Below are 57,671 nucleotides of genomic sequence, written 5' to 3'. Positions count from 1 at the left end.
TTTCTCCTCCTCGCTGAAGGCCAAGCCTAAGGTGACGCCCAGGTCGTAATGGTGGGTGCTACCCATGCGCTTGTTGAGTACTAAGCCTGTGACGGCAAGCTGCTCAAACTCTTCGAGTTGCTGACTGTTGTAGTGGCCCTCGTAGTGACCCGTAACGCTGAGGGTATAATCCTCATCGTCATTGAAGCGCATAAATGGACGCTGGTAATGAAGCTTAAGATCCATCGAGTCACGATATCTGTCTTCATCGTATTTCTCTGCATCCTTTTCGTAATAGTAGGTTCCGCGTACCCGAAAGTAGTTTCTGTCGAGTTTATAGGTTTTATCGTATCTGAGGTCGTCCCAGATGAGAGAGATACCGACGCCTTTCGACAGGGAGCTGTGGGGAGAGTCTTCATAGGCTTCCATACCCGAGATCACAGACATGGCCAGCGGGGAGCTGGCCTCTTCAGCATTAACATGGAGTGACAGGCCTAATGCTGCAATGGTCGCGCTGAGTGTTAATTTATTCATCGTTTTCCCTGATGCTATCTGTTACTCACCCGATTTCAGTGAGCCATTTTATGCGCAATATTTTAGCATGGGAATCTGTAAGGTTCAGGCGGCATTGACAATTTTCTGCTGTTTCAGTCTGCTATCTAAACTGTTGCGGATATCTGTCACACTCTGCTCTACCTCCTGCGCTATCACACTGCTCTGCTTCGTTGTCGCCTGCGCATGTCTCTTCAGGCCTTCCATCGCTTCGATAAAGCCATCGAGATAGTTTACCTGCTGCTGGGCATTGGCTGAGCCCTGCATAGCCGTGCCCGCCATATTACTGGCTTGTTCCTGAACCTGTTGTGCAACATCTGACAGGCTCTGAGCCCTGAGTTTTTGACTGTCGGCGGCTCGCTCTATCCCCGTCATGCTGGTTTCGAGAGTTTGATTCGCGGTGTTAAGCTGACTGAGAATGACCATGATCTCATCGAGTGAGATTTGGGTGCGTTGCGACAGAGACCTGACCTCATCGGCGACGACGGCAAAGCCGCGTCCCTGCTCACCGGCCCTGGCGGCCTCTATGGCGGCATTTAGCGCCAGCAGGTTAGTCTGTTCGGCGATATTACCTATGACATCGATGATTCCGGATACGTCGCTCACGGCAGTCGACAGGCTCGATAGCGAGTGATGGCTGTGAGCAACCGCTTCTTGAGTCTCCAGAGTTGCAGCCAGCACAGCTGCAGCTTCCCTCTGGCTGCTTTGCATCTGTAGCATAGTTTGTTCGGCGCTCTGCTCAACCAACTCTGAGGTGGAGCTGACTTGGCGGGCTAAGGCTCTGATCTCATCAGTTTGGGATTGCGCGTTATTGATGAAGGCTTGCGTTTCATCACTGCTGCGGCTGAGCTGTGATATGCGTGTGACGAGTGCTGACAGTGAGCGTGAGACCAGCGAGATCTGCCGGCGTTGTGATTCATCCTCATCCTCAAAGCGATCAAGAAGTTGGTTAAAGTGTCCGGCTATCTGGCCGGTTTCACAGCGTCTGTGGATCTCGAGGCGTTCTCGGTTATTGGACTCGCTGAGTTTCAAAAAAGCGCTGTTGAGGCGCTTGAGAGGCGTCACCACTCTTCGCTGTTGCAGAAGCAGGTAAACGAGAGCAAATATGGCGAGTATAGAGACCATGGCATAGAGGGCGAGTTGCAGTTCGTATTTCAACTCTCGGTTCTGCTCTGCCTGTATGGCCCCCAATGAGAGCAGTGCCTGTTCTATGGCGCTGATATCCTGTTTGAGCCTTCTCTGTACTAACTGGTTATCACTTAATAGCTTATGGGTGTTATTGATCTCCTTGCCGTATCTATGACTCAAGCTGAGCAGCTCAGTGTGGTAGGTTTCGCCTATCTCGAAGAGCGCCTCTTCATCCCCGCCCAGAGCAAATTCATCCATCTGCTGACGCTCATATATGCCAATTAACGGCAGGCTATCGAGCCTGTCATGCCAGTTAGCCAGCTGCTGAAGCTTGGCATCGAGAAATGGCTGCAATTTCAGATCTTTGCCAATCAGGTAGTCCTGCGTCAATTGCGATAGTTGATAGATCAGTGGCGGAAGCTGGCGGGTCAGGGCGAGATATTTATCAGCCAGAACCGGGTTCTCTGTTTGTCCCAGGTAGGCGTAATCGGCTAATCGAGTATTGTTGTCCAGCATTTCGGCCTCGGCATGGGCGAGCAGCTGCCTTGGGTTGCCGGCAAGCTTTCCTGCGGCGCGGTAGTCGCCGTTAAGTTTGTCGATGAACTGAGTCAAGTGATGCTCTAATGTGCGTGCATTTTGGCTCGATGACAGAGTGAGCCTGTCGACAATTTGTTGCAGCTTGTTTTCGGCAAGCCCCAGCCTGTTGGCATCGCCTGTGAGCAGGTAGTCCGCGAGTTCACGCCTTATCTCAACCAGAAATATCTGTTGTAGCTGTTGAAGCTCACTCGAGCGGGTTTCAATCTGCTGTCGCTGATCACTGCTCCACACTACGAGGGTGGCGAGGAGCGCCGCCAGCAGAAGCAGAAGCGCAGATGCTGAAAGCGAAAGGGTTGATATCTTCATCGGTATCGCGTCTGAAAGTGAGCCCGGTGAAAGGGTATTTCAACTATGCTTCCGTAGCGTGACAATTATATTGCAGATAGATGACGCAGGATTGAAAGGGGGGGCGGCCCTACTCCATAGGTAGCCAAACCTGTGCGTGTAGGCCGCCTTCGGCTCGGTTTGTCAGCACCACTTCACCATGATGGCGATCGGTAATTCGTTTGATGATGGCAAGCCCCAGACCCGAGCCCACGCTCCCCCTCGCCGTGTCTCCCTGTGTGAAGGGTTGAAACAGCTTGGGGATTTGATCATCCGGGATGCCGGGACCATTATCCTCTACACTGAAGCCCACTCGCTTGCCGTCGAAGTGGGAGCTGAGCTTTACCCATCCCTTGCCATATCGAAATGCATTTTCGACCAGATTACTGAGAATACGTTTGACGGCGATACTCTGCATAGGTATCTCCGGGCAATCCTGAAGCTCGACCTCAATCTTGCCGTCCCGATTCGATTCGGCCTGAACCACATCCTCTATCAGTTGGTTAACCTGTCCCTGCCCCCTGGTGCTCTCCTGATCCTGACGAATATAGGCGATAAATTGGTTGATGATGGCATCCATATCTTCGATATCGTGGACTATGCCATCCTTGAGATACTCGTCCTCCTCCACCATCATCTCGGAGGCCAGACGGATACGGGTTAACGGAGTGCGCAGATCGTGGGATATGCCGGCCATCAACAGGGCCCTGTCCTGTTCCAGCTGTTTCATTCCGTGTGACATCTGATTGAAGGCGTTGGTTACCTCGACAATTTCGGTCGAACCTGTGAGGGGTAAAGGGTCTGGATAGTCGCCCATAGAGACAGAGATCGCCGCTTTCTGAAGCTTCTTCAGTGGCCGGTTCTGTTGTCTGGCAAACCACCAGCCGCCGGCGACACTCAAGGCACCGATCACCATAAGGTAGAGAGTGAGCGGTGATAGGTCAGACTCATTGAAGCCGGTCAGGGGAACCTTGATCCAGATCGACGGGGCCTGAGGCGGGCGGATCCAGATCTCGAAGTCTTCTCCCTGGGCTATCTTAACTTCGGCCTTGCCGCCCAGATGCTCGGACATCTGAGATGAGAGGAAGCCATAATAAACGGCCTGCTCGATTCCGGCCTCCCGTGCCTGTTTCTGGTTGTAGATCTCCATGCCATCGTCACGCACCTTGGCATTCAGGGCATCGACCATGGTGAGGTGCTCACGGCCTATGTCGACACCATCGACAAACAGGAGTTTGACCTGACGCGCTATCAACTGATTTATCTGCTGATAGGTTGGCTGGATAAAATAGGTGGCTACCGAAAGATATGACACCAGCTGATTGATCAGCAACAAACAGCCAATCAGCATCACGGTCTGACTAAATGCGCTGCGGGGCAGCAACTTCTTCAGCCACTTCATCTTAGCGACAGGCTCCAACAGGCACTATCGATAACAGAGGGGTTAAGGCTGAACCTGAGCTCATCGTCGGGCGGCACCGTCGGGTACAAACACATACCCGAGTCCCCACACCGTCTGTATATATCTGGGGTTTGCCGGATCTTTCTCTATCAGTCTTCGCAAGCGGGAAACCTGCACATCGATGGAACGCTCGAGCGCTGAGTAGTCACGGCCGCGAGCCAGGTTCATCAATTTATCGCGTGATAGTGGTTCCCTTGGATGGCTCACCAGCACCTTAAGCACGGCAAATTCACCACTGGTGAGTGATATCGCCTCTTCGCCATGGTACATCTCACGGGTAGCGAGGTTGAGTGCAAACTCACCAAAGGTGATCTCCTCCTCCTGTTGTGTCGGCGCACCGGGGACATCCTGGCTCTGTCTGCGCATCACAGCCTTAATTCTGGCCAGCAGCTCACGGGGGTTAAACGGTTTAGGCAGATAATCATCGGCCCCGAGTTCCAAGCCTATGATGCGGTCTACCTCATCCCCTTTGGCCGTAAGCATGACGATAGGGATCGGATTTCCAGCCTGACGAAGCCTGCGGCAGATAGATAGGCCATCCTCACCGGGAAGCATAAGGTCCAGCACCAGAAGGTGAAAGTTTTCACGTTCGAGTAATCGATCCATCTGCTCTGCATTGGCTGCACTGCGAACCTGATAACCCTGCTCCATCAGATAACGCTCTAACAAGGCTCTCAGCCTCATATCATCATCGACGACGAGAATTTTAGAGGTTTCCTGTCCCATGCTTATTATCCTTTTTATAGGTGTCCAACTGGCTGATATTGAATATGAATCTTTTTAATTAAGGCTAATATAGCCGCTTATTCCTGTCAAAGACCAGCAGCCATTTTTTTGCCGATCAGACTGACCCTATCGAACAGGGTGTCTGCTCGTGATTAACGCCATGAATTTTATCCGGTTTTATATGGAGTATGGTGCCATTTATGAAATTGTAACTAAATTGGATCAAACCTCGGGTGTCAGGTTCAACACCCCGATAAGGTGAAGGTCACGCAAATCGTGTATCTGAGCGAACATCACGGGGATCCAGGCCATGTTCGTACCAGCCGTCTCTGGTGTCTGTAATGTTATCGAATGACTGTATATAGGGTTTAATGTCCAGAATCGGTGTCCCGTCTAACAGATCTATGCCCCGCACCAGGATACGGTTTGCCTCAATCCTGTCTATCTCCACAATCGACAGTCCGATGGCGTTCGGCCGCTTAGGTGAACGTGTGGCAAAGATCCCCCTGTGTGCATTATCCAGAAACGGCTTTACCTTCAGCTCGTAACCCTTTGATTTATGTATGTGGAATACGATGTAGATATGGGAGAAACCATCGAGATCATCCAGCCCGGCCGCGTACTCCTCATCGAGGATCAGCTCGCCGATATCTCTCGATATTCCGGCGCCCTGTACCGGCACATTCTCTATCTGTTCGAAGGGGGTTTTTGCGTATCCTATGGGGGTGAATTCGATCATCGTTCTCTCTTTTAGTGATATAGATGGCTGCGCACTTCGGGATATGGGGGTGATGAGTGAGGTTGCGTCGGCTCAGATGTCATCATGCTAGCACCTTTTATCTGTGCAAAAAGAGACAAGCTCAGCTTTATCTCTGATTCATCACTTTTTCTGCGGTCACAGTCTGCAACTTCAGGTTTTAGCTGAATATAATTGCCATCCCGCGACTCGGGTACCTGAATGACCTCTATCGGGGTTAGGCTATTAAATCGTGAAAAATTCGGCTAGAGATAGTGTCGCCGGCGAGCTAAAATACGCGAATATTGTTTATATCGGCTTTGGAGCTGGAAAGATGAAAGCCATGTTAATCACCCGTAAAGGCTGGCAGGCCCTGGATAAAGAACTCAAATACCTGTGGAAAGAGTATCGCCCGGAGATCACCAAGAAGGTGCAGGAGGCGGCCGCTCAGGGAGATCGCTCCGAGAACGCCGATTACACTTATAATAAAAGGCTTTTGCGTCAGATAGACAGCCGGGTTCGCTACCTGGTTAAGCGGGTCGAAGAGCTGCAGATCGTCGACTACTCGCCTCAGCAGGAGGGCAAGGTGTTCTTCGGTGCCTGGGTAGAGCTGGAAAACGAAGCCGGCGAGATAGTGCAATATCGCATCGTGGGTAAAGATGAGCTGGATACCAAGCTGGGCTACATCACCATTGACTCACCCATGGCCCGCGCGCTTATCGGCAAGCAGGTGGACGACGAGGTGGTTGTGCCGACACCACTTGGCCCTAAGGAGTGGTATATCAATAAGATCCAATATCAGGCGTTTGAAGAGCCTCAGGATTAGCCCTCTCAAGCTGTGTCCAGAGGGCCAGCTTCTTCTCAACTGCTCTCTGCTGAGGTTGAGTCTGCAGCAGAGCAAGAATCAATGATCGGCTTGGTGTAAACCCGGTCCTACACACCTGATTCGCTTATCAGCCCCCTTATATGGGAGTGTGAGCCGAATCACGCTTATATGTCACGTTATCTATACACTTGGGCTGTTCTGCTCATTTTTTCAAAACTGATCTCGATCAACACCTTCTTTCTCAATCTCTCTAGGCTGCATGCTCTATAAACAGAGAGTGTCTGCGAAGTAAAGAGGGGTAGAGTCGTGTCTCCATCGATTAAAGATAACTTTGGTAGTGAGTATTACAACAGTTTGCCACTCTTTGGTGACTGTCTGGGGGAGTTGCTGGCCTTCTTTGGAGTAAAGCGGGCTTATGGTGTCGGTGGTGATTTTGTCGCAAACCTGATCAACTCACTGGAGGGGCATATCGATGTGCTGCCGTCGAGCAACGAGATGCATGCCGGCTTCAGTGCCTGTGCCCAGGCCGAGTTGAATCCGCTGGGACTGTGTTTGACGACCTATACGGTTGGCAGTCTCCCCTGTGTGACTGCGGCCGCGCTGGCAAGAACCGAGGGCTTACCCGTGATCTTTATCTCCGGCGCGCCCGGTGAGGCTGAGATCAACAGCCATGCACTGCATCATTCGGTACATCCCCACACAGCCTGGCATACGGACCTGGATGCGGCCCTGAACTCTTTTCGTGCTTTGGGTGTCAGGGCCGAGCGCCTGCAGGGGCAGAGGCATAGCGGTCAGCCAAATGTTGCCGCCGAGCAGTGTCTGGAGTTACTCAGTTATGCTTTTCTTAATCGTCAGCCGGTATTTATCGAGATCCCAAGAGATCTGATCAATCAGCCTACCCAATCCCTGAGCCTGCCCCGGTGCCCGGAGCAGATATCGCTTTCGCAACCGCTGAATTTGAGCGGGGCAGGCTTAATTGCCAGGGATATCGAGGCAAAGTTGAAACAGGCTGGCAAGCCTCTGGTGTTTCTGGGGGAGAAGCTGAGATTGAATCGTTCGCTACTGTCGAAAATCATCTCTTTGTGTCATCAACAGAATTTACCCTATGCGACAAGCTGGTTTGGCAAGGGGATGCTCGATGAGAGCGACCCACTCTGCTTAGGTAGTTATAACGGTGCCTTCAGTGACCTCCAAGGCAAGCACTATATTGAGTCTCAGGTCGACTATATCCTGGAGCTGGGTACGGCAATTTTCCCTTCCGATACTAACAATGCATTCAGCAGTCAGACCCATGCGGTAGATACCCATAGCCATAAAACGATGTTAAAAGGCACGGCCAGGTGGGAGCAGGATATTGAGTCTGTTATCGACCTGCTGGTGCAACAGCTTCCGGCAAGAGAGAGTGTTCCGGAAATTGAACTAACCGCCGATCAAGGCGTTAAACCTATGGCCTCGACTATGCTTGGCTACCATAACCTGGCGGATACGATAAATTGCGCTCAGCGCAGGCTCTGCAAGCCTTATATTTTTCTTCCCGAAGTGGGAAGTTCCCTGTTTGCCAGCTTCGAGCTGGAAACGCTCGGGAGTGACATCGGCAGAAGCTATCTGGCTAACCCCTGGTATGCGGCCATGGGAACCGCGCTTCCCTATGCACGCGCTGTCGCCGATCAACTTGCCGAGAGCGACAGTAGGCAGCCTGTTTTAGTCATGATTGGAGACGGTGGTTTTAATTTTCAGGCGAATGAACTGATCAATCTGCAGAAGCAGGGGGCCAATGTGACGATTCTCTATATGAGAAACAATATATTTCACCTGGGTAAGGCCGGTGATGCGCCTATCTATGCCTGTAATGATCAAGGGTTCGAACCAAGATTATTGATTCAGGCCTACGGCGGACAGGGCCATCTGTGTGAGACAACCGAGCAACTCGTAAACTGCTTGATTGAGACGGCGAATAAAGGTGGATTGCACCTGATCGAGGTGCCGACCTCGGTAGAGGGTGAACATCAGAGCGAGACGACTAAGAAGTTGAATACTTACATAGGCTTTAGAAACGGCGATCCTCAAGCGACCGAGCGGTGGAATGAGCTGTGTGGCAACAGTTAAGGTGCATGGAGCAGGCGGTTGAGGCAAAGCTGAAACTGAACTCGCTAATATATTCAGGTTCAGAAACGGCATTCGGGCAACAAGTTAAGTGGAATGAATGATATGGTAAGGTTTGATTAACTTTTAATCTTATAGAGCATGCGATTCTTCGAAAGATAACAAAAATGGATAATCAAGATGGATAACACTCAGTATTTTTATCGTACCGCCATTTTCACCCGCAAAGATAATCAGGTTTCATTGGTTGATATCGACAAGCCGGAAGACACGACGCCTATGGAGGACTGGATGGCGGTTGTGGTGTCCCTCGCCGATGGTCGTCATACGGTCAGCGAGTTGATCGAGTATATGCGTGCACAATATCGCACTGCGCCGAGGGAGTTGGAAGATACGCTTCACTCAGTGCTTGAGAGGTTGCAGGAGGGGAAGATAGTGCAGTTGAGTGATCAACCCGTCGAGTTACCCTACTATCTGGCTGAGCCGCTGGAATCACTGGATATCGAGAAGGCGAAAAAATTGATCAGAGAGGATGGCTACACTCATCATTGATCCCTCTCCCGGACAAAAGGCCCGCACTCAGCGGGCTTTTTTGTTCACACCTGTGAAATCTCTTTAAGCATATTTCATGCAAGAGGTGTGTAGGCTGTGCTATCTTTGGCAGCACTAAAATCTATCTATTCAGGCACGACAAAACTTCTTATGCAAATGACGCAGAATATTGCCCAAATCATCGCTCAGGAACTGAATGTTCGCGAACAGCAGGTCACCTCAACTATCACCCTTCTCGATGATGGAGCAACGGTACCTTTCGTTGCACGTTACCGAAAGGAGGCGACCGGGGGGCTGGATGATACTCAGCTGCGTACCTTAAGCAGCAGGTTGAGTTACCTGCGTGAGCTGAATGACAGAAGAGCGGTGATCCTGTCTAGCATCGAGACTCAGGGAAAGTTGACGCCCGAATTGAAAAAAGCCCTGACAGATGCAGACAGTAAGACGCGACTGGAAGATCTATACCTGCCCTATAAGCCTAAGCGTCGCACTAAGGGGCAGATTGCGATCGAAGCGGGCATCGAGCCTTTAGCCGATTACCTGCTCGGTAACAGACAGGCAGATATTGAACTCGAAGCGGGCAAGTTTCTCAATGTGGAAGCGGGGTTTACCGATAGTAAATTAGTTCTCGATGGCGCACGTTTCATCATCATGGAGCGTTTCGCCGAGGATGCGACCCTGCTGCAGAAAATTAGGCAGTACCTTAATCAAAACGCTGTGCTCGAGAGCCGAATGGTTAAAGGGAAAGAGAAAGAGGGGGAAAAATTCCGTGATTACTTTGAGCATTCAGAGAAACTAGGCAAGATACCTTCTCACCGCGCTCTAGCCATGTTGCGTGGCCGCAATGAGGGGATGCTGAGCCTATGCATGAATGCCGATCCGGACAGCGAGTCTAAGCAAAGCAGTTACTGCGCCGTGATCATCGCCGAGCACTTTAAACTTAACCTGACCGATAGCGCGGTAGATCAGTGGTTGAAAACCGTAGTCACAGCAACCTGGCGTATCAAGATAGCACTACAGATGGAAAATGAGTTTCTCGCTAAGATGCGTGAACAGGCGGAGTCTGAGGCGATCAAAGTTTTTGCCAAGAACCTGGGCGATCTATTGATGGCGGCCCCTGCTGGGGCCAAGGCGACACTGGGATTAGACCCGGGCCTGAGAAGTGGTGTGAAGGTGGCTATCGTAAACAACACCGGCAAGTTGGTGGCTCACACGACCATCTTCCCCCATGCACCACAGAATCAGTGGGACAAGTCTGTTCGCACCTTAGCGAACCTTGCCAAGATGCATAAGGTTGAGTTGATCGCGGTAGGTAACGGCACCGCTTCGAGAGAAACGGATAAGTTGGCGAGTGACCTTATCGCCAGTGTGAAAGCCGAACTGCCGGGTCTGACTAAGATCATGGTGAGTGAAGCCGGCGCCTCGGTCTATTCGGCCTCGGAGCTTGCCGCCGATGAGTTTCCCGATCTGGATGTATCCATTCGTGGCGCCGTCTCCATCGCCCGTCGTCTGCAAGATCCGCTCGCCGAGCTGGTTAAGATCGAACCCAAGTCGATCGGAGTCGGGCAGTATCAGCATGATGTCAGTCAGAGTCAGCTGTCTCAGTCTCTGGAAGGGGTTGTAGAAGACTGTGTTAACGGTGTCGGGGTCGATCTCAATATGGCTTCCGCCCCTTTACTGGCACAGGTCGCCGGTTTAAATAAAACACTCGCCAGAAATATTGTCTCTTACCGGGATGAGAATGGTAAGTTTAAACAGAGAAAGCAGTTGCTTAAGGTGGCTCGCTTAGGCCCTAAAGCCTATGAGCAAGCGGCGGGGTTCCTGCGTATAACCGATGGCGATAATCCTCTGGATGCCTCCTCTGTGCACCCGGAAGCCTATTCGCTGGTGGAATCCATCGCCAAGGCAAAAGATCGGCAGTTGGATAGCTTAATAGGGGACAGTGAGTTGCTGCGTAGCCTCAACGCCGAGGAGTTCATTACCGACAAGTTTGGTTTACCAACGGTTACCGATATTCTGTCTGAACTGGATAAACCCGGTCGCGACCCCCGTGGTGAGTTTAAGACAGCCACCTTCAAAGAGGGAGTGGAAGAGGTTAAAGATCTTAAGCTCGATATGATCTTAGAGGGGGTGGTGACCAATGTGACTAACTTCGGTGCCTTCGTCGATATCGGTGTTCATCAGGATGGCTTGGTGCATATCTCCTCACTGACGGATAAGTTTGTCAGCGACCCTCACACTGTCGTTAAGGCGGGTGACGTGGTTAAAGTTAAGGTGATGCAGGTCGATGTTGAACGCAAGCGCATCGGTCTTAGCATGCGTCTGGATGAGAAGGCCGGCGATATGCCTGCGAATCGTGCTAATCAAAAGTCCCCATCAGGTTCTAAGCCTGCCAAATCGAATCAACAGGGTAAAGGTAAACCTCAACATAGGTCTCAGCCGAAACAGCAAGTCAATGCCGCCATGGGCAACGCCTTTGCCGATGCCTTCGCGAAATTGAAGAAGTAATACAAACGGTATAACTACTACCGATAGATAAGTGATCGATGGTTTATATGATGTCGAATGGGTTGTTACCCATTCGACATTTTTTTTGCTTTATGCTTGTTGCTCCCGTTTCGGATGTTTCAGTTTTGTTTCTGCTTTATAAAAAAATGGTGAACTTATATAATCCCGGCTTGTCTCATTTTATTCCTGTTTAAAGAGGATGGTGAATCTAACTCGCACGCATATTTTATGGTCGTGAAATAGATATTTGCTTATCACTCCTTAGAGAGTGAGAGAGGGAAACTCCCCTGGGAGTCTTAGCGCATGGACCACTCCAGATCTCTGGATTAGTGATACTAGATAATTTTTGGGTGCTTTCATGGCCTCTCGCTTCACTTTTTTGGGTCCCTTTAGATCCATTCTATGCTTTTGTGTCATCGCTTTACTCATTGTCACCTTAAGCCGTATCGGGCTGGGCTTCTGGCAATTCGATCGTGTCGTTGCCGTTGGTGGTTGGTCTCATCTTATAATTCAAGGTCTTAGGGTCGACTTGGCCACCCTGTGCTGGTTGTGGGGCGTTGCGGCCCTGGGCACGGCCCTGCTTTCAGGTGATCACCTTCTCGGACGAAGCTGGAATTCAGTTTTAAGAGTCTGGCTCACTCTCGGACTCTGGTTGATGTTGTTTCTGGAGGCGTCGACTCCCTCGTTTATCGAAGAGTACGGGATCAGGCCCAATCGACTCTATATCGAGTACCTCATCTATCCTAAAGAGGTGCTCTCCATGTTGTGGACCGGTCGCAAGCTCGAGCTGATATTCGGTGCCCTGCTGAGTCTGGTGACGCTTTGGGGCGGATGGAAGCTCAGTGGCAGCCTGCTGAAGAGTGTACGCTATCCTCGTTGGTTCTTTCGTCCGGCTATCGCCCTGTTGGTGATTGTGGTCGCTCTGCTCGGAGCCCGCTCCAGCCTGGGACACAGGCCGTTAAATCCGGCAATGGTCTCTTTTGCCGATGATCCCCTAGTTAATTCTCTGGTGACCAACTCCTCCTACTCCCTGTTCTTCGCTATCAGTCAGATGAAGAGCGAGGCCAGTGCCTCGAAGATGTATGGCAGTATGGATGAGGAGAAGGTGATAGAAACTATACGCAAGGAGAGTGGCAGAGAGCTCTCAGCCTTTACATCACAGGCTATCCCCAGCCTCACCTTTAACCCTGCCAGTTACCAGGGCAAACCTAAGAATCTGGTGGTTATTTTGCAGGAGAGTTTAGGTGCTCGATTTGTGGGGAACTTAGGTGGTTTACCACTGACGCCGAATATTGATGAGTTATCTGAGCAGGGCTGGTCTTTCGAGAATCTCTACGCTACAGGTACCCGCTCCGTTCGCGGAATTGAAGCGGTGACGACGGGTTTTACACCGACTCCGGCTCGCTCCGTGGTTAAGCTGGGTAAGAGCCAGCATGGATTCTTTTCGATAGCGGCGCTGTTAAAGCAACATGGTTATGAAACTCAGTTTGTTTATGGGGGGGAGAGCCATTTTGATAATATGAAGAGTTTCTTTCTCGGTAATGGATTTGGCAATATTGTCGATGAAAACGACTATGAAAACCCCGCATTTACCGGTTCATGGGGCGTTTCGGATGAAGATCTGATGAGAAGGGCAAATAGTGAATTTGAGCAGTTTCACAAGCAGGGCAAACCATTTTTCAGCCTGGTGTTCAGCTCGAGTAATCATGATCCTTTCGAGTTCCCTGATGACAGAATTGAGCTCTATGAACAGCCTAAACAGACACGTAACAACGCGGCTAAGTATGCGGATTATGCAGTGGGTGAGTTTTTCAAGCTGGCCAAAAAATCTGATTACTGGAAGGACACGCTATTTTTGATCGTTGCCGATCATGACAGCAGAGTGGGTGGTTCCAGTCTGGTGCCTATCTCACGATTCAGGATCCCCGGGATCATTCTTGGTGAAGGTGTCGAAGTTAAACGGGATCAGAGGGTGGTGAGCCAGATCGATCTCGCGCCCACCCTGCTCTCTATGATGGGAATATCGGATAGCTATCCTATGTTAGGTCAGGATTTGACCCGCGTCAGTGATGACTGGCCCGGTCGCGCCTTGATGCAATACGATAAAAATATGGCCTATCTACGTGGCGACGATGTTGTAGTACTGCAACCGGAAAGGGAGCCCAGCGGCTTTAAATATGACTTCCTTGAACAGACATTAGTTGCTAAACCACAGAGTGATGAGATGAAACAGGTCGCCTTGGCTTGGGCACTATGGGGAAGTCTGGCCTATCAGAAGAGTCTCTATCGCCCTCAGGATGAGGTGCTTAGACGAGACAGTTTGATTTCGACTGAGACGACACTCAAATAAGTGTGGATATGGCAGGTTCATCGTGGGGGTGAGTCTGTTGCTGATAAAAGCTCCCGACTCGTTGGCCGAATTCACGATAAAACTCCGAGGGTTGATCTAAGATAATGGCTCTTTCACTGTCAGTTTTCTGGGCAGCCTGGCTGACCGGTTGAGAATGGGTTCGAATATCCCGTCGTTGAAGCGCCGGTTTTCCTCTGAGCAGGTCTTTGATCAGCTGAGGGGCGGCCTGTTTCGCCTGCTCCTGCTGTTTCCCCTCCTGTTGCTGTTGCCCTGTACCTTGCTGTTTACCCTGAACCCTCTCATTCAACCGGGCTTGAGCATCGGCTTGCTCGGCGGTGCGCTCATGTTGAGATGTAAAGGCGCGCTCTTCATGACCTTTGGTTAACTCTTTGGGCGGGATGACTGGTGGTCGCTGCTGATTATCCGTGCGTGCAGAGTCGGTAGCGGCATTGGTTGTCGCTATCGGCACCTGCGGATAATTAGTGACCACTAACATGTGTGTACCTCCAATCTTTAATGGTTAAATAATAGCCATTTATGGATTGGAGATAAAGCATTATCGGAGATATTCAGTCTTTAAATGTCTCTACCCATTCATTCAGGCCCGTGATGAACTCATCCCTATGGGATATGAAGGGGGCATGTGAGGCTCTATGAAATATGAGATCCCGATACTGTGGCCGATCTTTCGGCATTAAAGCTGGTACGCGTCTGGGAACTAAACCATCTAAACGTCCCCAAATTCTGAGCCAGGGCTGCACTATCTGTGATATTTGAGGGCGGAGATCGACATGTTTAAGCATATCCAGTCCCTGTATCAGTGCGGCTGACTCGGGAAGTGGCCTGGATAGGACCAGCTCTCTGAGCTGCTTGATATCATCTTTTGCCGATGTGCTGCCCATGGCTTGTATTGCTAAGAAGCGTTCTATGGTCTTGCCGAGATCTCTGTCGAGTTGATTGCTGAAATCGGCCAGTACCTGAGGCGGGATCCCCGGCCAAGACTGCTCCTCCCTAGCCATGAAGCAGGGAGAGGAGGCGATAGTGACCAACCCCTCTACCTGTTCGGGATAACGGATAGCGGCCCTGCTGGCCACCAGTCCCCCCAGAGACCAACCTATCCATATCGCCTTTTGTGTCACTCTGGAGGCTATGGCGTCGACCCAGGTATCAATATCGCCCTCAATCGTTTGACTGTGACCAAAACCGGGCAGATCCACATAGTGGACCCTATACTGAGACAGTAGTGGCTGTAGTGGTGTGAAAACCGCGCCGTTCACTCCCCAGCCGTGGAGCATAACTATCTCCTGGCCCTGACCAATGGACTCGATGTAAAGGGGCTGATTCACAGCTGTACCTCTGATTAGAAAAAACGGACTTTTTCTGTGATAAAAAATTTAATGATACACCGTGCATTAAGCCGCTTGGTAAATGCCGGGCCATTGCTAATAAAACGATTACAGGCGCTCTATCGCGGCGCGCTGGCGCTGTTGGCTGCCAGTTTACCTAATCGATGCCTGATGTGCCATCAAACCATGGCGTTGCCGGATTCGGGTATCTGCTCAGTATGTCTGGTAACGGGTCTCTATCATGCTCCGGCTTGCTTGGGGTGCGGGCGTATTATGCAGATCGAAACCCTTTACTGTGGCACCTGCCTCTCCTGCGAACCCGTTATCGTCGTTGCTCCATGTAGTTATCATCAGGGGTTGGGGGTGTGGATAGGGCAGATCAAGTATCAGGCACAGCTCTCCGCACTGCCTGTGTTATCTCGTGCATTAGTGAGGCGTGTGCTGCAGTTGGAGCACCGTGGCCTGTTGCAGCTGCCCCAGGTGCTGGTTCCGGTTCCGCTGCACCGTAAAAGGCTGAGGCAAAGAGGCTTTAATCAGGCCTATCTGATTGCCGAGGCTATCGCTCAGTCACTGAAGATCCCGGTGGTAACTGAGGGGCTAACCAGGATCTGTGATACTCGCTCTCAGGCCGGACTCTCGGGCAGGCAGCGCCGGAAAAACTTAGCCGGCGCCTTTTGTCTCAGCGATAACTTCCCCTATCAGCGCATAGCCTTGATCGATGATGTTGTGACCACAGGCACGACGGCAAAAGAGATCGCTAAGCTGTTTCGGTTGCGTCATATCCATGTGCAGGTTTGGTGTCTCGCGAGGGCAGAGGCACCCGGGTTAATCGATTAGGTTGATTCAAGATAAGGAGTAACAGGCGACGAATGCTGATAATAAAGTCCAATTATTCTTAGATCGATATGAACCTCACTAATCCAACGCCGGCACAAAATAGAGGGCGTTGGCATAGACTTTCTCTGAGCCTAACCAGATGTTGCGGAACATCAGATTATCCGCCAACAGGACAACCGCCCCTTTGCCTCTGGATTCGAGCAGTATGGCCGGACCGTTGGAGAGGCTACGCTGATACTCCCGAGCGAGATAACCGTTTAACAGGGGCTCCTCGGCATATTTGGCAGCCACAACGAAAGGGGTCGAGGTCTGGGTTAGCCCCAAGGCCTTGTTCTTAAGAATGGGTAAGCTGTTACCGCGAACTCCGAAACTCAGTGGGTGGCTCGGATCCAATGTCAGTTCAAGTGTCGCTCCGCCGATAGACTGCCTGGCATCAAGTTTCTCTCTGTCTGCAAAACTGAGGTTAGTGCTATCGAACAACTGCTTATAAAAGCGGGCCTCCTTAAGGTCGGTTTTAAGCAGGTGCCCCTTGTTGAGCCAGCTCAGGGCCCCTTTCTGTGCCACTATGATCCCACCCTGACTGGCAAACTGTCCCAGTTTACGGGCAAACTTTTCATCCAGTGTTGAGTAGTCACCGCCGGGCAGGATGACATGGCTATATTCATCTAAAGAGAGGCGTGCCAGCCTGTTTACATCGACCAGAGTCACTGGGGCCGCCAGCTTAGTGTCCAGGTAGTACCAAAGCTCTCCGGCCTCAGACGCATTTGTACCTTGTCCTGTCACTAACAGCGTTTTTATCGGCTTCACAGGGTGAAAGTCAGGGCTACCTAAGTCTATGCCCGAGCGTACAGCACTGGTGTTAACTGAGGCGATGTTTAACGGGTACCGTGTTAACGCCTCTGTGACGCTTGATAGAATCTCCTGCGGTGTAATCGCGCTCTGCTTCAAAGGTACTTGCAAGCTTCCCGGCGGGTAGTCGATATCGGTGCCATCTACTCTTATGGTGAAAGCCTTTTCGGCAAATTTAACATGTATCCCCGCCTGCAATAGCTGCTCCAGCATCGGAGCGGCATTATCCTGTCGCCAATCTATGAGTAGGGCTACCGTGTGTTCAGTAGGGGTGAAAGTGGTCAGATCTGGTTGCTCTTTAGATAATACATCTATATCCAGCTTGATATTCCTGATCAACTCAAGATGAAAAGCGTGTTCCAGGTTCCAACCGGATACGTCATAGAAGGTGGGGTCGTCAAACTCGGTTCTGTTATCAAACATGGCCAATAACAGGCTTTTCTGTGGTTGATTGACCGGGATAAACAGACTGCTTTGAACGGCAAAATCGATCTTACCCTGAGTGACTGGTTTAGTCAGGTAATAGAAGTCGATATGGTGTTGCGCCAGCAGTTTACTCAGCTCTGCGATACGGTTTCCGTTGGAGGGTGCACCGATAATGAAGCCCTGTTGACGGCCCCGCTGCAGTTTTTTGCCTCTTTCCCGATAGAATTTACTCTGGTACTCGAGCAGTTCATCTTTTAGTTTCAGGCTTCCCTTCAGGCTGGATATCGAAGTAGCTAGCTGGTTACTGATCGCATCTTCGAATCTCATCTCGCCGTTATCTGTTGCCTGAACCTGTCCTCTTACACTGGCCTGCTCGAAAAGTACTCCTACAGAGCCATTGATATCGGGATAGGTTGAGCCTTTGCCATAATAGAAGTCGTCGAACATCTGGCGGCTGAAGTAGCTCTGCTTTATCTCATCCAACGCTCGTTGATGAAACTTAGCCAGCTTTGCGGTTAAGGCTTGATTCTCTTTAGGGGTTAACGGATGAGTGCGTGTGGGAACGCCGGGCTGGAAAAAGTAGCTCCGATCCCGCCCCATCTCATGAAAGTCGCCCACATAGTGTGGCTGCCACTTATGAAACAGTGCCACCCTGCCTTGAGATTCCGGGTGACGAAGGAAAAGCCAGTCCCGGTTAAGATCGGCAAAATAGTGGTTGCTTCTGCCGCCTGGCCAATTTTGTCTGTGCTCCCTATGGTTATTGTCACTCACATCTACCTGGCCGCGGTAATTATTGGTCCAGTTAGAGAATCGATCAAAACCATCCGGATTTTGGCTGGGGGTGACGAGGATGACCGCTTCATCGAGGAGTCGAGTTATCCACTTCTCATTGCTGCTTGCCAGCAGATGGCTCAGAGAGAGTGCGGCGTGGGCACCACTGGCTTCGTCACCATGGATAGAGTAGGCCAACCAGATCACTAAAGGCCCCTGCTGTTTATCGCCGAGTTTAACTTTCTCTCTCTGCTTTAAAATATCTTCCAGTCTTGCCTGATTCTCTGCTGAGGTGATAACCGCAGTTAACTGTTGTCTGGCTTCATGGCTTTGTCCCGTTCTTTCGATGGAGACTCTGGCACTCTCGCGGGCCAACTGGTTAAGGTAGAAGTTTATCTGGTCGTGTCGTAGATGCCACTGCCCCAGTGGGTAGCCAAGGAATTCTGCCACGGAGGTCTGCCGGGCAGCACTTTTTACCGTTGAGAGCGAGTCACTGCTTTGAGCTGCAGCGACCACAGCCGGAAACTGCAAAAAGAAAATCCAGCAGGCGGCAAGAGTAAACAGAGAGGATCTCAACATAGGGTAACGTTCTTTATACTTGTAATATAAAGGTTAAATTAACAGCTGGCGCAGTTTCATACCATAGCCGGTCATAGAAAATGGCTACTTTTATTGAAACCTATGTTCACAAAATAGATAAAAAAACAAAAGCAATGCAAATAGGGGCTACAAAGCTGAACTCAGTAGGAGTATCATATGAATAATCCATACTAAAACACTCAAGCATTACCTGACGGAGCATGTCTTAATGATCACCATTTCCGATGCAGCTCAGGCCCATTTTGTTACTTTGTTAGCAGATCAGCCTGAAGGAACTCATATCCGAGTATTTGTAATTAGCCCAGGCACAGCAACGGCTGAGTGTGGCGTATCATATTGTCCACCCGATGCTGTCGAAGCCGACGATATGGAGCTGGAGTTTAATGGTTTTAATGCCATGGTTGACGAAAAGAGTGCTCCTTTCCTCGAAGATGCCAGCATCGATTTTGTTACCGACCAATTAGGTTCGCAGCTAACCCTTAAGGCACCTAACGCTAAGATGCGTAAAGTTGCCAGCGATGCTCCGCTGCATGAGCGTATCGATTACGTGATCCAGTCAGAGATTAATCCGCAACTGGCAAGCCATGGTGGTAACATCATGTTGGTCGAAGTGACCGAAGAGGGTACGGCTGTCCTGCAGTTTGGTGGCGGTTGTAACGGTTGCTCTATGGTTGATGTGACGCTGAAAGATGGTATCGAGACTCAGTTACTCGAAAAGTTCCCTGGAGAGCTTACCGGCGTTAAGGATGTGACCGAGCATCAACACGGTGACCACTCCTACCAGTAACTGAAACTGGTCGATTTAAGGGCTTAGGCTCAAGGATTACAGAGAAGCGAGTTGGCTATGCCTGCTCGCTTTTTTTATGCCTGCGATGCTGAGATGACGCTACGCTGGTGGGGCTAAGATGACACTGCGCTGATAAATTGTAGGACCGGCTTTAGCCGGGAAAGAATGAACCTTTGAACCTCGGGGCCAAAGCCCCTTCTACCGAATAGGGCGGAGCCCGTCGAACAGGCGTAGCCGTCCGCGAAGCGATAGGCCGAAGGTCGTCATCTTGCTTATCCATAAACTTAGAGCGCAGCACCTCTTAGCCGATATCGATAATGCAGCGTCAATGTCAGACTTCTCGCAAACATAAAGCCGGTCATCGCCGCCCACAGCGCATGATTTCCCATCTCCTGCAGGAGATACCAGGTGGGGAAAAATACACAGAAGGTTGAGATTATCATGCTGTTGCGCATCACTTTTCCCATAGCAGCGCCTATATAGACGCCATCGAAAAGGTAGGAGCCGAATGAAAGCAGAGGCAGGATAATGATCCAAAACAGGTATTGACCGGCAACGAGCCGCACCTCTTCAATGCTTGTTAGCAGGTTGATGATATTTGCCCCAAAAAAGATGAAGAGCAGGGTAAACAATATGGCGGAGATGCCCGACCAGAACCAGGCCAGTGTCACGCTGTCTTGCATCAAGATCTTGTTTTTTTGGCCATAGGCCCTGCCGACCTCGGCTTCAGCATAGTATGCTATGCCGTCCAGAGCATATGAGATCAGCAGCAAGAGGTTGAGCAGTACGGCGTTAGCGGCAACGGTATTGTCTCCAAGCCCGGCGCCCTGGAATGTCATGAAGGCGAAGGCCATCTGCAGGCATAAGCTGCGGATAAAAATATCGGCGTTGAGAGTGAGCAGCTTATGATAGCTTCTGAGTGTAAGCTCCCTGCAAAGCTTAAAAAAGTCGAAGTGACCCGATTTAACTATTTGTTTATAGACCATAGAAAAGGCCACTAGAAAGCCTGAAATATCGGCAAATACGGAAGCGAGAGCGGCTCCCTTTACTCCCCAACCTAAACCGAGAACAAAGAGCAGATCCAGTAAGATATTGGCGATGTTAGCGACGATCAACTGCCACATCGCGGCCTTGGGTTGTTGCCTTCCCAGTAGCCAGCCCAGCAGCACCAGGTTGAGGAGGGCGAAGGGTGTTGACCAGATCCTTAGCTGGAAATATTCGCGACAATATCGCTCCACTTCGGCACTGGCATCGGTGAGCATCAGTGCCCCGTTTAAGATGGGGAGTTGCAGTGCTATGGCACTTAACCCTAAAATGATCGCCAGACTACCCGCTTGAAGTAAGAGTTTGTATTGTGCCTGTCTATCGCCGGCACCAAAGGATTGAGCGACTAAGCCTGTTGTCGCCATTCGGAGAAAACCGAGCATCCACAGAATAAGGGTGATGATAGTTGAGCCAACGGCGACTCCACCTAAATAATAGGCGTTACTTAAATGACCCACCACGGCAGTGTCTACCAGCCCGAGTAGCGGGACAGTGATATTTGACAATATCATAGGTAGAGCGAGTGCTAATAATTGTCTGTTTTTCTGTTTATTACGGAGTAATTCGACAGGTGTCATATCATCTCAGAGGTTAATTTTTATGTTTAAAGGCGCTGTAATTAGGCTTCTGGTGTTGCTTGGTTGCTCAGTGTTTGGCTTTTCGGCTCACTCGGCAGTCATTTTACAGTATCACCATGTATCTGAAGATACGCCTGCGATCACCAGTGTTTCTCCGGCTCAATTTAGTGAGCAGATGGAGTATCTGGCCGAAAATGATTTTATCGTGACGCCACTCTCCGAAGTGGTTGACGCAATAAAGAATAAGAAGCCAATACCGGCTAAAACTATCGTGATCACTTTCGATGATGGTTATCAGAGCATAGCTAAAACGGCTCACCCTATTTTAAAGGAATATGGATTCCCCTACACGGTATTTGTCTCGGTAGAACCGATTCAAGCTAAGTACCGGGGGATGATGAGCTGGGACGAACTCATCAGGCTTTCGCAGGAGGGGGCCGAGATTGCGAACCATAGTTGGGGACACGAGCATCTGATACGTAAGTTGGAGGGCGAGTCTCAGGCTCAATGGCTGGCGCGTATTGAAGATAATATTCTCAAAACTGAGGAGGAGATAAGCAAGGCCACCGGGCAGAGCCATAAGATGTTGGCCTATCCCTACGGGGAGTATAACCAGGAGATAGAGTCTATGTTGAGTCAGCATGGCTTCGTTGGTCTGGGTCAGCAGTCTGGTGCAGCCGGTATTTACTCTCCGTTAACGGCATTGCCCAGATTTCCGGTAGCGGGTGTCTATGCCAAGCTGTCGAGTTTAAAGGTTAAAATGCATAGCTTGAATATGCCTGTCTTAGCTCAAACGCATAGTGATCCTGAATTGAAGGCGGGTCAGTGGCGTCCTGAATTAAGGGTGACTCTGGATATGTCAGATATCTATCCTCATCAAATAATGTGTTTCATACAGGGACAGGGAGCTAAGAAGCCACTATGGTTGAGTGCGAACGAATTCAGTATCCGAGCCGAGTTTGACCTGCCCGCAGGAAGGTCCAGGTATAACTGCACCGCACCGAGCAAGGGTGGAACGGGTTATTACTGGTTTTCACAGCCTTGGGTGAGAGCCAAGGATGATGGGACATGGATTGAGGAGTAAGAGCTGAAAGCCCGTGCCTCCAGCATTGCAAGTTTATGGGGCACTTTTCATTAATGACAGCAGCTTTGCCGGGATCCTGTCTATATGCAACTCCTCGCAATTGGCATCCAGCTCTACGGCTGCTCCCGGCATCCCCCAAACGACCGAGCTGGCTTCATCCTGTGCCAGGGTATAGGCGCCGGTGCGTTTCATATTTAACAAGCCCTTGGCTCCATCCTTACCCATACCTGTGAGGATAACCCCTAATGCCGATTTCCCGGCGGTTTCCGCCACGCTGTTGAATAGCACGTCGACAGAAGGTTTATGTCTGTTAACCGGCTCAGTATCTAAGAGCCGGGTATACAGCACACCTCCCTTTTCCTCTATGGTTAGATGTGCGCTTCCTGGTGCGATATAGGCTGTACCAGGGCTTAGCCTCTCCCCACCCTGGGCCTCGATAACCTTCATGCTGGCATGACTGTCCAGTCTTTTTGCAAACGAGGCACTGAATGCGGCTGGAATATGCTGCGCTATGACGACGGGAGGGATATCGGCTGGCAGTTGGCAGATTAAGCGTTGAATCGCTTCGGTGCCTCCGGTGGAGGCACCGATCGCGATCAACTGGTTCTGTGAACACTTTGCCGGTGTAGCACTTAATTTTGGCGGAGGCAGCGGGGAGCCGGGACGGACCTTGCTCTTGGCTGCAAAACGGACCTTCTCTATGAGCTCATCCCGATACTCCATCAGCCTGTTGGTCAGATCCGATTTCGGTTTAGATATGAAGTCAATTGCACCAAGGGAGAGCGCCTCCAGAGTCACCGCGGCTCCTTTTTCCGTCAGCGTCGAAACCATGATGACCGGCATGGGTCTGAGTTTCATGAGGTTACGCAAAAAAGCGATACCATCCATCTTAGGCATCTCGATATCCAGAGTCAGCACGTCGGGATTGACCTTTTTTATCAATTCTCTGGCTTCATATGGGTCTTCTGCCGCTCCAACGACCTCGATATCTGTGGTATCGCTAAGCAGGTGACTCAACAGTTGCCTGACGAGTGGAGAGTCATCAACGATCAGAACTTTTATCATAACCTCTATCCTTGTTGCTGCATTTGGTCAATCTGTGACCTGAGGTGAAATCTATTCTATGGAGTAAGGGGTACGCTGCAACAATAGCAGCAAGTTTATTCCTAGAGGTTAACAACCGAGCGTTTCGTCTGTTGCAACTTGTTTCCGCCATGCCCTATCGGTCTGTAAATGGTTTGGCCGATAAGATCAAAATCTTCGGAGATATGGGTCAATGTTTCGGAGTGACCGATGAAGAGGTATCCCTGCGGACTCAGCAGCTCCCTGAATCGGGAGATGATTTTTCTCTTCGTTTCATTATCAAAATAGATTAGAACATTGCGGCAAAAAATGATGTCGAACGGCCCCTTCATTGGCCACTCACCCAGTAGGTTAAGCTGTTTAAAGTGGATCATCTTCTGGATAGTTGAGCTCATCTGTATCTTTTGGCCATTGTCTGTTTGGCGTGCATACTTTTCGATATATCGGGCCGGTAAGTTGGTCACAGACTCTTTGGCATAGCTACCGACAGAGGCCTTACTGAGCACATTGGTGTCGAGATCCGTTGCCAGGATCTTGAGATCCCACTCGGCTCCTGAAAAATACTGCTCCAGAATCATGGCAATGCTGTAGGGCTCCTCACCGGTGGAGCAGGCTGAGGACCACACCCTGAGACGTCTGTTTTTGCCTTGTTTCCACTGAGGTACCACCTTGTTTTCCAGATACCTGAAGTGATGCTCCTCTCTGAAAAATGCTGTTAAGTTGGTCGTCAGCGCATTGACAAAGTTGATCATCTCGTCCGGCGTATTTTGGATATGAGAGCAGTATTGTGCAAAACTACCCAAGCTCAGTTGGCGTAATCGCCGGCTGAGTCTGGAATACACCATGTGCTTTTTCCTCTCGGGCAGCACAATACCGGTATTCTCATAGGCGAGACTTTGAATGAAATCAAAGTCTGCCTGTGTCATAGAAAATTCCTTTTCATCTATGATTTCCAATTGAGCGCCTCCTAAAACTCATTCCACTCTTCGCTACTGATATTCAGGTTCCCGTGAGTGTCTCCGGAAACAAGTGCGAGAGGGGCGGATTCGATCCCCGAAGTGGTTTGCTCTTTTGCCTGGAAGAAGCTGAGCTGGCTCTTCATGTTGCGGGCTTGCTCGGCCATTGCGTCTCCGGCTGCAGATACCTGCTCTACTAAGGCCGCATTCTGTTGCGTCATCTCGTCCATCTGCGAGATCGCCTTATTCACTTCTTGAATGCCTGAAGATTGCTGTTCCGAGGCGATGCTGATCTGACTGATCATGTCGGCGACTTTTGTGACGGCCTGAACAATGTCCTGCAGCGTGTCACCCGACTGGTTAACCAGCTGTGTACCGTCTGTGACCTTGCCTACGCTATCGCGTATCAGCTCTTTGATCTCTTTGGCCGCTCCTGCGCTGCGTTGAGCCAGATTTCGGACCTCACCTGCCACGACGGCAAAACCCCTACCCTGCTCTCCGGCTCTTGCTGCCTCTACTGCCGCGTTAAGCGCCAGCAGGTTGGTCTGAAAGGCTATCTCATCTATGACACCGATAATGTCAGATATGCGCTTACTGGAGTCATTGATCGCTTCCATGGCAGTAACGGCTTGCTCTACAACCTTGCCGCCATGATCGGCTTTTGAGTTGGCCTCCTGAGCCAGCTCATTAGCGATCGTTGCATTTTGAGCGCTCTGGGTCACCGTTGCCGTCATCTGTTCCATACTCGAAGCTGTCTCTTCGAGTGAGGCAGCTTGCTCTTCGGTTCGCTGACTAAGGTCGGCGTTGCCTTGTGCTATCTCTTCGGCGCCAGAGGTGACGGTATTGGCCGACTCATTGATCCCACCGATCACTTCGGTTAATCGTGATGCCGTAGCGTTAGCATCCTGCTGCAGCTTCTCGAATTGCCCCTCATATTCACCATTTATCTGGCGGGTAAGATCGCCTTTGGCCAGTCCGTCGAATACATTCACAACATCTGAAATTACGTTATCCGCAATGCCAACCAGTCGATTGAGACCATTGGAGAGGTTAAGGAAGAAACCCTCTTTCCCCTCTGTCGATACTCTGTGGCTTAAATCCCCCGCTGCCGCCGATGCAATAATGGTGTCTATCTCATGTTCGATGGCAACTTCTGCAGTGCGATCTGTCCACTCGACAACTGTACCTATGCTCTCTCCGCTATCGTCTTTTATTGGATTCGCAACCACTTTAAATGTGCGTCCGCCTACCTTGAGTTGGCTGGAGTAGGTGGTTGATAAGTTTGCCAGCAAGTTGCGTTGATGGCTGGGTTTTTTATGGAAGTCATCGATATTTACGCCGATGAGATTATTGCAGTCGAAGTTAGGCAGATCTTTCACTATATCTGCCTGGGCCGCTTTAAACATGCTTCCGACGGCATTGTTCATATAGATGATATTTAGGTCAGTGTCTGCGACCATGGTATTTGCAGAGACGTTATCGAGGGCTTGCTTAATGCGGGCATTTTCGGAGGCCAGTTTCCGTTCCTCGGCTTCTTTAGCCAATTTGGCGGTGACATCTTGCCACTCGACTACGGTTCCTGTGCGCTTACCGTTATTGAAAACCGGAGTCGCTATCAAGTTAAAATTCAGGCCTGCAACTTTGATACTTGTTTCATAACTTCCGGTTAAATTATCCAACACCTTTCTTTGATGAGATGGAGTTTTATGGAAGATATCTATGTTATTGCCAACAAGTGCTTTGACATTGAAGTCGGGAAGGCTCTGCTGAAGCGTCTTTTCATTATCTGCTAGCATCTCGTTGACGGATTCGTTGAGATAGATGATGTTATAGTCGGCATCGGCCATCATGACGTTAGCCTTACACACGTCCAGAGCCTGTTTTATACGACTCGTTTCGGAGGCAAGCCTCTGCTCCTCAGCCTCTTTGGCCAGTTTGGCTGTAACATCTTGCCACTCAACGACTGTGCCGGTCCGAACACCATTTAAAAATATCGGGCTGGCGATTAAGTTGAAGCTGAGCCCTGCGACCTCGATGCTAACCTCATAGCTCGTTTTCAAGCCATCGAGCATTCTTCTCTGGTGAGAAGGGTTCTTATGGAAAATATCGATATTTTTACCGATAAGATTTTTGGCATCGAAGTTTGGCAGATCTGCTCTAAGCGTCTGTTCATTTTCCTGCAGCATCTCGTTGACCGAGTCATTCATGTAGGTGATGTTGTAATCGGCATCGGCCATCATGACGTTTGTTTTACAAACGTCTAAAGCCTTGGTAATGGTCTCATTTTGCAGCTGTTTGTCGTGAATGTTATCGAGCTTATTGGTGAGCAGCTCCCAGTTTGGGATATCTATATCTGAAAAGTTTGTCTTCTCGCTGCTCCCCAGCGCCTGACTTATCTCACCTAGTGCCTGGTCGGATAATTTCTGCCTGTGGTTATGCTTCAGCAGTGCGGTGACAATGAGTATTGCCGCAACGATTTGGCTCGCAACGACCCAGGTTATCGCTTGTCCGGAAAAGGCCAATCCCGACGAGACGAGAATCAGGGCTACACCTGCAACGGATAAGTTGTTTGCATTGGATAGGTTAGAGTTTTGGGCTTCCATTCGTTTGTCCTCGTTATACCTGTTTATGCATTAACAGCTTGTGGCTGCTGGGCATCAATGTTGTTGATTAAGTTAGAAAGTTGGGAGGCTTCTGGCAGTACTTCACTGCCAAGCAGCATATTTATGTCCAGTAAGATCACCATCTTATCTTCGGCATTAGTCAGCCCTTTGATGAAGCCAAGATTCGTGTCGTCACCAAAGTCTGGCGCATCACGCACATCGGCATCATTTACACTGAAAACATCGGAAACGGCATCGACGACAATGCCTATGACTTTGTGCTCATCATTCATGGCAACCTTAACGACGATGACCACGGTTGTAGCTCCATAGTCAAGACTTTCAATACCAAACCTCTGCCTCAGATCTATGATCGGTACTATGGTTCCTCTGAGGTTAATAACCCCTTTTACATGGCTCGGTGAGTTTGGGATGACAGTTGTCGCTTCCCAGCCCCTTATCTCCTGAACCGATAGAATATCGACGCCGTACTCTTCGTTAGCCATGATGAATGTTAAATATTGTTGACTGGCATCATCCATACTGGCCTGTTCCTGTTGGGTAAGCTCTGTCATATTTTCAAGCTCCATCTTCCTTGTTTGCAGTGAGGATCACTCCGTCACAGTTTAAGCTGCATGTTCATTGGTATTAGTGATGCCTGCCAGGCTGACTAAGCCTGAAATATCGATAATCAGTGCTACGGTCCCATCACCGAGAATCGTGGCCCCGGAAACACCGGGAACCTTGCTGTAGTTGGCTTCCAGACTCTTGATCACGACCTGTTGCTGAGATAACAGTTCATCGACCAGCAGGCCGACTTTTTCATTATTGGAGTCGACAACCATGACCAGGCCATCTTTGATCTCGGTGGCATCGGCTTCATGATCAAACTCTTGAAACACTTTAATCACAGGAAGGTATTCCTCCCTCAGCCTTATCAGTTCATGACTCTCACTGATTCGATTGATCCGTTGTGGCTCCACCTGCAGAGACTCATGGATCGAAACCAGTGGAACAACATAGGTATGCTTACCTATTCGGACCAGTTGGCCGTCGAGAATTGCCAGGGTCAGGGGTAAACGGATAGTGAAACGGCTTCCTTTATCCTGCGTCGACTGAAGTTCAATAGTGCCATTCAGCTCATTGATGTTCCGGCGCACAACATCCATTCCGACACCTCTGCCGGATAGGTCAGAGACGGAGTCCGCGGTAGAGAAGCCAGCCTTGAAAATGAGTTGATGAATAGCCTCCGTACTAAGCTCTTCATCCTCAGCAACCAGTCCTTTATCTCTTGCCTTTTGCAGTATCCTTGCGGTATCGAGTCCGGCCCCGTCATCAATGATCTCGATAATGATATTACCGCCCTGGTGGAACGCGTTGAGCGTAATGCTTCCTGTTTCCGGCTTGCCTTTACTGAGCCTTATCTCGGGTGTTTCAAGCCCATGATCCAGTGAGTTTCTGACAAGGTGGACCATAGGATCGACAATCTTCTCCATTACAGTCTTATCCAGTTCGGTGTCTTCTCCTCTGAGGATTAGATCGACCTTCTTTCCCAGTTGCTGACCGATATCTCTTACGAGTCTGGGGAAGCGGTTGAAGGCAAAGCTGATGGGGAGCATTCTGATCTGCATGACGCTTTCCTGAAGATCCCGGGTATGTGAGGCAAGCTGTTCAAGACCTTGCTTCATAGATAGTAGAGACTCTTCATCTATCTCATCTTGCTGGCCTATCTGGCCTAACATCGCCTGAGTAATGACCAACTCACCAACCATGTTGATGAGTAGATCAATTTTTTCGATGCTGACCCTGATTGAGCCGGCCTCGGGGGATTTAGATTGTGAAACAACTTTGGGTTTCTTAGTGTCGTCGGAACTGTTCTTTGTTTCACAATTAGGTTCCGCTATCCCGGTTGCAGGGGGTGCCGGCGGGATTTGTTGGGCACTGACTTCAGCGGTATCTGGCCCGGATGAGTGGTACTGAATGATGCATTCATCTTCGACCCATTCGAATACCTCCCTCAGCCGTTCAACTTTCTGATCTGTGATCAGCTCAAGGTGCCAATTGAGGTAACAGGCTTCGGGATCGATATCGGTAAAATCCGGATACTCTTCATCCGCCAGTTTAACCGTGAGTTCTCCAAGCTGTTTTAGCTCGGTGAACATGAGTAGAGGGTCGTTGCCGCAACGCAGGATGTCAGTTCCGGCCTGAAAGTCTATCTGCCAGTTAAGTTCATTCGAGGCTGGAGCTGTATCAGATTCGATAATGTCATTTTTATCAGTGATCCCGCTTCCCTGCTCCAGCTCCTGAGTAAAGCGTTTCTCTAGCTGCGATAGCAGGGGATCATCGAATTCAACCTTGCGCATCAGGGCATCGATCATATTGCGTAGCAGGTCAACCGACAGAAGGAGTATGTCCTGATGCTCACTCGTCATCTGGCGTCGGCCGTCTCTAATCTCATCGAGTAGGGTTTCGAGCAGGTGTGTGTAGTTCGCGACCTGTGTGAAGCCGAATGTGGCGCTGCCCCCCTTTATGGAGTGTGCAGCCCTGAAGATAGTGTTGATTGATTCATCATCCGGCTCATTGATATCCAGTTTGAGTAACTCCGACTCCATGTTTTCTAAGCCTTCCAAACTTTCTTCGAAGAAAACCTGGCTAAATTGACTGAGATCGATTTCCATATTCCCTTGCCGCCGTTATATCCATTAGATGAAGTGACTTCTGTTTAACCCAGTACTTTACGAACCGTTGCCAGTAGCTGGTCCGGGTTGAAGGGTTTTACAATCCAACCGGTAGCACCTGCTGAGCGTCCCTCCTGCTTCTTATCGGTACCGGACTCTGTTGTCAGCATCAGCAGAGGGGTAAACTTATAAGCTGGTAGCGTTCGAAGGTTTCGGATGAGAGTGAGTCCATCCATGACTGGCATGTTCACATCAGATATGACCAAGTCGTATTCACCCTTCTGTGCAACTTTCAGTGCTTCATCACCATTGCTGGCTTCAGTGACATCGAAGCCTGCTGTTTTAAGTGTGAAGCCAACCATCTGGCGCATTGAAGCCGAGTCGTCGACAGCTAATATCTTTTTCATAGGAGCTCCTCCTGTGTCTCAGTTTTCAGTTCAGGGATGACGATGCCCAGACTAGCCAGGTTAGTTACCAGTTCGGCTTGACCTCCTCTCCATTCAACCTTGAGAGCGCGGGCACTGCATGTTTTGGAAAACAGATAGAGGAGCTGTGCTCCAGCGGTATCGACACGGGCTAGTTGACTGAGATCTATAGGGAGTAATTTATCTTTTGTTAATAACTCAGATAGCTGAGAGAAGATGGGTTGAATATTTCTGATTGTTAACTCTGAATCTAATTTTATGGTTTGATCCGTCATCTGCATTTCCTTTGAATAACTTGCTTATCCCTGCAATATCAAAAGATAGTCGGCAAATGAGGGGATTTCCTCCTTTGGATAATATTTTTTTAGCCACACTTATGTTAGGAAATATTTCTTGATAGTCGCAGCTGGTATTAATGTCAAATCTTGGGCTAACGCTTTGTTTTTAAAGGGGACTACCTTTGGTGCTTTTGAGTGATCCAAGCTATGTCAGAGATAAGAGCCTGAGAGGAGATTTGGGGCAGGGTACCGGCCGATGATGACTTAGGTTTTATGATGGCAATATTTTCTCCCTCCGGGGAGATAAGCGCCATCGATGCGCTGTGATCCACCTGATAGTTTTCTCCCTCACCGACCATGGCATAAACAAAGCCGAGACTACGAGTGAGCGGAAAGAGTTGCTTGTGGTCTCCGGTTAATGCGATGAACTCGGGGTTAAAGAAATTCATATAGTTTAGTAACTTTTCCCGGTTATCCCTTTGGGGATCAACCGAGAGAAAAATAATCTGTATATCCGCTGATTTTCGTAGCTCGGGATACGCCGCAGAAAGCTTAGCCATTGTGGTCGGGCACACATCGGGACAGGAGGTATAGCCGATGAAAAAAAGGCTCCAACGGCCCTTAAGATCGGCATTGGTGAAAAGGGAGCCATCTTGTTTTGTCAGCGCAAAGCTTGGCAATGCTTTCGGAGTCGGGTAGATGAATCCGTTTGATAAGGCCATCTGACTCAGCATGTTATCATTGGAGCGAAATTTGAGCGCCGTGACACTGCCCAAACCGATAATGAAGAGGCCTGAGAGTAAAACCAACACAATAAAGAGATGTTTATTCATCGTCTGCGGTTATCCTTTGGTTGGAGTTGAGATCTCCAAACACCCGAGTTATGCCCATAGGTAATGGTCTGCTAAAAGAACGATGAAGAGTAACATCAGGTGATAGATCGAGAAGCGAAATACCTGCATTGCTAAACCCGGCTTATCATCATACTTTAGCTCCCAGGCCTTATAGATAAAGCCACAGCTCAGCAGGGAGGAACCGACCAGGTATATCGGTCCGCACATGCCTACCAATACGGGGAGAAGGCAGGCGATCGCCAGTAGTATCGTGTAGAGCAGAATGCAGGTCTTGGTAAACTCTGTTCCGTGAGTGACCGGAAGCATAGGAATATCGACCTTGGCGTACTCGGCTTTTCTATGGATTGCGAGAGCCCAGAAGTGGGGCGGCGTCCAGGCAAAAATGATGATAACCAGTAACAGCGCATCTCCATGAAACTCACCGGTCACAGATGTCCAGCCCAGCAGGGGTGGCATAGCTCCGGCTAAACCTCCGACTACAATATTTTGAGGGGTAGCTCGCTTAAGGTAAGCGGTATAAACAAGGGCGTAACCGATTAAACTCGCAAAAGTCAGCCAGGCGGTAAGTTCATTGACCAGGGTGTAGAGTAAAGTAAAGCCTAAGGTCGCCAGCGTGATTGAGAAGGTGAGCGCCTTAGGGATGGATACTCGTCCCTTAGGGAGAGGGCGATTATAGGTACGAGCCATCAGCCCATCTATTCGTCGGTCGATTAGATGATTAAATGCCGCGGCGGCCCCGGCCATCATTCCGATCCCCGTCATACCTATGACTAAAGGTTGTAAGGGCACACTCCCCGGAGTGGCGAGACACATGCCGACCAAAACCGTAAGTAACATCAGCGCGACCACCTTAGGTTTTGTCATTTCGTAATATGGCCTCCATACAAAGGCACTGATTTTACTGCCGGCAGGAGCCGATGAAATTGAAACTTGTTTTGCCATGCCACACCTCGCCTGGGTTATATGCCTCTTAAATTTTAGCGCCTTCCTCGTGTACGGGTATCTACTTCAACCTTTGCATTCAGGCTTTACGCCACAGGATGTAGTTAATAAAAATCAGATTCATGAGTAAGAACAGGGCACCTGCGTTATGGGATACGGCGATCCCCAGAGGCAGATGTAAAACGACATTGCTGATCCCCAGCCCGACCTGCACTATGACCAGCAGGACCAACAGTTGAGCGGAGTGCTTAAGTTGAGGAGACTGTGACAGGGTATGCAGTCTGAAGGCCAGCCAAAGTAAGATTATGGCGGTAACTATGGCTCCGAATCTGTGGGTCACATGGATAGTCATCCGGGAAGCATAATCTAATACCCCGAATTCATAGCTGTCGTGTGCGCCCTGAAAAGGGTTGAAAGCCTGAATCAGGCGCAAGTTGGAGTACCAGTCGCCCTCACAGATAGGCAGAGAGGTACATGCCAGAGCGGCATAGTTAGACGAAGTCCAGCCTCCAAGAATTATCTGTAGAGTGAGTATACTTAATGCGCCAACAGCCAGTGGAGCCAGCTTTCTTGCCCTGGGATCTCCTCCGGGAAGCCTTATTGGTTTTGTTCTTAGGTAGAGCAGGAGCAGTAGGGCCATCAGAGTGAAGCCGCCGATAAGGTGAGACATGACGACCACAGGCATCAACTTCATCGTAACCGTCCACATGCCTAGTGCAGCCTGAAACAGAATGAGGAGCGCGATGAGTAGAGGAAGTTTTTTTGGGGTATCCTCTCTTTTCAGACATAACACCAATATCATTAGTACTAACAACCCGAGTGCTCCGGCGATATATCGGTGGAGCATCTCCAGCCAGGCTTTTTCAGGTTCAATGTCATGTTCCGGGAATGCATCCTGTGCCTGTGCTAATTCATGACTTTCGGTCGGGACCTTAAGCATGCCATAACATCCGGGCCAATCCGGGCAACCCAGACCTGCATCAGAGAGCCGTGTATACGCTCCCATGAGAATTACGCAGAGGGTAAATACTAAGGTTGCGCTTAGAAACAGAGATAAACCTTTCATTAGCCGACCCTCGATAACTTAAGCATCTTTCTCAGATCCTTTACCAGGGCTTTCCCCTGTGAAATCTGTTTTGAGCGACCCGATACCTTTGGATATCGCATGACCAAGCTCCCCAGAGGATCGACGATGATCATCTGTTGGTCATTGAGCATCTCTACCATTGCGCTGTTGGCTGTTACCGTTGCAAAGGAGTGAGATGTTAATGCAGAGGTGTCACTGTTTTCAGCCAACATGATCAAGGTATGAACCCTGCTCTGTTCTCGGCCGAGTGCGACATGGCTCTGTTTCAGAATATAGAGGCGGTCCTGACATAGGGCATCGCAATGAGCCGGTAGCAGGTAAAGTAGCTGCCACTCGCGTGGTTTTGGGTTTTCCATTGACAGGCTGGCATAGCTGGTCGCGGGGGAGAGTAGTTCACCTCCATTTGTTGCCCCACCGTTATAGAGGTTCAGGCTGAGCACTACCTTGGCGACCGCCACCGGAAGAATAAACACTAATAACAAGATGATTAGTGGTTTGAAACCGCTCTTTTTGGGGGAGTTCATACTTTCTCCTCTGGCTAGATACCCGATTAAGCGCCCAAAGAGAGGCCCTAAATGAGGAATGCTAAACGTGTTTCCCGAGACGGCTAGGAAAGGATATTGTGATAGATATCGCTTAAATCCTAACCTACTTGTTCTTGTTTCTATTGGCAATAGTCGTCGGATTGATAATCATTTTAGTTTTCTGTTGGACTATTATCTGTCTGTTCTCTCTTTCTTTTTTGGCCGTAAATAAAGAATAGAACCAATACAGCCAATGCGAAAGCCATCGAAAACCACTGCAGGGCATAACCTCTGTGCTTGTGGGCCCCAAGTGGAATCGGTCTCCAGGGATGAGGCAGGTCGATGCCACTAATCTGTTCCGGTTGTAGTACGGCAGAGGCGATAGTGTGGTTTACCAGTTGGCTGATTTCGACAATGTTGAGGTTTTGGATCCGACTAGGCCAACCGGTTTCAGCCATGAGCGAGCTGCTCATTGGGTTACTCTGCTTTTGATACAGCCTGCCCGTAAAACTCTGTGCCTCGGTGACGTGGGGGATATCGGGCAGCTTTGCACGGTCTGGCCCCGCAGGAACAAAACCTAACTCGACCAATAGCCAGGGAGTATCGGGACTGACCTCAAAAAGCTGAAGAGCCAGATAGCCAACCTTTCCTTTAAATGTTTGGTTATCCAGGATAAAAACTTTATTTTCAACCGGATGTGCCGTGACTGTCATTCGGTATCCTGTTAATGGCTCAGCCGTCGGTAGTGATAGCAAGTCGCTATAGGTGAGTGGAGCGGCCGCCTGACGAGCCGTTAACTGATCCTGCCACTCCTCTTTCTCCACTGCACGGGACAACTGCCAAAATCCTAACTTGACCATCAGTAGAAACAGACTCACAGTAATAATAAAGAGCAATGCTCCCGCTCTCCCCGGATACCATTGAGGATAACGCGTGAATACACTATTAGTTTTTAAATTAATTTTAGTTCTGCTACTGCTATTCATTGTCTTTAATCTGGCCAGAGCCCTGTTCGTAATGGTGAAAGGGGACAGTAAAGCACCTATGGCTCACCTGCTGGGGCGTAGGGTTATCTTCTCCTTGCTGGTGGTTGTATTAATACTCATAGCATTGGGAGCCGGGGTTATTACCCCAAATTCCAGACCCTATTGATTGACGCAATCTGTTCACTGCCTGGGCCTCCCTGAAATCAGGGCTAAAGGACATAGACGAAGATAAACAGACACAGCCACACTACGTCGACGAAGTGCCAATACCAGCTACCCGCTTGAAACGCAAAGTGTCTATCCGGGGTAAAGTGTCCCTTTAATACCCTGACAAAGAGCACAAAAAGAAACAGGGTTCCCAGGGTGACATGCATGCCATGAAAGCCTGTCAGTAAGAAAAATGTATTGCCATAGATGCCGGACGAGAGCGTCAGTCCCATCTCCCGGTAAGCGTGGATATACTCTTCGGCCTGCAACACCAGAAAGAATATACCGAGTACTATGGTGACTCCCAGCCATAGCGCGATGGCTGAGCGCTTGCCTTTTTCCAGGCTCAGATGTGCGAGATGTAATGTGATGGAGGAGGTCAACAGAATGATGGTGTTGTATAGCGGCAGCCCAGTCCAACCCATGGCTTGGGTCTCAGTTCCCCCAGGTGTCGTCAGCAGGGGCCACATGGCTTCAAATCCCGGCCAGAGAACCTCATTGGTCATGGCATTGTTAGAGTCTCCGCCCAACCAGGGAACCGCTATCATACGGGCGTATAGTAGTGCGCCAAAGAAGGCGGCGAAGAACATCACCTCTGAGAAGATAAACCAACTCATTCCCTGTCTGAAGGAGCGATCCATCTGTTGGGAGTAAAGCCCGCTCATTGATTCGGCAATAACGGTTCTGAACCAGCCAAAAATCATGAATATGATAACGGCTATGCCTGCGAGCAGGATGACTCCGCCGCTGCTTCCGTCGGTTTTAAGTTGCTGTACGTAACTTCCTGCACCAAATGCGATAAGGAATAATCCTATGGCACCAATAATTGGCCATGCACTCTGTGCGGGTACATAATAGTTTTCGTGCTTACTTGTCATTTTGCTGCTCCTTGCTCTACAGCGCCGATATATTCACGGTCGGTGATGTTGTAGAGGGTATAAGAGAGAGTCAGTGTCGTTATGGATTTTGGAAGATCCGGATCCACATAGAATATCAGTGGCAACTCTGCACTGGCTTTTGCCGTTAATCTCTGCTGATTAAAGCAAAAGCATTCGGTTTTATTGAAGTAGGCGGCTCCCTGCCCGGGAGACACCGAGGGAATGGCTTGTCCCACGAGATCGTTCATGGAAAGGTTTCTGGCCTTAAAGTTAGTGCGAACTAACTCTCCCGGATGAACCCGCATCCGTGTAACTTCAGGTTTAAACTCCCAAGGCAGATCACTTTGTATCTGTGCCATAAACTCAACGGTAACAGTCCTGTCCCTATCGATCGTTTTGGCCTCATAACTGCTGGCCGTACTCTGAGTCTTTCCGTTTATTCCAAGCTGCTCACAGAGTACGTCATACAGAGGGACAAGAGCGAAACCAAAGCCGAACATGCCTATAGCTGCTGCAATGAGCCAGCCGATAAGCTTGCGGTTCGCGTTCACCTGGTTGCCTGTCATGACTACTTAATCTCAGGAGGTGTAGAGAAAGTATGATAGGGGGCGGGACTTGGGAGGGTCCACTCCAGACCTTCTGCCCCATCCCAGGGTTTTGCCACCGCCTTTTCGCCTCCGCGAATACACTTGAGTACAACCGCCAGGAAGATTAACTGTGAGAGGCCGAAGGCGAAACCGCCGATCGATACTATCTGATTCACATCAGCAAATTGAACGGCATAATCTGGTATGCGTCTTGGCATCCCGGCTAAGCCTAAGAAATGCATGGGAAAAAACAGTACATTGACCGAGATCACCGAGCACCAGAAGTGAATCCGCCCCAGCTTCTCGTCATACATGTTTCCGGTCCATTTAGGCAGCCAATAATAGGCCCCCGCCATGATAGAGAAAATTGCCCCGCTGACGAGCACATAGTGGAAGTGAGCCACCACAAAGTAAGTATCGTGGTACTGAAAATCTACCGGCGTGATCGCCAGCATCAAGCCGGAAAACCCTCCTATGGTGAACAGTATGATAAAGGCCACCGCGAATAGCATGGGGGTTTCGAAGCTGATAGAACCACGCCACATGGTTGCCACCCAGTTAAATACCTTAACGCCTGTCGGTACCGCGATGAGCATAGTGCAATACATGAAAAAAAGCTCGGCGAATACCGGCATGCCGGTAGTGAACATATGGTGTGCCCACACGAGGAAGGAGAGAATGGCGATGCTTGCCGTGGCGTACACCATGGAGGAGTAACCAAACAGCCGCTTGCGGCTGAAGGCGGGAATGATCGCGGAGATGATCCCGAAAGAGGGTAAGATCATGATGTAAACTTCGGGGTGACCGAAGAACCAGAAAATATGCTGGAACATCACGGGATCGCCGCCTCCGGCTGCATCGAAGAAACTGGTGCCAAAGTACTTATCCGTTAATACCATAGTTACAGTACCGGCTAATACCGGCATCACAGCTATCAATAAAAATGCGGTGATCAGCCAGGTCCAGACAAATAGTGGCAGCTTCATCCATGTCATGCCCGGGGCACGCATATTTACGATAGTGACGATCACATTTATCGCCCCCATTATTGAGCTCATCCCCATGATATGGACAGAAAATACAAACAGAGCCGTGCTATCAGGACTGTAGGTTGTCGACAGTGGCGCATAGAAAGTCCAGCCGAAGTTAGGACCCCCTCCCTCCATAAACAGTGAGCTGAGCAAGATGGCGAAGGCAAAGGGTAATATCCAGAAACTCCAGTTATTCATTCTCGGGAGGGCCATATCCGGGGCCCCGATCATCATAGGTATCAACCAGTTCGCCAGCCCGGTAAAGGCCGGCATTACAGCACCGAATACCATGATCAGCCCATGCACTGTGGTCATCTGGTTAAAAAAGTTGGGCTCAACCAGCTGAAGTCCGGGTTGGAACAGTTCGGCGCGAATAACCATGGCCATAGCCCCGCCGGTCAGGAACATGATGAAGCTGAACCAGAGGTAGAGTGTTCCAATATCTTTATGGTTTGTTGTAAAGAGCCAACGCTTGATCCCTTTTGGCGCCTCATGATGATCGTCATGGTGAACATCTTGGGCTGCTGGTGAGTCTTGTGTAATTGTGCTCATTTTTATCCCTTACTTTCCGTGACCAACAACGTCAGAGGCTTGAACGGCATCACCGGAGTCATTACCCCATGCGTTGCGCTCGTAAGTTACTACTGCAGCTAACTGTTGTGGCGTAAGTAGCGCGCTAAATGGCTGCATTGCAGTTCCCGCTTTACCATTGATGACAACATCAAGGTGATCGCTTATAGGGCCTGTGATCACCGGGCTGCCGACTAATGAAGGAAAGGCGCCGGGTAATCCCGTGCCAGCCGCCTGATGACAAGCGGTACAATGAGTCATATAGACCTTCTCACCCATGGCCATTAGTTCATTCATCGTTAGGTCATCTAAAACAACTGCTTTAACTTCCTCAATAACTTGGTTTACCGTTTCGGTCACAGCGGTATTAACTTGACCTGATTCGGGCTGGTTTGCAGAAAGGGTGACTGGGGTTGCCGGAGCGGAAGCGCCAGAGTCTGCAGAACCGGCCTCCCCCGAGCTGACATCGGCGGCTTGAACCGTATCGCCGGAGTCATTGCCCCAGGCATTGCGCTCATATGTCACCACGGCTGCGATTTCGGTTGCGGTCAGTTGCTTAGCGAAAGCTTGCATGGCCGTTCCGGCTTTACCATTGACCACGATATCGATATGCTCCGTGACAGGCCCTTTGGTAATAGGGCTACCGATAAGAGAGGGGAACACACCGGGTAGACCTGCTCCATTAGGCTGATGACAAGCGGCACATTGAGCGAGGTAAATTTGCTCACCTTGAGCCATGAGCTCTTCCATGCTCAAAGTTTGAGAAAGTGCAGCTTCCGCTTCAGCTTTTGCATCATTCGCCTGCTGTTTCTGAGCAATCAGCCATTCATCAAACTCTTCTTCTGTAACAGCCTGGACTACAATGGGCATAAAGCCGTGATCTTTGCCGCAAAGCTCGGCACATTGGCCGCGGTAAAAACCTGGCTTGTCGATCCGTGTCCAGGCTTCATTGATGAACCCCGGGTTGGCATCTTTTTTTACTGCAAATGCCGGCACCCACCAGGAGTGGATAACATCTTCTGAAGTCATCAGAAATCTGACTTTCTTGTTCACCGGTAGAACCAAAGGCTTGTCGACTTCAAGCAGGTAATTTTCACCTTTCTCTTCGCTGCCCTCTATCTGTTCTCTGGGGGTGGATAGCAGGCTATAGAATTCGATCTCATGGTCGAAATAGCTGTAATGCCACTTCCACTGAGAACCGGTGACTTTGATGGTAATATCGGCATCGGAGGGATCCTCCATTGCGATTAAGGTCTTGGTAGCTGGAATCGCCATAAGAATCAGGATGATGAAAGGAACCAGTGTCCAGGCTATCTCGACTTTGGTGCTTTCGTGGAAGTTGGCAGCGACGGCGCCTTTAGACTTTCTATGGTTGATCATCGCATAGATCATCACACCAAAAACCAGAACACCGATAACGCAACAGATGTACAGAATGATCATGTGCAGGTTGTACACCTGCCCACTGATCTCTGTTACCCCTTGAGTCATATTCAGGGGCATATCAGCTGCCAAGATAGATGGCGCAAATAAAAACACCGGCAAACCATACCACTTTTGCTTCACTAGACTTCTCCTCTGTCATTCAAAGACAAAGAAGAGTCACACAGTAAGTCTCTGCTCTATGCAAACTCTTCAGTTCCCAAAAAAGCAACGATGACTTCAAAGTGCGTTGGCGGTTTTACTCATTATCTGCAAAGCTAAGCAGTCTTTTTACTGCCAGGGTGAACCACATCTGCACTTTACGGCTGAATATATCCGTTCCGATTTCGACCCGTTGGTCAATGCACTTATGTTCCAGAGGATTGACTTATTTCATAGATGGCTAAATCGATTGGATATAACAAATTATCATAGTTACAGACTTAAACTTACTTGCTGGACAAATATTGATCAAGATCAATAATTAAAGTTTTTTTTAAATGTAGGCACAAAAAAGCCCCGTCTATGGGGGCTACTTATAAAGTGATGATTAATTTAGCTTAATGTAATGAACCGAAAAGAGTTGGTTGGTTAAGAGCGTCGATGCTGCTAGCGTGGGCTTTTCCATGTAAGTGGGCATTAGCATCTTCAATAACGATCCCCACGGCCCGAGCTCTCTTTGCGACGATCTGCAGACGGCGATTATCTCTCGCATCTAAAGAGTGGGTCCAGCTGATAACCGCACTGGATGTACCACTTGTCAGTGCTTTCTCCATGGCCCAGAGTGTTTCTACTTCATCCTTTCCATGAACGAGCAGGACCCTGTCCATTCTTACTCCGGCATCGGTTAATACCTGTTTGTAACCTATGTTCGGAGGACTAATCAGCACAATCCACTGCCCTTGATGGCTCAATGAAGCCAGTTGAGCACTCACCATCTTCAGTTCATCACGCCCTTGGGTATGTGTTGTGACTGATGAGACACTGCAGCCCTGGAGTTCACTCGATAGAGAATCTTCAGGGTTTACCCATAAACCGGGATGACGTGGACTGTTGCCGACTAATGATTTCATTGCCAATCTCCATTTCTGATAACGCCAACGGCTAAACCTTCTATGCTCAGGCTCTGGCTGGTAAGGTCGACGACTATCGGGGAGTATTCCTCATTTTCAGCATGTAGATATACTGTGCTGCCCCGCTGTTCGAACCGTTTTACCGTAACGTCATCTTCAACCCGTGCGACAACGACCTGCCCATTACGGGCCTGTTCGGCTTTATGAACTGCAAGAAGATCACCCTCGAGTATGCCGATATCTTTCATACTGTCTCCACGTACTCGGAGAAGAAAGTCGGCACTGGGACGAAACATGGCTGGATCGACCTGATAATGTTGTTCGACATGTTCCTGAGCGAGTATGGGCTCTCCTGCCGCAACTTGTCCTATCAAAGGTAGGCCAAGTTCCTCTTCGTTTTCATCATCTTGGGTTAGTCTGATACCACGAGATGTGCCCGGCATAATCTCAATGCAGCCTTTTTTTGCTAATGCCTTAAGGTGCTCTTCGGCAGCATTGGCACTCTTGAACCCTAAGCGCTTCGCGATCTCTGCACGGGTAGGCGGCATGCCTGTGTCAGCGATGTTGCGCTTAATCAGTTCAAGAATTTCGGCTTGTCTCGGTGTTAATGGTCTCATGGCGAGTCCTGTCTTTCCATACAGTAACTGTTAGTATATACAGTATTTCTTTCAGCGCAAGTATTAACCAAATTTTAAGGTGTTGGGTATCCCAGTTGATTTTCTGGTATTCTATGCAGTAATCAACATGGCTCACATTACATAAGAAAATGTCCAAACAAGACTCTCTTTGGTTTAAATCATTACGCTGGTTACAGAACAAGCTGGTACACACGATTGTGGTACCCCATGAACCTTTCAAAGATCTCAATTTAGATCCGGATAAACCTCTCGCTTATGTGATGAAAACTGAGTCTGTCAGTGATATCGCAGCCTTAAGCGAAATCACAGCAGGCTTAGGCCTTCCCAGTCCCTACGAACCGCTCGAAGTCGGTGGTAAATCCACCCCCAGGGTCGTTTGTCTGGAGGGGGCTAAGCCCCTTATGGGAAAGAGGGAGAGCAATCAGTTCTTCCTGAATAGCTTTATGAGTCTGCTGAAGATCCATAAAGAGCGTCCCGAGCTCGATATTCAGCTTGTTCCGGTTAGTCTTTATTGGGGCAGAACGCCTGGTAAAGAGGATGACACCATGAAGGCCGCTGTGCTTGAACGTGAAAATCCTACCTGGCTAAGAAAATGCCTGATGATCCTCTTCCTGGGGCGGCATAACTTTGTCCAGTTTTCAAATGCCGTTTCATTGCGTTACATGGCCGATGAACATGGAACCGATCAGCGTATTGCACAAAAACTGGCTCGTGTGGCCAGGGTGCACTTCAGTCGTCAACGTAAGGTGATGACCGGCCCCGTTCTGCCAAAGCGCCAGGCGTTGTTTCATGCTCTCATTAACTCTGAGACCCTGAAGAGGGCGATCCAGGAGGAAGCGGCGAGTAAGAAGATCACTGAGGTCGAAGCCAGAGCTAAAGCGATGGAGTACCTCGATGAGATCGCAGCAGATTATTCAGACAGCCTGGTTCGCATTGCCGAGCGCTTTCTGACCTGGTTGTGGAATAAACTCTATAAAGGCATCAACATTAAAGGTGCGGAAGAAGTTCGACAGCTGCACCATGACGGACATGAGATCATCTATGTTCCATGCCATCGTAGTCATATGGATTACCTGTTGCTTTCCTATATTCTCTATTATCAGGGAATGGTTCCACCGCATATCGCTGCGGGTATTAATCTTAACTTCTGGCCAGCAGGTCCCATGTTCCGCAGGGGAGGTGCCTTCTTTATCCGTCGCAGTTTCAGGGGAAATAAGCTCTACACCGCCGTATTCCGCGAATATTTAGATCAACTCTTCACTAAAGGTTATTCGGTTGAGTACTTCACCGAGGGGGGGCGTTCGCGTACCGGAAGATTACTCGCGCCTAAGACGGGCATGTTGGCCATGACCCTAAATAGTGTCCTGCGTGGCATGGAGCGCCCTGTGACTCTGGTTCCTGTCTATCTCGGTTACGATCATGTAATGGAGGTGGCGACATATCATAAGGAATTGAGTGGAAAGAAGAAAAAGAAAGAGTCGGTTTGGCAGGTTTTCGGTGCCCTGCGTAAGTTAGGTAACTTTGGTCAGGGCTATGTGAACTTCGGTAAGCCCATCACGCTGCATAGTTTCCTAAATGAGCAGAAGCCCGATTGGAAAGAGGAGCTCGCTAACGAGCCGGAACAGAAACCAAAGTGGTTGACGCCTATGGTGAATAACCTGGCAAATCGGGTTATGACCAATATTAACGATGCCGCGGCGGTGAGCTCTGTGACCCTGACCAGCCTGGTATTGCTGGCTTCGGAGCAAAATGCTCTGGAACGAGCCCAGTTGGAGAAGCAGCTGGATCTCTATCTGAAGTTGCTCAAGGACCTACCTTACACCTCCTATACATCCGTGGTTGAAGGCGATGGTAAGTCATTGGTTAAGCAGGGGTTGGAGCTTAAGAAGATCAAGTTGGACAGCGATCCGCTGGGAGACATCATCTCGATCGATGATAGCATCGCCGTCGCTATGACCTACTATCGTAATAACATCATTCATCTGATGGTCATCCCCTCTCTGGTTGCCAGCTGCCTGACTCAGCATGAGCATATCTCCAGAGGCGAAATTATCGATATCATCAAAGATTTTTATCCTCTGCTTCAAGCCGAGCTATTTATGGGGATTGAAGATACGGACAAGGTTGTCGAGCAGATCCTGGATCTCTTTATCGCTCAGGGGCTGGTTACAGAGGGCGAGGGTTTCAGCATAGTTGAGACAGAGGTCAATCAGCTGGTACTACTCGCAGGCACTGTCGGGGAAACCTTGCAGCGTTACGCGATTATCTTCAACCTGTTGGCTGTTTGTCCCAAGATGGAGCGTTCAGATCTTGAGCGTGAAAGCCACAAGTTGGCTCAGAGGTTGGGAGCCCTGCACGGCATTACAGCGCCCGAGTTTTATGATAAGAAACTCTATGGTGCACTCAGCGTGAAGTTGAAGGAGCTGGGGTACCTGTGTGATAGCAGCAATCAAGTTGATGTTCAAAGAATTCGGGAACGTGCCAATGGATTGCTTCGCTCCTCTGTCAGGCAGACGATTGTTGATAGCGTGACCTCGGAGCATAAAGTTTAATGGCTAATCACATGAACGCTGTTAAAGATGGAGCAGCGAATAAATCTCTACTCGGTGGAGCCATGATTATTGCCGGTACGGCCGTGGGAGCGGGGATGTTCTCGCTACCTGTTGTGGGTGCCGGAATGTGGTTTAGCTACTCACTTGTGATGATGTTAGGTGTTTGGTTTTGTATGTTAGTGTCGGGGTTATTGCTACTCGAGACCAACCTGCATTTCGAACCCGGTGATAGTTTTGATACCCTGACGCGGGAGACCTTAGGTAATTTTTGGCGAATCGTGAATGGATTATCTATCGCATTTGTACTCTATATTCTGGCCTATGCCTATATCAGCGGCGGCGGTTCTATCGTTAACCATAGCCTGGAAGCGGCAGGAGTCGAGCTGCCACAGAGCCTTGCCGGTCTGATATTTGCGCTTGGACTCGCCTTTATCGTATTTATCAGCACTAAGGCTGTAGATAGGATCACAACGGTTATGCTCGGTGGCATGATTATCACCTTCTTCCTCGCCGTGGGTAACCTATTGATTGAGGTTGAGACCGTCAAGCTCTTTGTACCCGATGGAGAGAGTCGTTATCTCCCCTTTATGTTGGCCGCGATCCCCTTTGGATTGGTGAGCTTCGGTTATCACGGCAATGTACCCAGCCTGGTTAAATACTATGGTAAAGATGCCGGCACCATTATAAAGGCGATAGTTACCGGTACTCTTATAGCCTTCGTCATCTACATCTGTTGGTTAGTGGCAACTATGGGAAATATCTCCCGAAGCGGCTTTGTCGATGTTATCGCCCAGGGCGGTAATATGGGAGTGCTGGTTGCTGCGTTATCCGACGTCATGAGTAGCGCATGGTTAACGACTATGCTGACCGCGTTCGCTAACCTTGCCGTGGCCTCCTCTTTTCTGGGAGTCACCTTAGGTTTATTTGACTATCTGGCTGATCTATTTGGTTTCGATGAAACCCGTAGCGGTCGCTTTAAAACGGCAGCAGTCACCTTTCTGCCGCCGACGGTGTTAGGCCTGCTGTTCCCCGATGGCTTCCTGATTGCGATCGGTTTCGCGGCTCTGGCTGCCACCATCTGGGCGGCAATTGTGCCGGCGATGATGGCCTATAATGCGAGAAAGCTCTACCCCGATAGTGACAGTTTTAAGGTGCCGGGGGGAACGTTTGTTATTGGCATCGTTATTCTGTTTGGTATCGTCACCGGAGCCTGTCATCTACTTGCTATGGCAGACCTGTTACCGGTTTTCGGCTAGTCGGTTAGAGCGAACTTTGTAAGAGCCCTCTATGAGGGCTTTTTTGTGTCTGTGATGATGTTGAAGTCGCAACCTATTTCGGCTTGTTTTGGTTGAGTTTGTCCAGGTATTGCTGCGGGGTACATTTTCTGAGTCGTTTAAAGGCCCGGCTGAAGCTTTGCTGGTTTGCATACCCCAGCAGAGGGCTGATCTCCGCTACACTTTTACCGTCTAACATATATTTGATGGCTTGATTGCTGTAGATGTAGCTGCAAAGTGCTGAAAACGTGAAGCCCTGTTGTTGTAGTCGCCTCTGCAGCTGTTGCTTAGAGATATTAAAGAGTTTGGCAATATCTTCTACCTTAGGCAGACCATAAAACCTTGCATAATTGACCATCTCAAAGAGTACCTTAGGCGTGTCGTGAGGCTGCGGCATATTGAGATACTTTTCAAACAGCGAACGCTTCATGGTCACCGGACTATTAGCCAACTGTGGTTCTATCAAGGGTTGCAGCATATCATCAATATCCAGCCAAATTTCCGTTTGGGCAGCATTCCAGCTCACAGGGCAGTTAAATAGCTGCTCAATCTCCTGCTGTGCGATAGTCGAGCCGCTGATATGCACCCGAATAGGGCGATAACTTTCACCTAAGAAGTGACGCAGCGCATTGAGCAGCATCATCGCGACTCTGAGAGAGTCGTAGCTTTTCTCCTGATTGAAGGCATAGGGGTTCTTGTAGCACCATTTCATTATTTTGCCTGAGAGGCTGACATAGTAACTGGCGCCGGACTGCAGGCTGACGATGCCATAGTTGATACGGCGTATGCTCATTGCCAGATCCGGGGTCGATAACAGGTCTATGCCATCGATATCGAGCCGGGCGAAGTTTAGCTGTTGCCCCAGCTTAGCCATATAAGCCGGATCTTGGGTTAAAAGAGAGAGCCGAGTTAACCATGCAGCAAACTCAGTGAACGGGATCAGGGCCATGGGCTCACTCATCAGGGTATCGGGAATCGAAAGGGCCCGGTGATTGAAGCCATAGACCTGTTCTACCCCATCAAAAATTGGCTTCACGTAGCAGACTCGGATAAAGGCAGTATTAAATTTCATCGACAATAATGGCGTTAGTTAATGAAGGCTAATTTAATCATTAATGGTTCATAATTGATACAACTGGACGTTAAGTCTTGTTCGTTATTGGATAAACGTCAAACTAACCCTCTTGTTTAAATTTAAGAGACCATTTTGCATGAGTTTACTCGGTATGCCGTTTGTCGATACTGGCGCGGACACAGCGCTGCATGTTGTGGCCTTGGTTGTCATGGTTGGCACAGTCACAGCGTTAGCCATAGGTTTTTGGAAGATCCATGAGTTACCTATCAATAAAGCCCATAGAGAGGAACATCATCAGATAGGGCTGATCACGGCGCTCACCTGGATCGGCTTTGTATGGCACTGGGTTTGGGTATTGGCTGTGTTTGTTGCCTTTATCGATGGTGAGAAGGCGCTGAGACGTCTTCGGGATATCTGGCACGAGTCTGGAGAGGGTCAGCAAGGTACCCCGGAGGAGAACAGCAATGCTTGAAGGTTTAGCAGTATGGGCATTATTTATCTATCTGCTTCGCATGGTAGGCATGCCGTGGAATAGATACAGCAAGAGTTTTGCCTATGTGGGTGGCGGAGGTTGGCTGCTGTTTGTCTGGGTCGGTCTGCTGAACTTTACCCCTATGGATCTCTCAGGTGGCTCATTGGTGCAGTCACCGCACATTCAGCTCAGACCGGCTTCGAGTCAAATCAAGGGGCAGGTGAAACAGATCTATGTTGAGCCTAACCAGAGGGTAGAGGCTGGTCAGCTGATCTATGAGCTCGATGATGAGACCTATCAGATTGCACTTAACAAGGCTCAGGTTGCCAAAGAGTCTGCCAAGGTTTCGTTGTCGGCAGCTAAAGAGGACGTGAAACTGGCAAATAAGGAGTATCAGACGGCGATAACCGATATCGAGATTGTCAAAAGCCAGTTAGCCGCAGCAAGCAAAGATCTGTTATGGAAACAGAAGACACTGGAAAGGTATATCGAGCAGAATCGGGTCGTGCCAAATACCATCACTGCGAGCCAAATGGATGAGCAGACGAACGGTATAGACCTGGCTAAAGCCAATGTTCATACCTACCGCTCACAAGTAGATAAGGCAGGTTTGGCTGAGCATAAGGCCAGACTCAATATTGAAAAGGCGGAGCTGGCAGTTAAGAGCAGTGAATCAAATTATATGAGCGAGGTGGCGAATGTGGCTCAGGCGCAATGGAACTTAGATAGCACTAAGGTCTATGCTCCGGCCGATGGCTATCTGACTAACTATATTATGCGAGAGGGGCAGTTTGTCGGCTTAGTGCCCCGCATACAGATGTATACCGATGAAAAGTATGTGTTGATGCGAGTCAATCATCAGGCTATACGTAACGTCAAGGTCGGTCAAAATGCCGAGTTTGCATCGGCAGTCTATCCGGGCAAGGTGTTTAATGCCGAGGTAGAGGGGATCATAGAGGCGACGGGAGAGGCGCAGGGTAGTCTGTTTGCCCGTGATGATAATGTGCGTCAGACGACCGGACAGAATCTGAATAATAAGCATCATTTTGTGCGTCTGAAGTTAAATGAAACCGGGGATTATGATATCCCGGTTGGTTCGGTTGGATTGGCGTGGATCTCAGGTGAGAAACCTGTCTCTTTTCTCGCATTTCTGGATGTGATTCGAGGGATCATCATCAGGATGAAGTCGCAAATCTATTACTTCTATTCCATTTAACTTGGTATTAGTCGTCCCGGCATGGTCGATATCATTCCGGGGCGACATTATTTCAAATAAAGGCTAAGTGCAGACCTGGTTACGTCCTTTCTTCTTGGCTCTGTAGAGGGCCTCATCGGCTCTCTTCATCGTCTGCTCGAAGGTGTCGCCTCCCAGCCTCTCGGCGACGCCGATGGAGATGGTTACACTTACGGTTTTTTTGCTGGCTTTCCCGGCGGTATTCCGCTTGGCTTTGCTGCTGCGTTTACGCTTGTCATCCCGTAAAACTATCCGGTACTCCTCGATAGACTCTCTGACCTCTTCGAGGTGTTCGATAACCGAGTCGGTATCTTTTCGGGAGAATACTATGGTGAACTCTTCTCCGCCATACCTGAAGACCTTGCCGCCACCGGACACTCGTGCCAGCTTAGCGGCAACGAGCTTTAATACTTGATCGCCCACATCATGACCATAAGTGTCATTAAACTTCTTAAAGTGATCGATATCGAGCATGGCGACACTGTACCTTCTGCCGAGGGAAAGCACTAAGTTATAGAGTGCTCGTCTCGATGCGAGTCCGGTGAGTTCATCGCGATAAGCGAGGAAGTAGGAGTCGATTAAGATAGTAAACAGGTAGATGACCGCTAGTGCAGACAGGAGCACGGATAGCGGAAGATGGCCAGGGAATATGTGATGAAATATCCAGATGGCGAAGGTGATGAGAATCGAGGTATTGACCAGGTTCGTTTGCCATATGGTGCGCGTCAAAATGAGGACTCCACTGAGATAGGCAGGCATAAGGGCTTGCATCTGAGGTGACACAGTCAATGGCAGTTTTGCGTTAATCTGAGCTTGAAAATGTTCAACTCCCCATAACCAGCCGTAAGCCATGGCAAAACAGAGACAGATAGCAAAAAGCCTGATCAGGCTATGTGGAGAGAGTAGCCCCCTGTCTTTGAAGAGGGAAAAGCAGGTAATGATCAATGTTCCCGTTAGAAAGATCCCCTGGGTGTTCAGTTGGAGGCTCGCGGGGAGGAACGGGTGTTGACTGTTAGTGTAAAACAGCAGCAGAAGCGTGGCCAGGTAGGCCAAACGGCTGCGGTTAAATTGAAGTGCAAGGGCGATTGCTGTCATGAGTAACCAAAATGGAAGCTCATTGATGTTTCCCTGCCAAACTTGCCAGCTAGTCTGGGTAGATTGAAGCAAGCCTAATGAGAAAGCCGTGGCTAAAAGGGGAAGGAAAAAATAGCGACATCTGTGATAAAAAGCAGACAAAACAAACCTCAATAATGACTTTAGCTTATGCAAGTATCCACAATCAGGCTCGACCTTTATTGAATTTCTAGTGCGAGCTAAGCCTTTTAGTTATCCCCAAGCCACTTCAAAATGCTCGTTTCAGAGCTACAGACTCCTGCATTTTTGAGGTCGTTTGGCTATATAGGACAGAGATATAAGACGACATATTTCCCCTATATATAAAGCAGTATATGGAGTTTATTTTGTTTTTAATAGCAGTTTGATTATTACTCAGTGATCTCTGGCTTCATCGTGTCGGCAACCAGGTGAATGACCGTGATCCACGCCTGTCTTACCTCCTCTGTATAGGCTTCTCCCAAACCGGTTTTCAAGGTGAAGAGTAATGCGTTTCCCACCGGAGTGAAGTGGCTTCTTTTGGTGCCGTAGCCATTGTGCCTCTGCGCTAACTGTTTCAGAGCAGGTACTAAAGCATCCAGGTCGTTTAATCCATCTACGGCTGCCTTTAACATTGCCATCAGCTTACGTCCCTGCAGTTTTATATTGCTTTTGAAAAGTGGTTTGAGTGAGGGATCTATTTTAAAAAGTGCCCCATAAAAAATGTCGGCTGCCTGATCGGCTATGGGCTCGACCAGGGAAAATGAGTGTTGCACTAAAAGGATCTGTTTTTGAGTCAATGACATAGGTTCTCCTTGATATCGCGCTCTTCATCCTGAGGTACTACAGCTATCAATTTTCTGCGGGGCGACTATGGCTTGGACGACTGTTTATCCACTTTAGCGGGCAGAAGGAGTAACTATAATTGCATCTAGCATAGACAGAAATCATAAAACAAGCTTAACTAAATTCAGTTAGATGCGAACATCTGTTGTTTCTATTCATCAGCCAAAGGTGCTGTTTATGAAAGTCGAACGATATGCCCAAGGCCTCCCTTGTTGGGTGGAACTCGCCAGTCACGATGCAAATGCGGGGAAGCAATTTTATAGTGAATTGTTAGGTTGGAGTCTGCAGGATATGCCAATTCCCGATGGGGTATATACCATGTTCAACCTGGTACTCGGGGAAGAAAGTGATGAGATAGGTGCTGCTTATCAGATGCCGGCAGAGATGAGTGAGCAGGGGATACCGACTAACTGGACCGTCTATTTTGCCGTCGATAGCGTCGATGCCACCATAGCGTTAGCCAGGTCCAATGGCGGGGAGTTGTTGCTTGGGCCACATGATGTCGGTACGGCGGGGAGAATGGCATTACTCAGAGATCCACAAGGGGCAAAATTTGCGATATGGCAGGCGGGTGAGCATATCGGCGCGAGGAGAAGGGGTGAGAGCGGCACACTTTGTTGGGTAGAGTTAGCCTGCCGGAATACCGGACTTGCAAAACAGTTTTATCCAAAAATATTAGACTGGAAAGTTCAACCCGGCGATATACCGGGTTTTGAATATACAGAGTGGTTAGTGGATGGAGAGCCTTTTGGTGGCATGATGGAGATGACTGAGGAGTGGGGGGATATCGATCCTCATTGGATGCTCTACTTCACCGTGGCCGACTGTGACGAGACTGTGGTAAAGGCGACCAAGATCGGAGGTAAGATCTGTGTTCCTCCCACCAACATTCCAAAAGTGGGTCGTTTTGCCGTTATCAAGGATCCTCAGGGAGGTGTTTTCTCTGTGATTGCCCTTAACACGTGAAAAGCTTAATTGCCCCGGCGTATTGAAGGGGAGAAATTGCGCTAAACTTAAATTCAGTTGCTTACTAAAGAGTCTGAACTCAGGTTGAGTAGTGCCGTTCAGGCTTTGGATTGAGTGCGTTTTAATTAGGCTTGTCTATGATGAATTTTCAGTTTAGCATTCGGCAAAAAATCACTTTCGGCTTTAGTGCCATCGGCGTGCTCCTTATAGCAGGTAGCAGCTTCTTTTATTACTCTCTCAGCAGGATCAACATTGCAAATCAAGATGTTGAGACTTTGGCCGTTCCGGTGCTAAAACAAAGTCATGCCCTGCAGTTAACACTCCTGAAGATGGTCAAGCTGCTTGCCGTAGCTAATACTCTCAAGACTCGACCAGAGCTGAACCGCAGTCAGAACCAATTTAGCCAGCTGCAAGCTAACTATGATGCGGATCTGTCCAGGCTTAAGGGCAAGGTCTTAGATCAGAGCAAGATGCTCAAGTCTCTGGAGTTGGCGGAGGTGGAGTTTCGACAATTTCTTGAGGAGAGTAATAAACTGTTTGAAGCTAAGCTGTCCATTATCGAGGCTGCCGTCAGATTTCAGGAGCGCTACCAGGAGTTTGAGAGTAATCGCTTCGAAGCGAGTAATCTGATGTTGGATCTGGAGCTTATTTCGGCTCCACAAGAGGCGCGTTTACTGGAGGAGGTGATCGGTACCGGCACCCGTATTGACGATATGCTGTTCACCATGGGCAACACCATGTCCGGCCTGACCCGGGTCGATATGGCGGAAGGTGTGACGGCCCATCAGGAAGATATCGGTTTCTTAATGAGTAACCTGACAACCAACTTCGACTTTTTAAGAAGACAAGCCGAACCTCTGAACATTCAAGCCACCATGGATGCGTTTTCCCAGAAAATTGACCGGTTGAAACACTACCTGCTGCAACCGGGAGAGCTGTACCTGTTGCAGCACCGCATTATAGCCCAGGACGCCCTGGCGCAGGAGACTTACGCTAAGGCGGAGATGAGTTTCACGGCCAGTTACGAGCAACTCGATCTACTGGCAAATCTAGCCGACCAACGGCTGGTTCAACTGCAGGCAACGGCGAAGGAGAAGATCTCCGCCGGTGAAACGTTAGCCGTTATACTCGCAATGGTGTTTGTATTGATGGCGAGCTTCATCTCAATCGTTACCTCAAGAGCCATGTTGGGTCCCCTTCAGTCGGTGAATCAGGCACTGGCGCGTATTGCCGATGGGGATCTGTCTCAACGTATCACCAAAAAGACGGATGATGAGTTTGGAACCTTGACCGATAACATTAACAAGCTGTCGCAGGATCTGACTCAGCTGCTCAATGAGATTAGTGAGAATGCGCACTCTCTGGATGGCTCGGCTTTAGCGTCAAATCAACAGAGCCAGCGTATTGCATCTGTCGCCGCCGAACAGATCGAGCGGGTGGAAAGCGTCAGGGTTAGAGCGGAGCAGCTGTTCTCGAGTTCGACAGTGGTAAAAAATGAGGCCGACACGACCGCCGATAATGTGACTCAGGCATCGGTGAGTAGCCGTGAAATTAAGGGAATAGCGGCTACTAACAGCGAAACGATTCAAAGTCTGTCTAATGGACTCAGTGAGTCGGTGGAGGTGATGTCCAGGTTGAGTCATCACAGCAAAAATATCGGTGGGATCTTAGATACGATTGTCGGGATTGCCGAGCAGACCAATCTGCTTGCTCTGAACGCGGCCATTGAGTCGGCCAGAGCGGGCGAACATGGCAGAGGTTTTGCGGTGGTAGCCGATGAGGTGAGAACTCTGGCCATGCGTACACAGGAGTCTGCCGCAGAGATACAGACCACGATCACTGCACTGCAGCAGGAAACCGAATCGGTTGCCGACTCTATCTCTGTTGGACAGTCTACAGCGGCACAGTGCGTCATCCAGAGCCGGGAGCTGAGGGCAGCGATCGAACATATGGATACCTCTCTGAGTACGATTGAGCAGATGAGTAAACATATTGCCCAGGTCGCAGATGATCAGTTAGCCGATAGCCAGAATATCGAGGTCAGTATGGGGGAAACCCTCAATACTGCTAATCAGAATGCCCGGGAGGCGAGCGGGGTGGCCGAACGCAGTGCAGAGGTTAATGAGCTGGCACGTTCCCTCACACGCAGTGTAAAGCGATTTCGTTTATGAGTGAGAGGTAATTTGTTAGATAAGAAAAGCACAGCCCGGTAATGGGCTGTGTTTTTCTACTCAATCAACATCTTTATCGACTGGCGTAATAGTGGTTGATGTTACTGTGTGGAGTTTAGCTTTCTACCGTAAATCAGCAGGTACAGAGCCGGCAGCACGAAAAGAGATAACAGGGGCGCGGTGATCATGCCGCCTATCATAGGTGCGGCAATCTTCTGCATCACATCATTGCCCGAGCCCGCTCCCCACATGATGGGCAGGAGTCCGAAGAAGATGGTGGCGACGGTCATGGCTTTGGGGCGAATGCGCATGACAGCACCTTCGATCAAGGCCTCCTTCAGATCTATGACTGACTCATAGCCGCCCGTCTCCTTCCTGTGCTTGATGGCATTATTCAGGTAGACCAACATCACCACCCCGAACTCTGCCGCAACCCCGGCCAGCGCAATCATACCCACAGCGACGGCAACGGACATGTTGTACTCCAGGGCGTAGAGCAGCCAAGTGCTGCCAACCAAGGCAAACGGCAGGCTGAGCATGATGATCCCTGCCTGTAGTGTCGAGCCGAAGGTCATCATAAGTAGAATGAAGATAACGCCGAGTGCCATAGGTATCACCTTTTTCAGTTTGGCGTCGACTCTCTGCATATACTCATATTGGCCAGCGAAACCATAGCTATATCTGGGAGGTACGGTGAGTTCGCTATCCAGAGCCTGCTTGGCCTCATCGATATACTCGCCAATCGAGGTGCCCTCAATATCCACAAATACCCAGGATATCAGGCGTCCGTTTTCACTCTTGAGCATAGGAGCCCCATCGGTGATCTCTATATCGGCTAAGTTACGCAGTGGCAGATAGTGTCCCGTCTTGGTGATCACCGGGAGCTCCCTGAGCTTCTCGATATTATCCCTGAGCTCTCTGGGGTAGCGCAGGTTAATCGGATACCGCTCCGCGCCCTGTACCGACTCACCTATCTCCATGCCGCCGATGGCATAACGAACCACATCCTGTATGTCGGTGAGTGTCATGTCGTAGCGGGAAGCCACATCAAGCTTGGGCGTGATATCTACGTACCGCCCGCCGCCCACGCGTTCGGCATAGGCCGACTTGGTATTGGGCAGCTTACTGAGTATGCCTTCTATGTTGGTACCAATTTTCTGCAGCTCATCCACATCGGCCCCGGTTATCTTGATGCCAACCGGTGTCTTGATACCGGTAGAGAGCATATCGATGCGGGTCTTGATGGGTTGAACCCAGGCATTGGTCAGGCCGGGAACCTTTACCGTCTGTTGCAGCTGGTCGATAATATCTTGCAGCGTGACACCCTCCCGCCACTCATCTCTCGGATTCAACATTATGGTGGTTTCAAGCATTGTCAGCGGCGCCGGATCCGTAGCCGTTTCGGCCCTGCCGACCTTGCCGAATACCCGCTTGACTTCGGGTACCGTCTTAATCAGACGGTCGGTTTGCTGCAATATCTCTGCGGCCTTACTGGCACTGATCCCCGGCAGTGCGGTAGGCATATAGAGCAGATCGCCCTCCTCGAGCTCCGGCATAAACTCACTGCCTAAGTTATTGAGAGGATACCAGGCGCTGACCAGGGTGATGACGGCGACAAGAAGAGTGATTTTGGGAAATCTCAAAACCAGAGTCAGTGAGGGTTTGTAGATGGCGATCAATACCTTACTGATGGGGTTGCTGGTCTCCTTAGGGATCCTGCCTCGAATAAAGAAGCCCATAAGTATGGGGACTAAGGTTATTGAAAGCAGCGCCGCTGCGGCCATGGCAAAGGTCTTGGTATAGGCCAGCGGGCTGAATAATCGTCCCTCCTGGGCCTCAAGCGCAAAGACGGGTACGAAGCTTAAGGTAATGATTAACAGTGAGAAGAACAGCGCCGGGCCGACCTCGATGGAGGCCTCAGTGACTATCTTCCAATGCTCTCTATTGTTAGGCGGGCGCTGATACTCATCCTTGAATTGTTCGAGGTGTTTATGCATATTCTCGATCATGACGATGGCTCCGTCGACCACGGCTCCGATAGCGATGGCTATGCCGCCCAGGCTCATAATATTGGCATTGACTCCCATCTTGTTCATCACGATAAAGGCGATGAGAATAGACAGAGGTAAAGTGATCACGGCAACGAGCGTCGAGCGGGCATGCAGCAGGAAAAGCAGGCACACCAAACCGACGACAAACATCTCCTCTACGACCTTGTGGAGCAGGTTTTCGACCGAACTTTCAATCAGCTGAGATCTGTCGTAGGTCGGGATGATCTCTACCCCTTCAGGAAGCCCAGACTTAAGCTGCTCCAGCTTACTCTTTACCGCCTCGATAGTCGCTAATGCATTCTCGCCATAACGCATGACGATAATGCCACCGACCACTTCACCTTCGCCGTCGAGCTCGGCAATACCGCGACGGGATGCCGGCCCCTTGCGGATGGTTGCCACATCTTTAAGTAGCAGAGGCGTGCCGGATGGACTGGTTATTCCAAGGGGGATCTCCCTGAAATCGTCCAATGTCTGCCGGTAGCCTTTGGCCCGGACCATGTATTCGGCTTCGGCCATCTCGATAACCGAGCCACCGGCTTCGGTATTCGACTTGGCGATCGCACTCTTAATCGAGGCGATATCAAGTTGGTAGATGGCTAATTTGTCGGGCTCTATCACTATCTGATAGGTTTGCTCCATTCCACCGACCGTGGCCACTTCGGATACTCCGGCAACACTCTGGAGTTCCAGTTTCAGATACCAGTCTTGCAGACTTTTGAGTTGGGAGAGATCTAAATTACCGGATCTGTCCACTAAGGCATATTCGAAGATCCAACCAACTCCGGAGGCGTCAGGCCCCAGGGAGGGTTGGACACCTTGGGGTAAACGGCTGCTGACCTGGTTCAGGTACTCCAGTACCCGGGATCTGGCCCAATAGATGTCGGTACCATCTTCGAAGATGACATATACGTAAGAGTCACCGAAGAAGGAGTAGCCACGGACGGTCTTGGCACCGGGAACCGCGAGCATGGCAGTGGATAACGGGTAAGTCACCTGCTCCTCGACCAGTTTTGGTGCCTGTCCGGGGAATGGGGTTTTAATGATCACCTGCACATCGGAAAGATCCGGAAGGGCATCTAACGGAGTATTTCTCAGCTCCTGGACGCCCCATGCGGTGATCATTATCGTGATGATCAACACCATGAGACGCTGTTTGATTGAGGCCTCGATAATTTTCTTAAGCATTATCTACTCCTCCAATTATCCAAAGTTGCAAACACTGTCATGCCGCAGTTAGTAGAGGTTTTAGCTCTGATATTTGTAAGCATAAATCCTCCCCCTTAGTGCTGGTGGCCGCTGCTGAGGCGCATAAGGCTGCCCTTGAGGCTGGCCTCTGAATCGAGAAGAAACTGCCCCGAAGTTACCACGCGCTCACCCTCTTTCAGGCCCTCTTTGATCTCAGCTTTCCCCTGGCTGAGCATGCCTACCGTCACCTTACGGGCGGTGAAGCTGTTGTCTTCGAGCTTAACGATGACGCGGTTCTCTTTTCCTGTCTGAATCAGGGCCTCTTGGGGGATGACTAAGGTATCAGTGTTGGGACCACCAAATATATCGATCTTAGCCAGGGTATTGGGTCTTAGTTCGACATCGCTGTTTTGCACTACGATCCTGACCCTTAAACTACGGGTCACGGCATCGAGCTCCGGATAGATATAGTCAATCTGCCCCTCAATCCCCTTGAGACCCATCGCCGGTACCGAGACTTCAGCCTCCTGGCCTACCTCAAGCCAGCTCTGCTCATTTTCAAACACATCGGCTATAACCCAAACCTTGGACAGATCGACGACAGACATCACCTCTGTCGATGGTTGAATATACATGCCATCTCTTACCGAGAGCGCCTTTACTATACCGTCACTCTTGGCATAAAAAGGCACCCGATATTGTGTCTCCTTGGATTTCGCCAAAGCCTTTATCTGACTCTTGTTAAACCCGAGTAACTCCAGACGTAACCCGGCTTTTCTCACCAGGTCTTTATAGTTGGCATCGTTTCCTGAACGCTTGAAGGTATCCTGTGCTAGCAGGAAATCATCTTGGGCGTTGATTAGATCGGGCGAGTAGATCTCATAAAGCAGCTGCCCTTTGGTAATCTTGTCGCCGACAGATTTGATCGTTAGCTTCTCTATCCAGCCATTCACCCGGGCATGGATATGGTTTATCTGGCTCTCGTCATAATCTATCTGGCCAACGGTTTGAACAAACTTCCATAGTGTATCTTTCTCGGCTCTGGCGACCTTAAGTGCCAGTGCCTGCTGCATGCTGCCGGAAACATCTATCTGGATCTCCTGACTGCTGCCACCGACTTCAACCTTTTCCAGATTCATGCCGCAGATGGGGCATGTGTCCGGCACGTCGCTGATGATATGGGCATGCATAGGGCAGACATATTTTATTTTGGCACCATCATCGAAAAGGGCAGGCTTTGCACTGTCAAACACGGTATCAGCCTGGCTCCTTGACGCCTGGGGTTGATGTTTGTGAGCCGAATGATCATCGCCTGCAGTACTCATATCATGGGTTGAATGATCCTTGTGACCTTTCTCCTCTTCCTCCTCCTCAACGAGGAACATATTACAGATAGAGCAGCGACTTCCCGCCTCATGGCTGGTCTCTTGTGGATGCATAGGGCAGACATAGGTTTTCAGCCCGGCAACGGCCAGGTCTGAGTGCTGACCCTCTTCATCTGATTCTTCCTCAACGAGGAACATATTACAGATAGAGCAGCGACTTCCCGCCTCATGGCTGGTCTCTTGTGGATGCATAGGGCAGACATAGGTTTTCAGCCCGGCAACGGCCAGGTCTGAGTGCTGACCCTCTTCATCTGATTCTTCCTCAACGAGGAACATATTACAGATAGAGCAGCGACTTCCTGCCTCATGGCTGGTCTCTTGTGGATGCATAGGGCAGACATAGGTTTTCAGCCCGGCAACGGCCAGGTCTGAGTGCTG

The 57,671-nt window shown here is 49.7% G+C and carries 47 protein-coding genes (1 of these 47 running past the window's edge); 15 read left to right on the top strand and 32 right to left on the bottom strand.

Annotated elements, in window-relative coordinates:
• The 5 genes from Q1B47_RS19920 to tsaA all read right to left on the bottom strand — a co-directional run.
• Positions 1-513: the 5' portion of a hypothetical protein gene (locus Q1B47_RS19920; protein WP_299797842.1), read on the bottom strand. 339 nt of this gene lie to the left of the window's left edge; only the first 513 of its 852 coding nucleotides appear in the window; the start codon lies at positions 511-513; its stop codon lies beyond the left edge, outside the window.
• An 84-nt stretch (positions 514-597) separates the two neighbouring features.
• The gene (locus tag Q1B47_RS19915) at positions 598-2,562 is read right to left on the bottom strand and encodes a methyl-accepting chemotaxis protein (protein WP_299797839.1); all 1,965 of its coding nucleotides are present in this window, start codon (positions 2,560-2,562) and stop codon (positions 598-600) included.
• Between the two features lie 109 nt (positions 2,563-2,671).
• On the bottom strand, positions 2,672-3,982 hold the full coding sequence (envZ, locus tag Q1B47_RS19910) for a two-component system sensor histidine kinase EnvZ (protein ID WP_299797836.1): 1,311 nt from the start codon (positions 3,980-3,982) through the stop codon (positions 2,672-2,674).
• Positions 3,983-4,042: 60 nt separating this feature from the next.
• The gene (gene ompR / locus Q1B47_RS19905) at positions 4,043-4,768 is read right to left on the bottom strand and encodes a two-component system response regulator OmpR (protein WP_126507436.1); all 726 of its coding nucleotides are present in this window, start codon (positions 4,766-4,768) and stop codon (positions 4,043-4,045) included.
• Between the two features lie 265 nt (positions 4,769-5,033).
• Positions 5,034-5,507 (bottom strand): tRNA (N6-threonylcarbamoyladenosine(37)-N6)-methyltransferase TrmO, encoded by a 474-nt coding sequence (gene tsaA, locus Q1B47_RS19900; protein WP_299797828.1) that lies wholly within the window; start codon positions 5,505-5,507, stop codon positions 5,034-5,036.
• A 331-nt stretch (positions 5,508-5,838) separates the two neighbouring features.
• On the opposite strand from tsaA, the gene greB reads away from it, so the two are divergent.
• From greB to Q1B47_RS19875, 5 genes are all read left to right on the top strand, one after another.
• A complete protein-coding gene (gene greB / locus Q1B47_RS19895) occupies positions 5,839-6,330 on the top strand; it encodes a transcription elongation factor GreB (protein ID WP_299797825.1) in 492 nt (163 codons plus the stop codon).
• Positions 6,331-6,636: 306 nt separating this feature from the next.
• Positions 6,637-8,436: a thiamine pyrophosphate-dependent enzyme gene (locus Q1B47_RS19890; RefSeq protein ID WP_299797822.1), complete on the top strand. Its 1,800-nt coding sequence runs from the start codon at positions 6,637-6,639 to the stop codon at positions 8,434-8,436.
• A gap of 177 nt (positions 8,437-8,613) precedes the next feature.
• Complete coding sequence (locus Q1B47_RS19885) at positions 8,614-8,985, top strand: hypothetical protein (protein ID WP_299797819.1); 372 nt, start codon at positions 8,614-8,616, stop codon at positions 8,983-8,985.
• A 150-nt stretch (positions 8,986-9,135) separates the two neighbouring features.
• Positions 9,136-11,493, top strand: a complete 2,358-nt coding sequence (locus Q1B47_RS19880) for a Tex family protein (RefSeq protein WP_299797871.1) — start codon at positions 9,136-9,138, stop codon at positions 11,491-11,493.
• Positions 11,494-11,851: 358 nt separating this feature from the next.
• On the top strand, positions 11,852-13,843 hold the full coding sequence (locus tag Q1B47_RS19875; protein ID WP_299797816.1) for an LTA synthase family protein: 1,992 nt from the start codon (positions 11,852-11,854) through the stop codon (positions 13,841-13,843).
• Here the strand turns inward: Q1B47_RS19875 and Q1B47_RS19870 are convergent.
• Both Q1B47_RS19870 and bioH read right to left on the bottom strand, forming a co-directional pair.
• A complete protein-coding gene (locus Q1B47_RS19870; RefSeq protein ID WP_299797812.1) occupies positions 13,836-14,339 on the bottom strand; it encodes a hypothetical protein in 504 nt (167 codons plus the stop codon). The two genes, Q1B47_RS19875 and Q1B47_RS19870, sit on opposite strands and share 8 nt — an antisense overlap.
• A gap of 73 nt (positions 14,340-14,412) precedes the next feature.
• Positions 14,413-15,189 (bottom strand): pimeloyl-ACP methyl ester esterase BioH, encoded by a 777-nt coding sequence (bioH, locus tag Q1B47_RS19865; RefSeq protein WP_299797809.1) that lies wholly within the window; start codon positions 15,187-15,189, stop codon positions 14,413-14,415.
• Positions 15,190-15,360: 171 nt separating this feature from the next.
• Between bioH and Q1B47_RS19860 the strand changes: the two genes are divergently transcribed.
• Positions 15,361-16,026: a ComF family protein gene (locus tag Q1B47_RS19860; RefSeq protein ID WP_366873938.1), complete on the top strand. Its 666-nt coding sequence runs from the start codon at positions 15,361-15,363 to the stop codon at positions 16,024-16,026.
• A 78-nt stretch (positions 16,027-16,104) separates the two neighbouring features.
• On the opposite strand, the gene Q1B47_RS19855 is transcribed toward Q1B47_RS19860, so the two are convergent.
• On the bottom strand, positions 16,105-18,651 hold the full coding sequence (locus tag Q1B47_RS19855) for a M14 family zinc carboxypeptidase (RefSeq protein WP_299797803.1): 2,547 nt from the start codon (positions 18,649-18,651) through the stop codon (positions 16,105-16,107).
• 229 nt (positions 18,652-18,880) lie between these two features.
• Here Q1B47_RS19855 and nfuA point away from each other — a divergent pair, with 229 nt between their 5' ends.
• Positions 18,881-19,459 carry a Fe-S biogenesis protein NfuA gene (nfuA, locus tag Q1B47_RS19850; protein WP_299797800.1) on the top strand — a complete coding sequence of 193 codons (579 nt, stop codon included), beginning with the start codon at positions 18,881-18,883 and terminating at the stop codon, positions 19,457-19,459.
• 284 nt (positions 19,460-19,743) lie between these two features.
• Here the strand turns inward: nfuA and Q1B47_RS19845 are convergent, their stop codons facing one another.
• Positions 19,744-21,081, bottom strand: a complete 1,338-nt coding sequence (locus tag Q1B47_RS19845; protein ID WP_299797797.1) for an MATE family efflux transporter — start codon at positions 21,079-21,081, stop codon at positions 19,744-19,746.
• A gap of 22 nt (positions 21,082-21,103) precedes the next feature.
• Between Q1B47_RS19845 and Q1B47_RS19840 the strand changes: the two genes are divergently transcribed.
• Positions 21,104-22,165, top strand: a complete 1,062-nt coding sequence (locus Q1B47_RS19840) for a polysaccharide deacetylase family protein (protein WP_299797793.1) — start codon at positions 21,104-21,106, stop codon at positions 22,163-22,165.
• A 33-nt stretch (positions 22,166-22,198) separates the two neighbouring features.
• Here Q1B47_RS19840 and Q1B47_RS19835 read toward each other — a convergent pair whose 3' ends face one another.
• The 12 genes from Q1B47_RS19835 to Q1B47_RS19780 form a co-directional block, all read right to left on the bottom strand.
• Positions 22,199-23,230, bottom strand: coding sequence for a chemotaxis response regulator protein-glutamate methylesterase (locus tag Q1B47_RS19835; protein WP_299797790.1), 1,032 nt, complete (start codon positions 23,228-23,230; stop codon positions 22,199-22,201).
• Positions 23,231-23,331: 101 nt separating this feature from the next.
• The gene (locus tag Q1B47_RS19830; RefSeq protein WP_299797787.1) at positions 23,332-24,174 is read right to left on the bottom strand and encodes a protein-glutamate O-methyltransferase CheR; all 843 of its coding nucleotides are present in this window, start codon (positions 24,172-24,174) and stop codon (positions 23,332-23,334) included.
• Between the two features lie 41 nt (positions 24,175-24,215).
• On the bottom strand, positions 24,216-26,807 hold the full coding sequence (locus tag Q1B47_RS19825; RefSeq protein ID WP_299797785.1) for a methyl-accepting chemotaxis protein: 2,592 nt from the start codon (positions 26,805-26,807) through the stop codon (positions 24,216-24,218).
• 23 nt (positions 26,808-26,830) lie between these two features.
• Positions 26,831-27,382, bottom strand: coding sequence for a chemotaxis protein CheW (locus Q1B47_RS19820; RefSeq protein ID WP_299797781.1), 552 nt, complete (start codon positions 27,380-27,382; stop codon positions 26,831-26,833).
• 51 nt (positions 27,383-27,433) lie between these two features.
• Positions 27,434-29,485: a chemotaxis protein CheA gene (locus Q1B47_RS19815; protein WP_299797779.1), complete on the bottom strand. Its 2,052-nt coding sequence runs from the start codon at positions 29,483-29,485 to the stop codon at positions 27,434-27,436.
• Between the two features lie 44 nt (positions 29,486-29,529).
• Positions 29,530-29,892: a response regulator gene (locus tag Q1B47_RS19810; RefSeq protein ID WP_299797777.1), complete on the bottom strand. Its 363-nt coding sequence runs from the start codon at positions 29,890-29,892 to the stop codon at positions 29,530-29,532.
• Positions 29,889-30,185 carry an STAS domain-containing protein gene (locus Q1B47_RS19805; protein WP_299797775.1) on the bottom strand — a complete coding sequence of 99 codons (297 nt, stop codon included), beginning with the start codon at positions 30,183-30,185 and terminating at the stop codon, positions 29,889-29,891. Before Q1B47_RS19805 ends, Q1B47_RS19810 begins: the two co-directional genes overlap by 4 nt.
• A gap of 179 nt (positions 30,186-30,364) precedes the next feature.
• Entirely contained in the window at positions 30,365-31,021 is a 657-nt protein-coding gene (locus Q1B47_RS19800) for an SCO family protein (RefSeq protein ID WP_299797773.1), read from the bottom strand.
• 48 nt (positions 31,022-31,069) lie between these two features.
• Positions 31,070-31,984: a heme o synthase gene (gene cyoE, locus Q1B47_RS19795; protein WP_299797770.1), complete on the bottom strand. Its 915-nt coding sequence runs from the start codon at positions 31,982-31,984 to the stop codon at positions 31,070-31,072.
• 79 nt (positions 31,985-32,063) lie between these two features.
• Positions 32,064-33,050, bottom strand: coding sequence for a heme A synthase (locus Q1B47_RS19790; protein ID WP_299797768.1), 987 nt, complete (start codon positions 33,048-33,050; stop codon positions 32,064-32,066).
• Positions 33,050-33,595, bottom strand: coding sequence for a hypothetical protein (locus tag Q1B47_RS19785; protein ID WP_299797765.1), 546 nt, complete (start codon positions 33,593-33,595; stop codon positions 33,050-33,052). The genes Q1B47_RS19790 and Q1B47_RS19785 overlap by 1 nt, the downstream gene beginning before the upstream one ends.
• A 173-nt stretch (positions 33,596-33,768) precedes the next feature.
• A complete protein-coding gene (locus Q1B47_RS19780) occupies positions 33,769-34,491 on the bottom strand; it encodes an SURF1 family protein (RefSeq protein ID WP_299797762.1) in 723 nt (240 codons plus the stop codon).
• Positions 34,492-34,528: 37 nt separating this feature from the next.
• Here Q1B47_RS19780 and Q1B47_RS19775 point away from each other — a divergent pair, with 37 nt between their 5' ends.
• The gene (locus Q1B47_RS19775) at positions 34,529-34,747 is read left to right on the top strand and encodes a DUF2909 domain-containing protein (RefSeq protein ID WP_299797759.1); all 219 of its coding nucleotides are present in this window, start codon (positions 34,529-34,531) and stop codon (positions 34,745-34,747) included.
• Positions 34,748-34,790: 43 nt separating this feature from the next.
• Here Q1B47_RS19775 and Q1B47_RS19770 read toward each other — a convergent pair whose 3' ends face one another.
• From Q1B47_RS19770 to lexA, 6 genes are all read right to left on the bottom strand, one after another.
• Entirely contained in the window at positions 34,791-35,666 is an 876-nt protein-coding gene (locus Q1B47_RS19770; protein ID WP_299797756.1) for a cytochrome c oxidase subunit 3, read from the bottom strand.
• Positions 35,663-36,232, bottom strand: a complete 570-nt coding sequence (locus tag Q1B47_RS19765; RefSeq protein WP_299797753.1) for a cytochrome c oxidase assembly protein — start codon at positions 36,230-36,232, stop codon at positions 35,663-35,665. Before Q1B47_RS19765 ends, Q1B47_RS19770 begins: the two co-directional genes overlap by 4 nt.
• A gap of 2 nt (positions 36,233-36,234) precedes the next feature.
• The gene (gene ctaD, locus Q1B47_RS19760) at positions 36,235-37,836 is read right to left on the bottom strand and encodes a cytochrome c oxidase subunit I (RefSeq protein WP_299797750.1); all 1,602 of its coding nucleotides are present in this window, start codon (positions 37,834-37,836) and stop codon (positions 36,235-36,237) included.
• 9 nt (positions 37,837-37,845) lie between these two features.
• Positions 37,846-39,420, bottom strand: a complete 1,575-nt coding sequence (gene coxB / locus Q1B47_RS19755) for a cytochrome c oxidase subunit II (protein ID WP_299797747.1) — start codon at positions 39,418-39,420, stop codon at positions 37,846-37,848.
• A 416-nt stretch (positions 39,421-39,836) separates the two neighbouring features.
• On the bottom strand, positions 39,837-40,349 hold the full coding sequence (locus Q1B47_RS19750) for a SulA-like leucine-rich domain-containing protein (RefSeq protein WP_299797744.1): 513 nt from the start codon (positions 40,347-40,349) through the stop codon (positions 39,837-39,839).
• Positions 40,346-40,966, bottom strand: coding sequence for a transcriptional repressor LexA (gene lexA / locus Q1B47_RS19745; RefSeq protein WP_299797741.1), 621 nt, complete (start codon positions 40,964-40,966; stop codon positions 40,346-40,348). Before lexA ends, Q1B47_RS19750 begins: the two co-directional genes overlap by 4 nt.
• A gap of 149 nt (positions 40,967-41,115) precedes the next feature.
• Here lexA and plsB point away from each other — a divergent pair, with 149 nt between their 5' ends.
• Entirely contained in the window at positions 41,116-43,539 is a 2,424-nt protein-coding gene (plsB, locus tag Q1B47_RS19740; RefSeq protein WP_299797738.1) for a glycerol-3-phosphate 1-O-acyltransferase PlsB, read from the top strand.
• Positions 43,539-44,795: a tryptophan permease gene (gene mtr / locus Q1B47_RS19735; RefSeq protein ID WP_299797735.1), complete on the top strand. Its 1,257-nt coding sequence runs from the start codon at positions 43,539-43,541 to the stop codon at positions 44,793-44,795. Before plsB ends, mtr begins: the two co-directional genes overlap by 1 nt.
• A gap of 73 nt (positions 44,796-44,868) precedes the next feature.
• Here the strand turns inward: mtr and Q1B47_RS19730 are convergent, their stop codons facing one another.
• Positions 44,869-45,849 (bottom strand): AraC family transcriptional regulator, encoded by a 981-nt coding sequence (locus Q1B47_RS19730; protein ID WP_299797732.1) that lies wholly within the window; start codon positions 45,847-45,849, stop codon positions 44,869-44,871.
• Positions 45,850-46,024: 175 nt separating this feature from the next.
• On the opposite strand from Q1B47_RS19730, the gene Q1B47_RS19725 reads away from it, so the two are divergent.
• Positions 46,025-46,360, top strand: coding sequence for an MFS transporter (locus Q1B47_RS19725; RefSeq protein ID WP_299797728.1), 336 nt, complete (start codon positions 46,025-46,027; stop codon positions 46,358-46,360).
• The gene (locus Q1B47_RS19720) at positions 46,353-47,576 is read left to right on the top strand and encodes a biotin/lipoyl-binding protein (RefSeq protein WP_299797725.1); all 1,224 of its coding nucleotides are present in this window, start codon (positions 46,353-46,355) and stop codon (positions 47,574-47,576) included. Before Q1B47_RS19725 ends, Q1B47_RS19720 begins: the two co-directional genes overlap by 8 nt.
• A gap of 63 nt (positions 47,577-47,639) precedes the next feature.
• On the opposite strand, the gene Q1B47_RS19715 is transcribed toward Q1B47_RS19720, so the two are convergent.
• Both Q1B47_RS19715 and Q1B47_RS19710 read right to left on the bottom strand, forming a co-directional pair.
• Positions 47,640-48,689, bottom strand: coding sequence for a GGDEF domain-containing protein (locus tag Q1B47_RS19715; RefSeq protein ID WP_366873924.1), 1,050 nt, complete (start codon positions 48,687-48,689; stop codon positions 47,640-47,642).
• Positions 48,690-49,078: 389 nt separating this feature from the next.
• Positions 49,079-49,492, bottom strand: coding sequence for a globin family protein (locus tag Q1B47_RS19710; protein ID WP_299797720.1), 414 nt, complete (start codon positions 49,490-49,492; stop codon positions 49,079-49,081).
• Positions 49,493-49,709: 217 nt separating this feature from the next.
• On the opposite strand from Q1B47_RS19710, the gene Q1B47_RS19705 reads away from it, so the two are divergent.
• Together Q1B47_RS19705 and Q1B47_RS19700 are read left to right on the top strand one after the other, a co-directional pair.
• On the top strand, positions 49,710-50,498 hold the full coding sequence (locus Q1B47_RS19705) for a VOC family protein (RefSeq protein WP_299797718.1): 789 nt from the start codon (positions 49,710-49,712) through the stop codon (positions 50,496-50,498).
• A 137-nt stretch (positions 50,499-50,635) separates the two neighbouring features.
• On the top strand, positions 50,636-52,669 hold the full coding sequence (locus Q1B47_RS19700; RefSeq protein ID WP_299797716.1) for a methyl-accepting chemotaxis protein: 2,034 nt from the start codon (positions 50,636-50,638) through the stop codon (positions 52,667-52,669).
• Between the two features lie 101 nt (positions 52,670-52,770).
• Here the strand turns inward: Q1B47_RS19700 and Q1B47_RS19695 are convergent, their stop codons facing one another.
• Positions 52,771-55,908 (bottom strand): CusA/CzcA family heavy metal efflux RND transporter, encoded by a 3,138-nt coding sequence (locus tag Q1B47_RS19695; RefSeq protein WP_299797713.1) that lies wholly within the window; start codon positions 55,906-55,908, stop codon positions 52,771-52,773.
• A gap of 95 nt (positions 55,909-56,003) precedes the next feature.
• A complete protein-coding gene (locus Q1B47_RS19690) occupies positions 56,004-57,623 on the bottom strand; it encodes an efflux RND transporter periplasmic adaptor subunit (protein WP_299797868.1) in 1,620 nt (539 codons plus the stop codon).
• Between the last annotated feature and the right edge of the window lie 48 nt (positions 57,624-57,671).

Source organism: uncultured Shewanella sp. (assembly GCF_947501225.1).
In the GTDB taxonomy this organism is placed as follows: domain Bacteria; phylum Pseudomonadota; class Gammaproteobacteria; order Enterobacterales; family Shewanellaceae; genus Shewanella.
This window is presented reverse-complemented; position numbering and strand designations above follow the sequence as displayed.

Excerpts from the sequence above, each read along its gene's own strand:
- Q1B47_RS19915 (WP_299797839.1), bottom strand. The coding sequence starts at position 2,562 with ATGAAGATATCAACCCTTTCGCTTTCAGCATCTGCGCTTCTGCTTCTG.
- envZ (WP_299797836.1), bottom strand. The coding sequence starts at position 3,982 with ATGAAGTGGCTGAAGAAGTTGCTGCCCCGCAGCGCATTTAGTCAGACC.
- ompR (WP_126507436.1), bottom strand. The coding sequence starts at position 4,768 with ATGGGACAGGAAACCTCTAAAATTCTCGTCGTCGATGATGATATGAGG.
- tsaA (WP_299797828.1), bottom strand. The coding sequence starts at position 5,507 with ATGATCGAATTCACCCCCATAGGATACGCAAAAACCCCCTTCGAACAG.
- greB (WP_299797825.1), top strand. The coding sequence starts at position 5,839 with ATGAAAGCCATGTTAATCACCCGTAAAGGCTGGCAGGCCCTGGATAAA.
- Q1B47_RS19885 (WP_299797819.1), top strand. The coding sequence starts at position 8,614 with ATGGATAACACTCAGTATTTTTATCGTACCGCCATTTTCACCCGCAAA.
- Q1B47_RS19880 (WP_299797871.1), top strand. The coding sequence starts at position 9,136 with ATGCAAATGACGCAGAATATTGCCCAAATCATCGCTCAGGAACTGAAT.
- Q1B47_RS19875 (WP_299797816.1), top strand. The coding sequence starts at position 11,852 with ATGGCCTCTCGCTTCACTTTTTTGGGTCCCTTTAGATCCATTCTATGC.
- Q1B47_RS19870 (WP_299797812.1), bottom strand. The coding sequence starts at position 14,339 with ATGTTAGTGGTCACTAATTATCCGCAGGTGCCGATAGCGACAACCAAT.
- Q1B47_RS19860 (WP_366873938.1), top strand. The coding sequence starts at position 15,361 with ATGTGCCATCAAACCATGGCGTTGCCGGATTCGGGTATCTGCTCAGTA.
- Q1B47_RS19855 (WP_299797803.1), bottom strand. The coding sequence starts at position 18,651 with ATGTTGAGATCCTCTCTGTTTACTCTTGCCGCCTGCTGGATTTTCTTT.
- nfuA (WP_299797800.1), top strand. The coding sequence starts at position 18,881 with ATGATCACCATTTCCGATGCAGCTCAGGCCCATTTTGTTACTTTGTTA.
- Q1B47_RS19845 (WP_299797797.1), bottom strand. The coding sequence starts at position 21,081 with ATGACACCTGTCGAATTACTCCGTAATAAACAGAAAAACAGACAATTA.
- Q1B47_RS19840 (WP_299797793.1), top strand. The coding sequence starts at position 21,104 with ATGTTTAAAGGCGCTGTAATTAGGCTTCTGGTGTTGCTTGGTTGCTCA.
- Q1B47_RS19835 (WP_299797790.1), bottom strand. The coding sequence starts at position 23,230 with ATGATAAAAGTTCTGATCGTTGATGACTCTCCACTCGTCAGGCAACTG.
- Q1B47_RS19830 (WP_299797787.1), bottom strand. The coding sequence starts at position 24,174 with ATGACACAGGCAGACTTTGATTTCATTCAAAGTCTCGCCTATGAGAAT.
- Q1B47_RS19825 (WP_299797785.1), bottom strand. The coding sequence starts at position 26,807 with ATGGAAGCCCAAAACTCTAACCTATCCAATGCAAACAACTTATCCGTT.
- Q1B47_RS19820 (WP_299797781.1), bottom strand. The coding sequence starts at position 27,382 with ATGACAGAGCTTACCCAACAGGAACAGGCCAGTATGGATGATGCCAGT.
- Q1B47_RS19815 (WP_299797779.1), bottom strand. The coding sequence starts at position 29,485 with ATGGAAATCGATCTCAGTCAATTTAGCCAGGTTTTCTTCGAAGAAAGT.
- Q1B47_RS19810 (WP_299797777.1), bottom strand. The coding sequence starts at position 29,892 with ATGAAAAAGATATTAGCTGTCGACGACTCGGCTTCAATGCGCCAGATG.
- Q1B47_RS19805 (WP_299797775.1), bottom strand. The coding sequence starts at position 30,185 with ATGACGGATCAAACCATAAAATTAGATTCAGAGTTAACAATCAGAAAT.
- Q1B47_RS19800 (WP_299797773.1), bottom strand. The coding sequence starts at position 31,021 with ATGAATAAACATCTCTTTATTGTGTTGGTTTTACTCTCAGGCCTCTTC.
- cyoE (WP_299797770.1), bottom strand. The coding sequence starts at position 31,984 with ATGGCAAAACAAGTTTCAATTTCATCGGCTCCTGCCGGCAGTAAAATC.
- Q1B47_RS19790 (WP_299797768.1), bottom strand. The coding sequence starts at position 33,050 with ATGAAAGGTTTATCTCTGTTTCTAAGCGCAACCTTAGTATTTACCCTC.
- Q1B47_RS19785 (WP_299797765.1), bottom strand. The coding sequence starts at position 33,595 with ATGAACTCCCCCAAAAAGAGCGGTTTCAAACCACTAATCATCTTGTTA.
- Q1B47_RS19770 (WP_299797756.1), bottom strand. The coding sequence starts at position 35,666 with ATGACAAGTAAGCACGAAAACTATTATGTACCCGCACAGAGTGCATGG.
- Q1B47_RS19765 (WP_299797753.1), bottom strand. The coding sequence starts at position 36,232 with ATGACAGGCAACCAGGTGAACGCGAACCGCAAGCTTATCGGCTGGCTC.
- ctaD (WP_299797750.1), bottom strand. The coding sequence starts at position 37,836 with ATGAGCACAATTACACAAGACTCACCAGCAGCCCAAGATGTTCACCAT.
- Q1B47_RS19750 (WP_299797744.1), bottom strand. The coding sequence starts at position 40,349 with ATGAAATCATTAGTCGGCAACAGTCCACGTCATCCCGGTTTATGGGTA.
- lexA (WP_299797741.1), bottom strand. The coding sequence starts at position 40,966 with ATGAGACCATTAACACCGAGACAAGCCGAAATTCTTGAACTGATTAAG.
- plsB (WP_299797738.1), top strand. The coding sequence starts at position 41,116 with ATGTCCAAACAAGACTCTCTTTGGTTTAAATCATTACGCTGGTTACAG.
- mtr (WP_299797735.1), top strand. The coding sequence starts at position 43,539 with ATGGCTAATCACATGAACGCTGTTAAAGATGGAGCAGCGAATAAATCT.
- Q1B47_RS19725 (WP_299797728.1), top strand. The coding sequence starts at position 46,025 with ATGAGTTTACTCGGTATGCCGTTTGTCGATACTGGCGCGGACACAGCG.
- Q1B47_RS19720 (WP_299797725.1), top strand. The coding sequence starts at position 46,353 with ATGCTTGAAGGTTTAGCAGTATGGGCATTATTTATCTATCTGCTTCGC.
- Q1B47_RS19715 (WP_366873924.1), bottom strand. The coding sequence starts at position 48,689 with ATGACAGCAATCGCCCTTGCACTTCAATTTAACCGCAGCCGTTTGGCC.
- Q1B47_RS19710 (WP_299797720.1), bottom strand. The coding sequence starts at position 49,492 with ATGTCATTGACTCAAAAACAGATCCTTTTAGTGCAACACTCATTTTCC.
- Q1B47_RS19705 (WP_299797718.1), top strand. The coding sequence starts at position 49,710 with ATGAAAGTCGAACGATATGCCCAAGGCCTCCCTTGTTGGGTGGAACTC.
- Q1B47_RS19700 (WP_299797716.1), top strand. The coding sequence starts at position 50,636 with ATGATGAATTTTCAGTTTAGCATTCGGCAAAAAATCACTTTCGGCTTT.
- Q1B47_RS19695 (WP_299797713.1), bottom strand. The coding sequence starts at position 55,908 with ATGCTTAAGAAAATTATCGAGGCCTCAATCAAACAGCGTCTCATGGTG.
- Q1B47_RS19690 (WP_299797868.1), bottom strand. The coding sequence starts at position 57,623 with ATGCATCCACAAGAGACCAGCCATGAGGCAGGAAGTCGCTGCTCTATC.